Origin of the sequence: Hyphomonas oceanitis SCH89 (assembly GCF_000685295.1) — a bacterium.
Classification (GTDB): Bacteria; Pseudomonadota; Alphaproteobacteria; order Caulobacterales; family Hyphomonadaceae; genus Hyphomonas; species Hyphomonas oceanitis.
This window is the reverse complement of the sequence record NZ_ARYL01000009.1, coordinates 56118-112417: the sequence shown is the minus strand read 5'-3', so window position 1 is coordinate 112417 and position 56300 is coordinate 56118. Positions and strand designations below refer to the sequence as shown.

57 protein-coding genes and 1 tRNA gene (2 of these 58 cut by a window edge) are annotated in these 56300 nt (G+C 60.8%); 27 read left to right on the top strand and 31 right to left on the bottom strand.

What is annotated here, in order from left to right:
* The 7 genes from HOC_RS07820 to HOC_RS07790 form a co-directional block, all read left to right on the top strand.
* Positions 1-189, top strand: partial view of a terminase large subunit domain-containing protein gene (locus HOC_RS07820; protein ID WP_199285877.1) — the 3' portion only. 1329 nt of this gene lie to the left of the window's left edge; only the last 189 of its 1518 coding nucleotides appear in the window; its start codon lies beyond the left edge, outside the window; it ends in the stop codon at positions 187-189.
* Complete coding sequence (locus tag HOC_RS22940) at positions 180-503, top strand: HNH endonuclease (protein WP_035537247.1); 324 nt, start codon at positions 180-182, stop codon at positions 501-503. The genes HOC_RS07820 and HOC_RS22940 overlap by 10 nt, the downstream gene beginning before the upstream one ends.
* On the top strand, positions 488-1750 hold the full coding sequence (locus tag HOC_RS07810; protein ID WP_035537246.1) for a phage major capsid protein: 1263 nt from the start codon (positions 488-490) through the stop codon (positions 1748-1750). The genes HOC_RS22940 and HOC_RS07810 overlap by 16 nt, the downstream gene beginning before the upstream one ends.
* 76 nt (positions 1751-1826) lie before the next feature.
* Positions 1827-2387 (top strand): HK97 family phage prohead protease, encoded by a 561-nt coding sequence (locus HOC_RS07805; protein ID WP_162174817.1) that lies wholly within the window; start codon positions 1827-1829, stop codon positions 2385-2387.
* Entirely contained in the window at positions 2387-2947 is a 561-nt protein-coding gene (locus HOC_RS07800) for a hypothetical protein (protein WP_035537244.1), read from the top strand. The genes HOC_RS07805 and HOC_RS07800 overlap by 1 nt, the downstream gene beginning before the upstream one ends.
* Positions 2940-4007 (top strand): phage portal protein, encoded by a 1068-nt coding sequence (locus HOC_RS07795; RefSeq protein WP_035537243.1) that lies wholly within the window; start codon positions 2940-2942, stop codon positions 4005-4007. The genes HOC_RS07800 and HOC_RS07795 overlap by 8 nt, the downstream gene beginning before the upstream one ends.
* A gap of 196 nt (positions 4008-4203) precedes the next feature.
* Positions 4204-4581, top strand: a complete 378-nt coding sequence (locus HOC_RS07790) for a hypothetical protein (protein WP_035537241.1) — start codon at positions 4204-4206, stop codon at positions 4579-4581.
* Between the two features lie 4 nt (positions 4582-4585).
* On the opposite strand, the gene HOC_RS22115 is transcribed toward HOC_RS07790, so the two are convergent.
* The 7 genes from HOC_RS22115 to ychF all read right to left on the bottom strand — a co-directional run bounded on the left by HOC_RS22115 (position 4586) and on the right by ychF (position 10562).
* Positions 4586-4864, bottom strand: coding sequence for a hypothetical protein (locus tag HOC_RS22115; RefSeq protein WP_156950418.1), 279 nt, complete (start codon positions 4862-4864; stop codon positions 4586-4588).
* A 163-nt stretch (positions 4865-5027) separates the two neighbouring features.
* Positions 5028-5117, bottom strand: a tRNA-Ser gene (locus tag HOC_RS07780).
* A 99-nt stretch (positions 5118-5216) separates the two neighbouring features.
* Entirely contained in the window at positions 5217-5714 is a 498-nt protein-coding gene (locus HOC_RS07775) for a Csu type fimbrial protein (protein ID WP_035537237.1), read from the bottom strand.
* Entirely contained in the window at positions 5711-7993 is a 2283-nt protein-coding gene (locus HOC_RS07770) for a fimbria/pilus outer membrane usher protein (RefSeq protein ID WP_035537235.1), read from the bottom strand. The genes HOC_RS07775 and HOC_RS07770 overlap by 4 nt, the downstream gene beginning before the upstream one ends.
* 73 nt (positions 7994-8066) lie before the next feature.
* Entirely contained in the window at positions 8067-8804 is a 738-nt protein-coding gene (locus HOC_RS07765) for a fimbrial biogenesis chaperone (RefSeq protein WP_035537234.1), read from the bottom strand.
* A 19-nt stretch (positions 8805-8823) separates the two neighbouring features.
* Complete coding sequence (locus tag HOC_RS07760) at positions 8824-9333, bottom strand: Csu type fimbrial protein (protein WP_035537232.1); 510 nt, start codon at positions 9331-9333, stop codon at positions 8824-8826.
* A gap of 131 nt (positions 9334-9464) precedes the next feature.
* On the bottom strand, positions 9465-10562 hold the full coding sequence (gene ychF / locus HOC_RS07755) for a redox-regulated ATPase YchF (protein WP_035537230.1): 1098 nt from the start codon (positions 10560-10562) through the stop codon (positions 9465-9467).
* 147 nt (positions 10563-10709) lie between these two features.
* On the opposite strand from ychF, the gene HOC_RS07750 reads away from it, so the two are divergent.
* Positions 10710-11618, top strand: a complete 909-nt coding sequence (locus tag HOC_RS07750; protein ID WP_035537229.1) for a toll/interleukin-1 receptor domain-containing protein — start codon at positions 10710-10712, stop codon at positions 11616-11618.
* 78 nt (positions 11619-11696) lie between these two features.
* On the opposite strand, the gene HOC_RS07745 is transcribed toward HOC_RS07750, so the two are convergent.
* The 9 genes from HOC_RS07745 to HOC_RS07705 all read right to left on the bottom strand — a co-directional run bounded on the left by HOC_RS07745 (position 11697) and on the right by HOC_RS07705 (position 20024).
* Positions 11697-12287: a F0F1 ATP synthase subunit B family protein gene (locus tag HOC_RS07745; RefSeq protein ID WP_084146205.1), complete on the bottom strand. Its 591-nt coding sequence runs from the start codon at positions 12285-12287 to the stop codon at positions 11697-11699.
* Between the two features lie 4 nt (positions 12288-12291).
* Positions 12292-12843: a F0F1 ATP synthase subunit B family protein gene (locus tag HOC_RS07740; RefSeq protein WP_035537227.1), complete on the bottom strand. Its 552-nt coding sequence runs from the start codon at positions 12841-12843 to the stop codon at positions 12292-12294.
* A gap of 75 nt (positions 12844-12918) precedes the next feature.
* Positions 12919-13155 (bottom strand): F0F1 ATP synthase subunit C, encoded by a 237-nt coding sequence (locus tag HOC_RS07735; protein WP_034737903.1) that lies wholly within the window; start codon positions 13153-13155, stop codon positions 12919-12921.
* A 115-nt stretch (positions 13156-13270) separates the two neighbouring features.
* A complete protein-coding gene (locus HOC_RS07730; RefSeq protein WP_034737980.1) occupies positions 13271-14029 on the bottom strand; it encodes a F0F1 ATP synthase subunit A in 759 nt (252 codons plus the stop codon).
* 17 nt (positions 14030-14046) lie between these two features.
* Positions 14047-14397: an AtpZ/AtpI family protein gene (locus HOC_RS07725; RefSeq protein ID WP_051624638.1), complete on the bottom strand. Its 351-nt coding sequence runs from the start codon at positions 14395-14397 to the stop codon at positions 14047-14049.
* Positions 14398-14546: 149 nt separating this feature from the next.
* Positions 14547-18008, bottom strand: coding sequence for a chromosome segregation protein SMC (gene smc / locus HOC_RS07720; protein WP_035537226.1), 3462 nt, complete (start codon positions 18006-18008; stop codon positions 14547-14549).
* 15 nt (positions 18009-18023) lie between these two features.
* Positions 18024-18695, bottom strand: coding sequence for a DsbA family protein (locus HOC_RS07715; protein WP_051624637.1), 672 nt, complete (start codon positions 18693-18695; stop codon positions 18024-18026).
* Positions 18696-18759: 64 nt separating this feature from the next.
* Positions 18760-19425 (bottom strand): DsbA family protein, encoded by a 666-nt coding sequence (locus tag HOC_RS07710; RefSeq protein WP_051624636.1) that lies wholly within the window; start codon positions 19423-19425, stop codon positions 18760-18762.
* Between the two features lie 26 nt (positions 19426-19451).
* Positions 19452-20024 carry a DUF721 domain-containing protein gene (locus tag HOC_RS07705; RefSeq protein ID WP_051624635.1) on the bottom strand — a complete coding sequence of 191 codons (573 nt, stop codon included), beginning with the start codon at positions 20022-20024 and terminating at the stop codon, positions 19452-19454.
* 42 nt (positions 20025-20066) lie between these two features.
* Here HOC_RS07705 and mutY point away from each other — a divergent pair, with 42 nt between their 5' ends.
* Positions 20067-21110: an A/G-specific adenine glycosylase gene (gene mutY / locus HOC_RS07700; protein WP_035537225.1), complete on the top strand. Its 1044-nt coding sequence runs from the start codon at positions 20067-20069 to the stop codon at positions 21108-21110.
* Here the strand turns inward: mutY and HOC_RS07695 are convergent.
* From HOC_RS07695 to HOC_RS07680, 4 genes are all read right to left on the bottom strand, one after another.
* Positions 21107-22189, bottom strand: a complete 1083-nt coding sequence (locus HOC_RS07695; protein ID WP_034737892.1) for a site-specific DNA-methyltransferase — start codon at positions 22187-22189, stop codon at positions 21107-21109. The two genes, mutY and HOC_RS07695, sit on opposite strands and share 4 nt — an antisense overlap.
* Positions 22190-22384: 195 nt before the next feature.
* Positions 22385-23518 carry a PA0069 family radical SAM protein gene (locus HOC_RS07690; RefSeq protein WP_035537223.1) on the bottom strand — a complete coding sequence of 378 codons (1134 nt, stop codon included), beginning with the start codon at positions 23516-23518 and terminating at the stop codon, positions 22385-22387.
* Positions 23519-23604: 86 nt separating this feature from the next.
* Positions 23605-24009 (bottom strand): BLUF domain-containing protein, encoded by a 405-nt coding sequence (locus HOC_RS07685; protein WP_051624634.1) that lies wholly within the window; start codon positions 24007-24009, stop codon positions 23605-23607.
* Between the two features lie 83 nt (positions 24010-24092).
* Positions 24093-24692, bottom strand: coding sequence for a TIGR04282 family arsenosugar biosynthesis glycosyltransferase (locus HOC_RS07680; RefSeq protein ID WP_035537222.1), 600 nt, complete (start codon positions 24690-24692; stop codon positions 24093-24095).
* A 63-nt stretch (positions 24693-24755) separates the two neighbouring features.
* Between HOC_RS07680 and HOC_RS07675 the strand changes: the two genes are divergently transcribed.
* Complete coding sequence (locus HOC_RS07675; RefSeq protein WP_035537220.1) at positions 24756-25292, top strand: hypothetical protein; 537 nt, start codon at positions 24756-24758, stop codon at positions 25290-25292.
* Here HOC_RS07675 and HOC_RS07670 read toward each other — a convergent pair.
* Positions 25289-25972 carry a TIGR04283 family arsenosugar biosynthesis glycosyltransferase gene (locus tag HOC_RS07670; protein WP_035537219.1) on the bottom strand — a complete coding sequence of 228 codons (684 nt, stop codon included), beginning with the start codon at positions 25970-25972 and terminating at the stop codon, positions 25289-25291. The genes HOC_RS07675 and HOC_RS07670 overlap by 4 nt on opposite strands.
* A 91-nt stretch (positions 25973-26063) precedes the next feature.
* Here HOC_RS07670 and HOC_RS07665 point away from each other — a divergent pair, with 91 nt between their 5' ends.
* Positions 26064-26540, top strand: coding sequence for a hemerythrin domain-containing protein (locus tag HOC_RS07665; protein WP_035537218.1), 477 nt, complete (start codon positions 26064-26066; stop codon positions 26538-26540).
* On the opposite strand, the gene HOC_RS07660 is transcribed toward HOC_RS07665, so the two are convergent.
* Positions 26541-27344: a uracil-DNA glycosylase gene (locus HOC_RS07660; RefSeq protein WP_051624633.1), complete on the bottom strand. Its 804-nt coding sequence runs from the start codon at positions 27342-27344 to the stop codon at positions 26541-26543.
* Positions 27345-27436: 92 nt separating this feature from the next.
* Between HOC_RS07660 and HOC_RS07655 the strand changes: the two genes are divergently transcribed.
* The 5 genes from HOC_RS07655 (at position 27437) to HOC_RS22935 (ending at position 35710) form a co-directional block, all read left to right on the top strand.
* Positions 27437-29119: an electron transfer flavoprotein-ubiquinone oxidoreductase gene (locus HOC_RS07655; protein WP_035537217.1), complete on the top strand. Its 1683-nt coding sequence runs from the start codon at positions 27437-27439 to the stop codon at positions 29117-29119.
* Between the two features lie 134 nt (positions 29120-29253).
* Entirely contained in the window at positions 29254-31167 is a 1914-nt protein-coding gene (locus HOC_RS07650; protein ID WP_035537216.1) for a tetratricopeptide repeat protein, read from the top strand.
* Positions 31168-31274: 107 nt separating this feature from the next.
* Positions 31275-33899 (top strand): penicillin-binding protein 1A, encoded by a 2625-nt coding sequence (locus HOC_RS07645; protein WP_084146202.1) that lies wholly within the window; start codon positions 31275-31277, stop codon positions 33897-33899.
* Positions 33900-33986: 87 nt separating this feature from the next.
* Positions 33987-35106 (top strand): peptide chain release factor 2 gene (prfB, locus tag HOC_RS07640; protein WP_156950416.1). Its coding sequence is split into 2 segments (ribosomal slippage): positions 33987-34055 and positions 34057-35106, totalling 1119 coding nucleotides; the frame shifts between segments, so codons are not numbered across the junction.
* A complete protein-coding gene (locus HOC_RS22935; protein WP_051624632.1) occupies positions 35084-35710 on the top strand; it encodes a DUF1294 domain-containing protein in 627 nt (208 codons plus the stop codon). Before prfB ends, HOC_RS22935 begins: the two co-directional genes overlap by 23 nt.
* On the opposite strand, the gene HOC_RS07630 is transcribed toward HOC_RS22935, so the two are convergent.
* The 6 genes from HOC_RS07630 to HOC_RS07605 all read right to left on the bottom strand — a co-directional run bounded on the left by HOC_RS07630 (position 35707) and on the right by HOC_RS07605 (position 40773).
* Positions 35707-37050 (bottom strand): vWA domain-containing protein, encoded by a 1344-nt coding sequence (locus HOC_RS07630; protein ID WP_035537214.1) that lies wholly within the window; start codon positions 37048-37050, stop codon positions 35707-35709. The genes HOC_RS22935 and HOC_RS07630 overlap by 4 nt on opposite strands.
* 5 nt (positions 37051-37055) lie before the next feature.
* Positions 37056-38048, bottom strand: a complete 993-nt coding sequence (locus HOC_RS07625) for an AAA family ATPase (RefSeq protein WP_035537213.1) — start codon at positions 38046-38048, stop codon at positions 37056-37058.
* A gap of 400 nt (positions 38049-38448) precedes the next feature.
* Positions 38449-39045: a hypothetical protein gene (locus HOC_RS07620; RefSeq protein WP_035537211.1), complete on the bottom strand. Its 597-nt coding sequence runs from the start codon at positions 39043-39045 to the stop codon at positions 38449-38451.
* An 81-nt stretch (positions 39046-39126) separates the two neighbouring features.
* Positions 39127-39531 (bottom strand): energy transducer TonB, encoded by a 405-nt coding sequence (locus tag HOC_RS07615; protein WP_035537209.1) that lies wholly within the window; start codon positions 39529-39531, stop codon positions 39127-39129.
* A gap of 101 nt (positions 39532-39632) precedes the next feature.
* The gene (locus HOC_RS07610) at positions 39633-40349 is read right to left on the bottom strand and encodes a DUF4328 domain-containing protein (RefSeq protein WP_035537207.1); all 717 of its coding nucleotides are present in this window, start codon (positions 40347-40349) and stop codon (positions 39633-39635) included.
* A 184-nt stretch (positions 40350-40533) separates the two neighbouring features.
* A complete protein-coding gene (locus HOC_RS07605) occupies positions 40534-40773 on the bottom strand; it encodes a DUF2188 domain-containing protein (RefSeq protein WP_035537206.1) in 240 nt (79 codons plus the stop codon).
* A 175-nt stretch (positions 40774-40948) separates the two neighbouring features.
* Here HOC_RS07605 and HOC_RS07600 point away from each other — a divergent pair, with 175 nt between their 5' ends.
* The 7 genes from HOC_RS07600 to HOC_RS07570 all read left to right on the top strand — a co-directional run bounded on the left by HOC_RS07600 (position 40949) and on the right by HOC_RS07570 (position 48779).
* The gene (locus tag HOC_RS07600) at positions 40949-41443 is read left to right on the top strand and encodes a hypothetical protein (protein WP_035537205.1); all 495 of its coding nucleotides are present in this window, start codon (positions 40949-40951) and stop codon (positions 41441-41443) included.
* A 56-nt stretch (positions 41444-41499) separates the two neighbouring features.
* Positions 41500-43668 carry a primosomal protein N' gene (locus tag HOC_RS07595; protein ID WP_035537203.1) on the top strand — a complete coding sequence of 723 codons (2169 nt, stop codon included), beginning with the start codon at positions 41500-41502 and terminating at the stop codon, positions 43666-43668.
* Positions 43669-43848: 180 nt separating this feature from the next.
* Complete coding sequence (gene atpH, locus HOC_RS07590) at positions 43849-44409, top strand: ATP synthase F1 subunit delta (RefSeq protein WP_035537202.1); 561 nt, start codon at positions 43849-43851, stop codon at positions 44407-44409.
* Positions 44410-44417: 8 nt separating this feature from the next.
* Positions 44418-45953, top strand: a complete 1536-nt coding sequence (gene atpA / locus HOC_RS07585; RefSeq protein ID WP_035537201.1) for a F0F1 ATP synthase subunit alpha — start codon at positions 44418-44420, stop codon at positions 45951-45953.
* Positions 45954-45998: 45 nt separating this feature from the next.
* Positions 45999-46877 carry a F0F1 ATP synthase subunit gamma gene (locus HOC_RS07580; RefSeq protein WP_035537200.1) on the top strand — a complete coding sequence of 293 codons (879 nt, stop codon included), beginning with the start codon at positions 45999-46001 and terminating at the stop codon, positions 46875-46877.
* Positions 46878-46926: 49 nt separating this feature from the next.
* A complete protein-coding gene (atpD, locus tag HOC_RS07575) occupies positions 46927-48354 on the top strand; it encodes a F0F1 ATP synthase subunit beta (protein WP_034737861.1) in 1428 nt (475 codons plus the stop codon).
* 17 nt (positions 48355-48371) lie between these two features.
* Positions 48372-48779 carry an ATP synthase F1 subunit epsilon gene (locus tag HOC_RS07570; RefSeq protein ID WP_034737859.1) on the top strand — a complete coding sequence of 136 codons (408 nt, stop codon included), beginning with the start codon at positions 48372-48374 and terminating at the stop codon, positions 48777-48779.
* Between the two features lie 15 nt (positions 48780-48794).
* Here the strand turns inward: HOC_RS07570 and HOC_RS07565 are convergent, their stop codons facing one another.
* Genes HOC_RS07565 through HOC_RS07555 form a run of 3 tightly spaced genes read right to left on the bottom strand, consistent with a single transcriptional unit; the run spans position 48795 to position 51175 of the window.
* Positions 48795-49586, bottom strand: coding sequence for a thioesterase family protein (locus HOC_RS07565; protein ID WP_035537198.1), 792 nt, complete (start codon positions 49584-49586; stop codon positions 48795-48797).
* A gap of 3 nt (positions 49587-49589) precedes the next feature.
* Positions 49590-49910 carry a 2Fe-2S iron-sulfur cluster-binding protein gene (locus tag HOC_RS07560; RefSeq protein WP_035537197.1) on the bottom strand — a complete coding sequence of 107 codons (321 nt, stop codon included), beginning with the start codon at positions 49908-49910 and terminating at the stop codon, positions 49590-49592.
* A gap of 17 nt (positions 49911-49927) precedes the next feature.
* Positions 49928-51175, bottom strand: a complete 1248-nt coding sequence (locus tag HOC_RS07555) for an NAD(P)/FAD-dependent oxidoreductase (protein ID WP_051624631.1) — start codon at positions 51173-51175, stop codon at positions 49928-49930.
* A 167-nt stretch (positions 51176-51342) separates the two neighbouring features.
* Here HOC_RS07555 and tsaE point away from each other — a divergent pair, with 167 nt between their 5' ends.
* The 4 genes in view from tsaE to addB are tightly spaced (each overlapping or abutting the next) and all read left to right on the top strand, a layout consistent with a single transcriptional unit that may run on beyond the window.
* Positions 51343-51798, top strand: coding sequence for a tRNA (adenosine(37)-N6)-threonylcarbamoyltransferase complex ATPase subunit type 1 TsaE (gene tsaE, locus HOC_RS07550; protein WP_035537196.1), 456 nt, complete (start codon positions 51343-51345; stop codon positions 51796-51798).
* Positions 51782-52876 (top strand): aminoglycoside phosphotransferase family protein, encoded by a 1095-nt coding sequence (locus HOC_RS07545; protein ID WP_035537195.1) that lies wholly within the window; start codon positions 51782-51784, stop codon positions 52874-52876. Before tsaE ends, HOC_RS07545 begins: the two co-directional genes overlap by 17 nt.
* On the top strand, positions 52873-53598 hold the full coding sequence (locus HOC_RS07540) for a nucleotidyltransferase family protein (protein ID WP_035537194.1): 726 nt from the start codon (positions 52873-52875) through the stop codon (positions 53596-53598). The genes HOC_RS07545 and HOC_RS07540 overlap by 4 nt, the downstream gene beginning before the upstream one ends.
* A protein-coding gene (gene addB, locus HOC_RS07535) for a double-strand break repair protein AddB (protein ID WP_051624630.1) crosses the window boundary here: on the top strand, positions 53588-56300 show its 5' portion. Its footprint extends 347 nt past the window's final position; only the first 2713 of its 3060 coding nucleotides appear in the window; it begins with the start codon at positions 53588-53590; the stop codon falls past the right edge of the window. Before HOC_RS07540 ends, addB begins: the two co-directional genes overlap by 11 nt.

Sequence of the window (56300 nt, the reverse complement as noted above, 5' to 3'; positions counted from 1 at the left end):
TCACTTCTGCTGCGTTCTGCCTTCGCTGATGCTGTCTGTCTCCGAGATCCTGCAAATAATCTGAAGCTGGCCAAGGCGCGTTCGACAGGGCGTATCGATGCTGTTGCTGCCTCCGTCCTAGCGGTCGCTGAAGGTGCACGTCGCATGGGACGCCCTGCCCAAAAAGCGAGGGTTGCGGAATGGGTTTGACGAAAGACTATTTGCGACACTCAGCCAAAGTCACCCGCACCAAACGGTGGAAGGCTCTACGCCAGGAAGCCCTGCGTCGCGATGACTACCAATGTGTTCAGTGCGGCGCCCGTGCGTGCCGTCTTGAGGTGGATCACATCCTACCCGTCCGTGATCGGCCTGACCTCTCTTACGAGCTGAGTAACTGCCAAGTGCTGTGCTCTTCCTGCCATGCTCGGAAGACCCGCCTGGAAATTGGCTTTCCAGATATTTCACCCGAGCGCCGGAAGTGGCGCGATTTCCTTGAGGATACACCCCCATGCTGCAAAGCGTAAAACTACAACGCCGCCAATCCGAGATTCGACAAAAGCTGTCCGAACTTGTTGGCAAAGATGAACCTTCCACAGATGAAGTCCGCGAAATCGAAACCCTCGATACAGAGTTTCGGTCGAACGAAATTCGCTACCGCGCAGCCCTCGTGACTGAGAATGATGAGCGCCGCGAAGCCGGTGAAGAGATTGAGAACCGCTCCGATAAAGAATGGTCTGATCTCGTTGATAAGTTCGAGCTTCGTCAGGTCGCCTTGTATTATGATGAAGGCCGCGCGCTTGATGGCCACACAGCCGAGATTGTTCAAGAGCTTCGCTCAAGTGGTGGCTTCCGTGGAGTCCCTGTTCCTTGGCAAGCACTGGAGCAACGCGCTGGTGAGACTGTTTCGTCTGGCACACCTGACCCTGTGCGGACAGCCCCAATCATTGACCGCCTGTTTCCGCAGAGTGTCGCTGGTCGAATGGGCCTCCAGATGGTCGCAATTGAAAGCGGATCACTGGAATACCCTGTCACTACAAGTTCAGTGTCTGCTGGCTGGCAGGCAACCGAAACGGGCGCAGTCGCAGGCCCTACGGTCTACGCCGTAACTGATCGCCCATTGGCCCCTGATAACACCTTGGGCATCACAATGAAGATCACGCGCAAAGCGCTCAAACAGTCCGGTGCTGGTCTTGAGCAAGCTATTCGCCGCGACATGGCAAGCGCAATCGGAGCATCGCTGGACCAAGCTATTTTCCTTGGCCAAGGCTCTAGTGGTCAGCCGTTGGGTCTCGTTTATGGTGCCTCGACGTACGGCATTAATGAAACATCCGTGGATGCTGCTGCCACATGGGCAGCGTTCCGCGAAGCCATTGTTGCCTTCATGACCAACAACGCAGCTGGTGCTGCTTCCGATGTACGGATTCTTATGCGTCCTGAGTGCTGGTCGGCCCTGGATGACGCCCTGATTAGCGGGACTGCAGTTTCCGAATGGGACCGGCTCGTGAAAAATGTGGGTGCCCAGAATGTCGTTGTTTCAAGCAATGCTCTGGCTGATCCCGCAGGTTCGCCGCTAGGTACAGACGCGGTGCTTATGACTTCTGCTGGTGGTGTCGCGCCTGGTTTTGTAGGCCTTTGGGGTGCGGTGGACGTTATCCGCGATCCATATTCCGACGCGGCCTCAGGTGGCCTTCGACTTACTGCCTTGGCAACCGCTGATGTCACGGTGGCCCGTGCGGCTCAGTCCGAAGTCCTCCAGGGCATTCACAACTAGGATGGCTATGGACCTCCATCTCGGGCCTGCGTTCGAAGGCTTGGAAGTCCGCAGGGGTGGTCGGTCAGGCGTTCGCTTGGCTGGCCGCTTCCCTTACAATCGCCCTGCCGTCCTGTCCGATGGGGGCAAGTCTGGCCGTCCAGTCAAAGAGGAATTTGCTCCCGGCGCGTTCGCTCACACGATTGAAGAGAAGGTGGAAATTCATCTGCTCTATGGCCACTCGTTTGATAAGCCCTTAGCCAGTCTGAAGAATGGCACTCTCAAATTCAGCGACACGGCAGCGTTTCTGGAACTAGAGGCGATCCTAACTCCCGAGATCATGGAAACGAGTTATGCTCAGGATCTTGTAGCCCAGATCGAAAGCGGCCTTGTGACCGGTCTGTCTCCAGGGTTTCGTCTTCCGCCAGAAAGGGCTGTGCCAAGAGACAAGGCTGAGCAATGGCGGGATGAAGGCAGCGACCCTGCGAACGGCATGCACAACGCTCGTATCCGTAGAATCCTAGAAGCCATTCTTGTCGAATTTTCAATAGTCACCCGCCCCGCCTACAAAGAGGCTCAGGTCGAAATGATCCGTGCGCAACAGGATCACGTTGAACGCGATGGCCTCAATCGCACACTAAGGCGGTGGAGGCTCTAATGTTGCTGAATTACAAACGCTATGAAGAAGTGCCCTCAGTTTACCCAAGCGCTCCCGAAGGCCTCTCTACAGAAGCTGCAGCTATCGACGCCTCAGTCATCTGGGCTCGCATCGAGGCATGGATTGCATACCGGTGGAAAGAACGCGATGTTCGGTGGGCTGTTGAGAACGAAGGCTATGGCACCCAGTACTGGGAAGCTGACCTAACTCCTGTCACGTTGACTACGGCTGAGAGATTCACGGGAACCGAATGGATAGAGATCACCCCTGACTCTGCCTCATTCAATGGCTACGCGATATCGTCTGCCGGTCTCTTTCGGTTCAGTGGAACAGCCGGTGAAGATGAAGTTCCTCCCAAACCGGTACTGGAGGCTTACCGCCGATTGGCTGAATACCTTGCTGACGAGAGCGTCGTTCCTGCTGGAGCAAGCCGCGCGTCGGTTCGTGCTGGCTCAGTCTCCCTGAACGTTACCCGAGATCCGAATTGGAAAGGGCACGCGCTCCAGGCATCTGGTGCGGCCGATCTGCTTCGTCCCTACAGGAGGGCTCACGTTGTTTGAGTTCGTAAAGAATATTTTTTCCAGGCGTGAAGTTCGCTCTACTGGCTCGGGCTTTACTGCTGAACTGATGGCCGCACGCGAAAGCTGGATTGCGGGCAACCGTGGTATCGCTGAACTGACCGGTACTGCTCAAGCTTGCATCGGAATGTGGGAGAATGGCCTGGCTCTTGCCGATGTGAGCAGCGCTGACCTGCTGACGCCTAGGGTGCTGGCAATGTCGGGCCGATCGTTAGCCATACGCGGTGAAGCCGTATTCCTGATCAGAGAAGACGGCCTTGTCCCCTGTGCTGACTGGGATCTCTCTACGCGAAATGGGAAGCCGGTTGCCTACCGAGTATCAATATCTGAAGCGGGCGGCGGAACGACTGAGGTTGCTCTTGCTGGTGAGGTTCTGCACTTCCGGACTGGCGTTGACATTGCGGCGCCGTGGGCAGGGCAGGCACCGCTTAAGCGAGCTTCACTATCGGCTGGCATGCTGAACGCCTTGGAGACTTCGTTGTCTGAGGCATACGAGAATATGCCTTTAGGCTCGCAGATCATTTCGTTTCCAGAGTCGGCAAATGATGACCTTGAGAATCTCGGACGTGGTTTCAGGGCTCGCCGTGGCCGCGTTCTACTCCGTGAGAGCGTCTATGTCTCGGCTGCCGGTGGTCCAACACCAACACAGGATTGGAAGCCGCACAGCGTCACGCCTGATATTTCTGGGGCTATGCCAAAGGAAATGCTTGATGCGTCCAGGGCGTCTGTCCTGAGCGTGTTCGGTGTGTTGCCTGCAATGCTCGATAAGACAGCGCAAGGCCCTCTTATCCGCGAAGGTCAACGCCACCTGGCGCAATGGATGCTGCAACCCATAGCCAAGATGATTGCTGAAGAGATGCAGGACAAGCTCGGCGAGAGTTTCTCCATTGACGTAATGCGCCCACTACAAGCGTTCGATACTGGAGGCCGCGCCCGCGCTGCCACGGCAATCGTTCAAGCTATGGCGGCTGCGAAAGAAGGCGGTCTGTCAGACGATCAAATCAAGTTTGCCCTGGACCTTGTGGATTGGGGCGACAAGTGAGCAGGGGGCCGTGTGATCCCCCTGCCCAATGCGTGACGGATGCAATAATCTCCTGCGTCCAACACGCTGGCGAGCGTGCGGTCTTTACAGGTTTCCGCGCGCCCCACGGTACTGTGAGCCCGCATTACTCACGGTGCCCGGCCCCTGTGCAGCTTACTCCGGCTGGCAGGGGCCACCTTTTTATGAGGCAGTCTCCATGACAAGCATTCTTCAGGGCTCATTAGCCAGCAAGATTCATAAGGCATTCCAACGGCAAGGCATTCCCATTGCGGGCACGCTTCGACGTGAGACTGCTGGCGGACAGGATGAATACGGCGATCCGATCTTCACAGTGACCACCTACGACTTTGAGGGATTCGTTGACGACTTCGATGACATGACCAGAGCAGCGGCAGGCATCCCCCAGAGTGACAGGAGAGTGAACATTTTCTCTCCAAGCCTCAGCATCGAACCGAGGATTGACGACAAGGTACTTGTTCCAGGCTTTGGTTGGATGAAGCTACGTGATGTTAGAGTCGATCCTGCCAAAGCTTTATGGCAAGCGCAGGCGTACGCCGTTGATGATCCTTCATAGGAACCTATGCAGCAGGTATACATCCGATGATGACGTGGAGCTGCTGGCCACATCTATTATTCTCATCTTGGAATGCATCACCATTAAATTGCCCGATCTTAAGGGGATGAGACAAGACGTGTTTAATCTCTTCGACAAGTACATTCTCTACTTGCGAATCATCGCCCTCTCGCCAAATAGCCAACTGATCTCCCGCTTTTGGAAGAATATCGAGCTTGAATTGCAGTACCTTTTTGGGCTCTGTAGGTTTGTTTAAATCACGTATCTTTAACAGCACCAGCATAGCGTCCTCCACGACCTAACAATAGGTGAAAGATCCGTCGCACGATTCGCGATAAGAGAATAAATGCCTTTGGTCGAATTCGTGTTGGCGGAATAGATGGCATATGATCGAGAGCCCATCTACACAGACATCCAATTAATACAGCGTATTAAGTGCATATGGCTGGCGGAGAGGAAGGGATTCGAACCCTCGATACGCGTTAACGTATACGCCCTTAGCAGGGGCGCGCCTTCAGCCGCTCGGCCACCTCTCCACACGAACCTAGTCGTCTATTGAAACAGGAGCGGAACCGCAAGTCCTGCCTTGCGTGAAAACGCATACGACCCCTCTCACGCATACCGGACTTTGTTGGTCAGAAGGTCACGGTTGCCACAAGGGAGTCGGAATAGCTGCCTGCCCCAACTGGCTGGGCGGGGGGGATGCGACCATAGACCGGGAAAGCGTCGGTCCTGGGAACGAGAAGGCTGAGGGAATAACCGTTGCTGAGCGTGACGGTACCTCCCGCTCCATTGCCCCAGATGCTAGTTCGGGCCGGAGTAGTGTACAGGTTGTAGGCGAGTGTTGTTCCGCCATTGGCCATAGTGCGAGCCAGCGATGTGCCGCTGCTGCCGCTACTCAGGGAAATTGTGTAGGAAACGGTTATGCTTGCGACGAGCGCCCCGCATGTCACACGCACCTCGCCGGTCGCATCATGGTTGGATGCGCTTAGCGGATCATAGGCGCCGAAAGACAAGTCATCCGCGCTGATCGAGCAGCTGCATCCAATGCCGGTGCAAGTTGCGTCTGCGCGTTCGCAGAAGATGATGACCAGCGCCACGAACAGGCTAAGAGGGATGAAGGCGGGTCTCATACCGGAGCGCCTTGGTTGACCAACTGGCAAGTGATCGTACCGAGGTCCGTGATTGCCATGTTCGTTTGCCCCGCGGGGCCGTGGAGACTTGCCACGCAGGTACCCGTATCTGATTCATGCGTCAGGTGGGTCAATGTGTCAGCGTCTGGAATGAAGACACGTCCGTCACTTCCGACGACATAAGACTTGCCTGTTACCCGATCTTCAAGCCGCGTCCCCGTCTCGAGCGGCCGCCCATCGGGTCGAACGATATGCGCAATCACATCCGCATGATGTGAGATGCCGAACTCCACCCGATGCCCGGTTCGGAATCCCGGCACAAGTGTTACTTCGGTCTTGGAGAAATCAGCTGTGAGAGGCAGGTCTGTTGGCTCGAAGGCAACGACATTTGTCTCATGGTTCCGAATGTCCGAGATGACCAGCCTTCCTCTCTTGTCGGTCACGCCGGCCAGCTGCCTGTCATGATAGACGCGAACGCCAGCCTCGCCGTTTAGTTCGACCAAGGCCATGCTGTCAGTGATAGCCGGGGCCACGACAAGTTCACTGCCGAAATAAGCGAGCCCGCCACGCAGTCCCAGTCGTCCGGCTCGGCGGCCCTCAATGTCGCTTACGTCGGCAGAAGCCTCGCCGACGGCACCACGATAGACCATGCCGCCCGCGAACCGATCGATGCCATCCCTTTCCATCTCAATATTATAGCCCAGCCCACCGCTGCGCGGCGCGCTCCTGCGAAAACGGGCTTCGACGCCTAGGTTGTTGTTGCGGTAATCCAGTCCCGATGCTGCGGTTCCATCGGATCCAAAAGGAACTGAAACGCGCAAGCTCGCCAGGAATGTGTCATCAGGCTCGGTTGCCTTGAGTGCCGATATGGCGATGGAGGCGCGCTTCCATCGGCTGTTGAGGCCAAAGCCTACAGCTGAATAATCCTTACCCGTACGTGCGTCCTGTTTGACCCAGTTGAGCGTGGCGGCCCCGATGGCATCGATATTCCATCCGACAAAGGCGCGCGCTGTTGTGCGGGGCAGGGCGCCGTCTTCGCCGATGCGCTTATAGGCTTCAGAAGCGTAAGTCACGGTCGATCCCAGGGTGAGGGACCGGCTGCGGTATTCGTGGCTTAACTGGAACTGGCTGCCTGTATGCCCGTCGCTACCTGAAAGCGCTGCCGAGGTTTCGATGACGCCGAAGTGTGTGCCTGACTTTGTTGCCGATAGGCCTGCGATATAAACGTCATCGGAGATTTCAGCCCGCGCGCCCATGGTCAACGTATCAGTCAATCCGCGCGCGTAGCCCCCCGCGAGAAAGGGGTCGCTATAATGGTTGGACTGCAGCCCGAAATCCTCTCGCAGCCAGCCAGCTTCAAGCGAATAGTCGGCAAGGCCCGGGCGCAGCAGCTGGGGCGCCGCATAGAATTGCGTCGTGACAATCGTTTCCCGCCCGAGCACATCGGTAACGACGGCCTGCGCTGTGCCCGCGCCAGTGACAACGGGCAAATCCGTAATCGTGAACGGTCCGGGCTTGAGACTGCCCTGAAAACGCTCTGTGGCATTGATCAGAACAGACACTGTTCCCGGCACGGTCGCGTCGCCGGAGAGTGACGGGGTAGGGAAGGTCAGGATGTCGGGGCTGAGGCTGAAGTCGGTGCCCCATCGCACTCCTCCGAAGCGCACCGGGATACCCCATGTTCCGGCATCGCTGACCGTATCGCCCAGTCGCAGACGCCGGGTCGAGCCGGGATCATCTATTGTCCAGTTTGATTCAAGGCGTATGCATTCGTTCGAAGGCTTTGAAATGCAGAACATGTCGTTCAGGCCAGTGCCCCAGGGGGTGAACAGGCCTGTTTCGGCAAAGCCCGCGACTGAATCGCCTGTGTCGCCGAACTGCGAGTATAGATCATAATTGATGAATAGGCCTGGTGTTACCGCCGAATAAGCCGGTTGCGCGCCGCTGTTCAGATCCAGTCTGTTGGACTCATAACACTCGGTGCTGCAGGTAATGTCGAGACGGGTATGGTCTGGCGAGAAGCGTACTTTTGCATCGCCAATGGCGCTGACCGGTACGTAGTCCTGGCCGCGTACTTTTTCAAAGCCAGCCGGAATTTTAAGGCCTGCTTGGCCGAGATAGGCTTTAGGGAGCCAGATAATGCCGTCCCGTTCGACAATCATGAGCGGGTCCGGCGAAACCTGCCCATTGAGGCGTGTTTCGACAATATGGAATGTGTCAGTTGTAGACGACAGGAAGCCTCTCAGACCGAGCGTACGCGAAAGGGAAGCGGCGACCATGCGGCCTCCCTCTCTCGCAGCAGGCGTGTCTGCATACACCAGACTGCCAGCGACGGCGCCCGGTACAATAAGACTAATCGTCAGTCTGGTGCGGAACACTTGCATTGCCCGCTGCGAGGTAAAGCATTTGCGCATTTGAGGCGTATGTCGGCGCTAGTTCAGCCGTAATAAGAGCGTGGGGCACACCCATCAGCGCTTCCGAACATATAGTGGCCTCAGACGCTGGCAGGATGTATTGCTGGACGGGGACCATCTCAGCCGGGCCGTTGTGGCCGCCTATGCCAATAATCTTCTGGTACGCGTTGCCCTCGTTTCGCAGACGGATGCACAAGGCGCCGTCACGCTCGCGCGCATCGGCGAGTCGGAGATTGGTCTGAGGTGCATTTGCGGGAACAATTACAGGCAACAGGAACTCCATGCGGATACGAAGGGCGTTCGCGGCGTTCGGGCTGGCGGGGGTGATATCTCGAACGCGTATCCGATATGTCTCTTCGCCATCGCTATGTGTAGAGGCCGAAGCGAGACCAACGCGGACCAGGGTTTCTTCGCCAGGCGCAAGCGATGTCACCGGAGGCGTGATGATCAGTGTCGGAGCCTTGGATAGTTGGTCATTGCCGTCCCGTTGCCGCCATGAAAACCCGGTCAACTCGTACGTCTTTTCTGTCGCCCCATCATTGGCCAGCTTCAAGGTGGCGATGGGGCGGTCTCGCTCCAGAGTGATCATTGTTGGGGCGATTTCGAGAGCGTTTGCAGACGGGAACAGGGAGGAAACTGCGGCCCCCAAAACGGCGACTTTCATTCGTGTGAACATCGGAATTTCCCTCCGCCTGCTAGTACGTAATCGTTGCGGTCACTGTGTCAGAATAATCACCGGCAGGTTCGCCTTGACCTGCAGGCATGCGTCCATAAACAGTCAGGTCCTGAGAGGCGCCACTCCCGGTGCCGGTCACTTCTGCAGAGCCACCCGTACCATCACCCCAGACTGTGCCATAGCCTGCGTTCGTGTAGAGGTTGTATGAGAGTGTGTTGGAGCCATCCGTCATGAGGCGGGCCGGGATCGTACCACCGCCCGTGGTTCCGGCATTCAGCGCGACGGAATAGCTCGCGCCTGACGTACAGGTAACCGAAATTGTCGATGTAGAATCAAGCGGCGTCGGCGACAGTGCGTCGTAAGTGCCGAAGTCATGATCGGCCGCCGAAATATCGCATGCTGCAATAACTGTTACAGTTACATCGAATGTATCCGTATCGGTCGCGGCATTGGTCATCCCCCATGGCAGCAGGAGCCCGGCAAGTGCAAGGATGGTAGATGGGCGGTAGTGAAAACGTATTCTCTGCATCGCGATTTCCCAAGCTGCATCCCCACAGCTAGGAATGTCTCTCCGGAAGGTAGAATGATGTGTATACCTTACGCGATAGTTAATTCTTGCTCATATCTACACGCTCAAAATGATGTCAGTGAGATCCCTCCTCAAACGTTGAATCTGAAGTGAAGCACATCGCCATCCTGCACGACATATTCCTTGCCTTCCGCACGCATCTTGCCGGCCTCTTTTGCGCCCGCCTCACCGCCATTGGCGACAAAATCGGCATATGCAATAGTTGCGGCGCGGATAAAGCCTTTCTCGAAGTCACCATGGATGACGCCGGCCGCCTTTGGGGCCGTCCAGCCGCGCCGGATGGTCCACGCGCGCGCTTCCTTTGGGCCGACAGTGAAATAGGTCTGCAGGTTGAGCAGGTCATAGCCAGAATGGATCAGGCGCGTGAGACCGGGCTCTTCCAGTCCGAGCGTCTCAAGATATTCGGCGCGGTCGGCATCGTCGAGCAGGGCTAGCTCGCTCTCGATCTGGGCCGAGAACACCACGCAACCTGCGCCTTCTTCCTTGGCGCGCTCCATCACACGTTCGGAATGGGCATTGCCGGTGGCGGCGCTGTCTTCATCGACATTGGCCACGAAGAGGACGGGTTTGGATGTCAGCAGCTGGAGCATGTTCCACGCGCGCGTCTCGTCCTTGGGCACGGCGGCCTTGCGGGCAGGGCGGCCTTCATTGAGTTCAGCCAGGGCGAGGTCGATCAGCGCAACCTGCGCCTTGGCATCCTTGTCACCTGATTTAGCTTTCTTCTCGACCCCGGCCTTGCGCTTGTCGAGGCTTTCGAGGTCAGCCAGCATCAGCTCTGTTTCGACAACTTCAAAGTCTGCAATCGGGTCGACTGTGCCGCGGACGTGCGTGATGTCATCGTTCTCAAAACAGCGTAGCACGTAGATAACCGCGTCGGTTTCGCGAATATTGGCCAGGAACTGGTTGCCGAGACCTTCGCCCTTGGACGCGCCCTCAACAAGGCCAGCGATATCGACGAAGTTCATTCGCGCCGGAATGATCTCCTTGGAGCCGGCAATCCGGGCCAGTTCATTCAGCCGGGGTTCTGGCACAGCGACTTCACCAACGTTCGGCTCGATCGTGCAGAACGGATAGTTGGCGGCCTGTGCGGCGGCCGTCTGCGTAAGCGCGTTGAAGAGCGTCGACTTGCCTACATTGGGCAGGCCCACAATTCCACATTTGAAGCCCATTCCGGCCTCCTTTTTCTGACTGTCTGACGGGGGCCTTAGCGCTATTTCGCAGCGAAAAACAGGCAGTTTTGTCGCCTGAAAGCGGAATTGGGTGGCCAAGGGGGGCAGTATTGCTATGCTCGGCACAAGAGTTGCAGGAATGACCCCATGGCATATGACGTCTTTCTGGTATCCGCGAACGAAGATCGCGACACGGCGAAGCTGATCGCAAGGCGGCTTCGCGCCCTCAAATTCAAAGTCTGGTTCGACCAGAAGCAGGTCGACGAGACTTTTGACGCAAAGGACGCGCGTAATGCGATGAACTCGACGTCCATGCTCGTCCTTTGGTCTGAGAACGCGGTTAAGAGCGACTGGGTAAGGGCTGCCGCCTCGGTCGGACATTCCCGTCCTGGCACGCTTGTTCAGATGGCGCTCGACAAGACCATTCCCTATGAGCCATTCCGGACCAACAAACGCTTCTCGATAGCCAGCATGACGTCTCGCAAGACGCCAGAAGGCTTTTACCAGGCCGTGGACGAGCTTGGCAGCCGAGATGGTCGTACCGACCTGCGTGAATGGATGGGCTACGGCTCCAAGGACGAGGACGAACGCGCCGATTGGCTCGCCGCCCACCCTGAGGACCCTCTGGCGCTTCACGCCAAGGCACAGCGCGAGAAAGAGCTAGGCAAGAAGCCCGCACCTGCGCCTGAGGCTCAAGGCGCTGCCGCGCTCGCTGCGGCATCACTCAAGGGCACCAATGGCAACGGCCATCGTCCGGTCGCCGGGGTCAAGATTGCCGAAGCGGCCCGTCCGACAGCAGCGACCATCCGTCAGGCGGATGCAGACATGGGCATAGGCTGGGGCACGATAGGCGGCATAGTGGTCGCAATCGGGGCAATGCTGGTGCTTGCGTGGGTATTCCGGTCCCAACCTCTGACACCTGAAATGCGGGCATCCATGCCAGCAATCAGCAATGGCACGCCTGTGGCCATGACGTGCCCTGCCGGTCAGGTGCCACGGTCGCTGGTGAACCAGGTGCTCCAGCCGGGCACCATAGTGGATGACACCACCGAATAGCCATTTCTCCAACGCCCAAAAGAAAAGCGCCGCCGGATTTCTCCAGCGGCGCTTTTCTTTTGGGATTGGCGTAAGTGTCTAGCTCAGCGCGCGGTCGATCTCGCGGGCAGCTGCTTCGAACTGGTCAACGCCATTATCCTCGCTGAGAACGCGGCGAGCGGCCGAGATGGCAGCATCAGCTGCAGCGCGGCGAACCTGTTCGGTCGCTTCCGCTTCGGCGCGGTGGATGCGGGCTTCTGCCAGCGCTTCACGACGAACGAGACGGTCGGCAATGTCCTTGCGGGCTTCTGCCATGATCTGTTTCGCGTCAGCCTTGGCCTGGTCGATCATCGCCTCGGCTTCCTTGTCGGCATCCTGCTGGCGACGCTCGGCGAGGGCGAGTGCCTCAGCTGCACGTTCGCGTAGGTTGCGGGCTTCTTCCAGTTCGGCAGAGATGGCGCTGGCGCGATTGTCCAGGCCGCCCAGAATGGTCTTGAAGGCGCCCATGCGAGCAGCGATCAGGAGGAAGACAACAAATGCCAGGAAGGCTGTGAACGTCACCGGATCGGTGAACGCATAGGCCAGTCCGCCAATGAAGCCCTCACCATGACCTTCTTCAGCCGCAAGGGCCGGCAGGGCCGCACTTGCGGCAAGCACGCTCATCGGGATGAGATATTTCATCGTCCGCATGTGACTACTCCAGCGCCGCGGTAACGGCTTTTTTCAGCTCGGATTTCGAAGCCGACACGCCGAAACGGCCAACAATAGTGTCCGCTGTTTCAATGGCGATCTGCTCGACATTCTTCATGGCTTCAACGCGAAGACTTGCGATCCGCTCGTCAGCCGCATCCAGCTTCTTTTCAATTTCGGCGTCAACGCGTGACGTTTCGGCTGCCATTTCGGCATCCATCTTGGCGCGTGCCTTGTCAGCCGTTTCACGGGCCTTGTTCTTGGCCTGCGCAATGCGCAGCTCAAGGGCCTGCTGGGCTTCCGTCGCCTGGTCGTTCAAGCGAGCCGCCTGGTCGAGGTCGGATGCGATCCGGTCAGAGCGCTTTTCAAGCGTATCCGACAGTTTCGGCAGGATGACCCGCGACATGGTGAGATAGAGGATGCCGAACAGAACCGCCAGCCAGAACAGCTGGGACGGCATATGCCACGTTTCGAACGGCGGAAACGGCGGCGGTGTGTCTTCCGCAAGATGTTCGGACCCGTGGGCCGCAGTTTCTGCAAGCAATGCGATCAGCATCAAATTATCCTCGGTTTCATGTCAGTCGTCAGGGCTGGAGACGCAAGTGTCGCCAGCCCGAAGCAGAAAAGCTTCTTAGACGACGAACAGGATCAGGATGGCCACGAGGAACGACAGAATGCCGAGCGCTTCGGAGAGGGCCATACCGATGAAGAGGTTACCGGTCTGCTGTGGGGCAGCGGATGGGTTGCGCATTGCGGCGTCGAGGAACGAGCCGAAGATGTTGCCCACACCGATAGCGGCACCGATCATGCCGAGTGTTGCGAGGCCTGCGCCAACATATTTGAGGCCGAGGGTGATATCGCCTTCCATGGGGATCTCCTTATGGGAATGCTGTTGTTCTACAAAGTGCCGCCCGTGAAGCGTGTTCCGTGTGCGGCGTCAAGCGGTTTGGTGTGACCATGTGGCCGCACCGGCGAAAGGGTAACTAGTGTGCGGGGTGGAACGCGTCGTTGAGGTACACACAGGTCAGAATGGCGAAGACGTAAGCCTGCAGGCCAGCCACGAGAAGCTCAAGCGCGTTGAGCGCAACGCCCATGGCAAAAGCGAACGGTGCGATGATGATGTAGGCGCCACCTGCTGCGATCAGGCCGACAGCAAAACCAGCGAACAGTTTCAGCATGATGTGTCCGGCGAGCATGTTGGCGAACAAACGCAGCGAAAGGGTCAGCGGGCGGGCAAAGAAGGAAATGATCTCGATCGGGATCAGAATGATATAGATTGGCCATGGCGCGCCCGATGGCGCAAACAGTTTCAGGAACTTGAAGCCGTTCTTGTAGAACCCGAAGCCGATAACGATCGAAATCACGAGCAGGGCCAGGGCGCCGGTCACGATGATATGGCTCGTCGTGGTGAAGGCGTAAGGCACCATGCCGATCATGTTCGCGAAGAACAGGAAGAAGAAGAGCGTGAACACGAACGGAAAGAACTTGAGGCCTTCCTCGCCTGCTGCGCCGCGCACCATGTCAGCCACGAAGCCGTAACCGATCTCGGCCAGCGACTGCAGGCGCGAAGGTACAAGCTGGCCTTTCGACGCGGCGACACCAAAGAAGGCGATCGTCAGGATGACGCCGAGCGCCATGAAGCCGGATGCGTTTGTGAACGACAGGTCGATGCCGCCGACATTGAAGTCGAGCCACTTGGTAACCTTGAACTGGTGGATGGGATCCAGCGCAACGCTCGGCATAAACAGGTTCATCCGTCTCAATTCCCGTCTTCGGAGGCCTGCGGCCCCTCTGTCTGTTTCAGCGCCTGAGCATTCAGCTCTTTGTAGGCGTTCAATATTGCCCGAATGCCCGCTGCGAAGCCAAAAGACCCCATGATCAGCAAGCCCCAGGGCTTCGTTCCTGCGAAAACATCGATCCAGTAGCCCATGAAGCCACCAACAAAGATGCTGGCGCCAAATTCCGCGCCATATCGCAGGGCATAGGCCCCAGCCGAATGATTTCCTTCGTCAGCCTTGGTCTGGGCTTGCTTTGTCGCTTCCCGTTCAGCGCGGGCTGCCCTTGCTTTGGCGATTTCCTCACCAAGGCCGTCTGGACCCTCACTGGACATGTTTTTAAGCGCTCCGCAGCCGCGAATCCTTGCTAATCGGGAGACCCCCGGATTTCGGCGCAAACTATGAGGGGGGCTCTGCCAAGTCAACCGCGATTACAGAAACACAATTCCTTGTTTTTATTGCAATTCCTGACTGTGGGTCTGCGCTACTCCGCCGCAACAAGCTGTTCGGCGGCCTCAAGGTCCACAGAAACGAGTTTTGAAACGCCCTGTTCACGCATGGTAACGCCGAAAAGACGGTCCATCCGGCTCATGGTAACGGGGTTGTGGGTGATGACCACGAAGCGCGTATCGGTGCGCTGGCGCATTTCGTTCAGCATGTTGCAGAAACGGTCCACGTTGGCGTCATCAAGCGGCGCGTCCACCTCGTCCAGAACGCAAATCGGTGCAGGCCGTGAAAGGAACACAGCGAAGATCAGGGCAGCCGCTGTCAGGGCCTGTTCGCCGCCTGACATCAGGTTCAGCGTGCCCAGCTTTTTGCCTGGCGGTTGGGCGAAAATTTCCAGACCGGCATTCAACGGGTCTTCGGCGTCGACAAGCCGGAGTTCCGCCTGGCCGCCCCGGAAAAGGGCCGTGAACAGGGCCTTGAAGTGCTCGTTGACGGTCTCAAAAGCTGCCAGCAGACGTTCGCGCCCCTCGGCATTGAGCGCATCGACCCCTTCGCGCAGCTTGGCGATAGCGGCCGTCAGGTCTTCCTTCTCGTGAACCTGGCTGCCGAGGCGGGTTTCGAGTTCCTCGGCCTCTTCCTCGGCATTCATGTTCACGCCGCCAAGCTGGTCGCGCTCGCGACGAAGGTCTTCAACCTTACGCTCTGCATCGCGCGGCGTGAACTCGCCCATCTCGGCTTCGTCGAGGCCTGACTCGGCAATGGCCAGCAGGCCTTCGGGCGTGCGCTGGAACGAGTTGCGGGCGATCTCGACGCTTTCTTCGAGGCGGCCTTCAGCCGTTTCCAGCTTCACGCTCCAGCCGGCCAGAGTCTCGCGCGATTCAGATGCGGCGACGGCAGCCTGACGTGCAGCGGTCTCAGCTTCGCGCGCAGCGGTTTCCTTTTCCGATAGCTGGTCAGCGATGCGTTTGCGCTCGGCTTCAAGCCGCTCGACATCGGCGGCCATGGCCTCGATTTCAATGGCGAGTTCCTCAGGGCGAGACTTGGCGGCGATGGCTTCGGACGCGGCACTGGCGCGCCGCTGAACAAGCCTTTCGACACGCTCACCTGCGGCGATCGCGCGTGTGGTCCAGGTCTCGACATCGCGCTCGAGCCCGGCGCGCCGGTTGGCGGCCTGTTCCCGACCGCGCGTAATGTCGGTGAGTTGGCCGCGCGCCTCGATTTCGGCATCGCGGGCCCTTGTGACGCCCATGCGTGCCTCGGTTAGCCTCTCCTCAAGCGTGGATTCTTCCTCAGCGGAAGACTGTGGCGACATCAGCGACAGGGCTTCCTTGACCACAGCAAGGTCGGCATTGGCGCGTGCAAGGGCTTCACCGGCGGTGTCGCGCTTCATGGCGGCTCGTTCGGAGGCCTGTGAGGCTTCCGTGACCCGTGTGCGGGCCTCGCTGAGGCTACGCTGGGCCGGTGCAATGGTCTGGCGGAGGCCCCGAAGGGCTTCCTCGGCTGCCAGCCGGGCATCGCGGGCTTTGGTTAGCGTTCTGGTGTGGTTTTCAAGTTCGGCCTGAAGGGGGCCGATCTCTTTTTGCGCGGCTTCAAGCCGGGCCTGTTGTTCAAGGCGCGCGGCGGCAGATACAGGCGCATCCGGTGTACGTGTGAAGCCGTCCCAGCGCCACAAATGCCCCTCGCGCGAAACCAGGCGCTGGCCCGGTTTCAATTCGGCCATCAGGCGAGCGCCATCTTCTGCAGCTGCAACGCCGCACTGTGAAAGGCGGGCCGCCAGCTCGGAAGGCGCTTCGACGAATTCGCTCAGCGCGGTTGCGCCATCGGGCAGGGATTGCGTTGCAGCGGCGGCGCCGCTCCAGAACATGGCCGCGGAACGGTCCGTCGGCGCCTCGATATCGTCCCCAAGCGCGGCAGCAACGGCCTTTTCATAGCCATCACGGGTACGGATACGGTCGATAACGGGCGGCGCGCTGGGGCCATCGGGCTTGCGCAGGAGTTTTTGCAGGCCGGCAATCTCGGCTTCGAGTGCGCGCACATCCTTGTCGGCTGCGTCGCGCGGAGGCTGGGCATCCGCTTCAGCCGCGCGTGTCTCGGTTAGCCTTGCTTCGGCGGCTTCGACCGCGGTCTCGGCATCCTGCAATGCTTGCTCTGATTGCGCTTCGGCGTCCTTGGCATCCTTAAGCTTGCGCACGAGCGACACAGCGTCTTCCAGGCTAGCCATCTCGGTGGTCAGCCGATTTATATCGGACGTGATCTGGTCGCGACGACGCGTCTGGGCGCCGACATTCTCTTCCGACGCCTTGCGGCGTGCGCGTACTTCAGAAAGCGCTGCCTGCGCGTTGTCAGCGGCTTCTTCGGCGGCTGACAGCTGGCTTCTGGCGGCTTCCAGACGGGCGCGAATCTCGGCCTCGATCTCGTCATTGCGCGCTTCGTCCATGACGGGCAGCGCGGAAAGTTCGTTGCGGGCGTTCTGGGTTGCGGCTTCGGCTTCAGCTTTTGCTGCCTGTTCACGCTCAAGGTCTTCAATGAGGCGCGCGGCTTCTGCCTCCAGCCGTGCGTGGGCGTCAGCGGCGACCTTGCGCTCTGTTTCCAGTCGGGCGAGCGCGATACGAGCCTGGCCGAGCTTGGCCGATGCGACGCTTTCCGCTTCACGTAGGGGGCCGAGGCCTTCGCTGGCTTCGATACGCTCACGCTCGCAAATCGCGTCCCGGCGCGTCAGGTCTTCGACGGCACGGCGCGATTCTTCCAGTTTTTCACGGGCAATATCGCAGGCGAGCTTGGCTTCGCTCCAGCGCAAATGCGCAACAAGCGCGTCGAGCGCATGGATTTCATCCGACAGGCGCTTGTACTTACGGGCCTTGCCGGCCTGACGCTTGAGACTGGCCAGCTGGCGCTCCACCTCGGCAGACACTTCCGTCAGGCGTTCAAGGTTCGATTCGGCGCCATTGAGCTTCAGTTCGGCTTCATGGCGGCGTGTGTTGAGGCCAGCGATACCGGCCGCCTCTTCAAGAATCCGGCGGCGGTTCTGGGGCTTTGAGCCGATCAGTTCTGAAATCTGGCCCTGGCGCACGAGGGCAGGGGAGTTGGCGCCCGTCGAAGCATCCGCGAACAGGAGCTGGATGTCCTTGCCGCGCACTGTCCGGCCGTTGAGCTTGTAGGATGTGCCCGCGCCGCGGCGCAGCTTGCGCACAATTTCCAGCGTGTCGGAGGAATTGAACTCGGGAGGAGCCGTGCGTTTGGAATTGTCGAGCACGAGCGTGACTTCGGCCGTCTCGCGCGCGGGCCTGCCTTGCGCGCCGGAGAAGATGAGGTCGTCCATCTCGCCGCCACGCATGGCTTTTGCCGAGCTGGCGCCCATGGCCCAGCGAAGGGCCTCAAGCAGGTTGGACTTGCCACAGCCGTTCGGGCCCACAATGCCCGTAAGGCCCGGTTCCACGGGCACGGTTTGCGGGTCGACGAACGACTTGAAGCCGGCGATGCGAAGTTCGGTTATCTGCATGCCGGCCTCATATCTCTATTGTCCTGCCGTGTCGCCAGCGAGCAAGGAATCAAGCTTCGCTGAAAAGCCTTCGACTGTACGAATGTCGCCATCGAAGCGGGACATTTGACCGTCAAAAATGAATGTCGGGGTGCTGTCGACGCCGTCCTTTTGAGCTTCATCATAGGTCGCCTTGAGGCGGTTCCGAATGGCCTCATCCGACATGCAAGCATCGAAAGCGGCTTCATCGGCAATCCCGTGGCGTTCGCCAATGGCAACCAGCGCCGCTTTCAGCACGCCATTGCGGGCTGCGTCGGTGATACCGGACTGGTGTTCGAACATATCGTCGAGCACATCGAAGAACTTGCCGTCACCCGCACAGAGCGCCATCGCATAGGCGGGCACGTCGATGTCGTGCACAGGATATTCGCGGAATACCATGCGCACCTTGCCTGTGGAGATATACTTCTCGGTGATCTCCGGCAGGACAGAGTCATGGAAATACTTGCAAGCCGGGCATGTCGGCGAGGCGTATTCGATAAATGTCACTGGCGCATCAGCCGAGCCGATAGCGTGTCCGATTGCGGCCGGGTCGCTTCCCGATTTCTTGGGGCTCGTCGGGCTGTTGTCGCTGCCACTACAGGCAACAAGAGCCAGCGCCGAAACGGCGGCCAAAGCGGTTCGTCTGGAGATGCGTTCCATCATCATAACCTTCGCGTTAAGAATTGAGTCGGGCTGGTTGCCAAATCGTTAATGCTGTGTGCCGGGTCGCCTATTGGGGCAGCTTGGCCAGTTCACCGTTCAGATAGGCCTCGAATGCTTCGCCGGAGCGAGCATCCTGGTCGGCTGGTTTGACCTGACCATTGACCACGAACGTTGGCGTGGCGTGAACGCCAAAGATATCGCCGGTCATGATCGTGTCGGCAATGCGCTGGCGGATCGCGCGGTTCGTGGTGCACGCATCAAAGGCCTTCTCGTCAGTGATGCCATGACGCGCGGCGATATCGAGGAGTATTTGCTTGATCGTCCCGGACTTGGAAGCATCGAAGATATCCTGCTGATGCTCAAACAGATCGTCCAGTACGTCAAAGAACTTGTCCTCGCCGGCACAGTTGGCGATCGCATAGGCGGCGACGTCGATATCGTTCAGCGGGTATTCGCGGTAGATGAACTTCACTTTGCCGGTTGCGATGAATTTCTCGTCAACCGTGGGCATGACATCGTCATGGAAATGCTTGCAGTGTGAGCAGGTCGGCGACGCGTACTCGATGACAGTCAGCGGCGCGTCGGCCGCGCCCTTGACGTGACCCAGCACGGCGGGCGCTGCAGGGGCTTCGGCTGGAGCCGGCTTTGCGTCGTCGCCCGTAGCACTGCCGCAAGCGGCGATGAGGAAAGCGAGAGCCGTGACAAGAGCGGATGGACGAGCAATCAGAGACATTCAAACGGGCCTTCGGGACAGGAGGTCTACGTGGCCGGACGTGGGTCCGGGGTGGAAGTATCAGAGTCGTCTGCGGTTAGCACAGCTGCGCCCAGCGCAACAATCGCCGCGCGCAGGCTGGAATCCTGAATGCCGGCGGTCCGTGCCTCAAGTGCCTGGCGCTCTGCCGCTGTAAGGGGGCGTTTCTTGCGGCGCGGCGCGACTGGGTCACTGGTCGTAAGGGCGCCCTGCACGATCTTGATGGCAACAATGTCGCCACCAGCCGAAACGGACACGCGCTGGCGGATCGTTTCGGCTTGGTGCTGCACCAGCGGCGCAGCCTGCGGAATGACGCGCAGTGTCAGCACGCGACCGTCCTTGCCGCCGGTAATCTTTTCCGGTCGACAGAATGGATAGAGTTTTTCGCCGACGATTTCCCGCCAGCGGCGCTGCAGGATCTGCACGGCTGGCAGTTTCTTCGCGCCCGATTTGCGCGTCAGGCGCTCGGCAGCGAGGCCGATCTGCGATATGCCGGGGTGGACCTTGCGGGCGCGCAGATAGCGCAGCCGGACGCGTGCGCGCGCCTCTTCGATGGGGTCCAGGGTTGATCTTGTTACCATTCCCCAAGACAAGCACGCCTTGGTGGCGAGGAAAAGGCACACATGCCCGGCAAGAGGTCTTTCAAGGAACTGCCTTCACGGCTTCTGGCCTGGTACGACCAGCATGCCCGCGATTTGCCCTGGCGTGTCGCGCCAGCTGAGCGAGCGCTTGGAAAACGCCCTGATCCTTACAGGATCTGGCTATCCGAGATCATGCTGCAGCAAACGACCATCCCGCACGGCACGCCGTATTTCCACGCATTCACGCAGCGCTGGCCCACGGTGGAAGCGCTCGCAAATTCTCGTGATGAGGAGGTCATGACCGCCTGGGCGGGGCTCGGATACTATGCGCGGGCACGCAACCTGTTGAAATGTGCGCGTGAAGTTGTGGCCCTAGGCGGCTTTCCTGAGACCGAAAAGGCACTCGTGAAATTGCCGGGCATAGGCCCCTATACAGCCGGGGCCATCGCTGCGATTGCGTTTGACCGGCAGGCGGCGGCTGTCGATGGAAATGTGGACCGCGTGTTCGCGCGTCTGCTGGCGCTGAAAGGCGACTGGGCCGAAGCGAAGAAGGTGATTGCGGCTGAGGTGCGTGCGCTCGTACCTGAAAAGCGACCGGGGGAATTCGCCGAAGCGCTGATGGACCTTGGCGCGACTGTCTGCACGCCGACGCGCCCGAACTGTCTCATCTGCCCGCTGGCGACTATGTGCGCGGCGCGGGCCGAGGGCGAGCCGGACACCTATCCCCGCAAGCCCGCAAAGGCGGCGACAAAGGTACGTTTCGGCGTGGCGTATGTCCTGCTGGAAGGGGGCGAGGTCATGCTCGTGCGGCGCCCTGACAAAGGCCTGCTGGGGGGCATGCTTGCGTTGCCATGCACTGACTGGCCCAAGACGGGCATGCCTGAAGAGGCGCCGCCAGTAGGGGCGGGCTGGGAAATAATCGGCGAGGTGCGCCATGTGTTCACGCACTTTGCCCTGATCCTGACGGTCAAACGGGCCCGTCTTAAAGCAAAACGCCCGGACGGTGTGTGGACACCCATCCGGGACGTTGAAGGCTTGCCGAGCGTGTTCGCGAAAGCCTTACGGCTCGCGGTGCCCGAGGCCTAGTTGAGGCCCATTTCGTCGCGATAACGGCGGCGCAGCAGGTCGATCGGGGCGAGGTTCCGCTTCGGGTCTTCGAAGTGCCAATAGGTCCAGCCATTACAGGCGGGTGCCTGCTGGACATGCGCGCCAAGGCGGTGGATCGAGCCGGAGACGGCGCCGGTTGTCAGCGAGCCATCGACGCGGATGCGCGCCTGGAAGCGGCGTTGCGGCGAGAAGAGGCGGTCGCCCGGTTTCAGCCAGCCATTGTCGATCAGGGCGCCGAACGGAACGCGTGGAAGGGACTTCTTGCTGCGCTCTGTCTCAAGGATTTCGCCCTCAATCGGCGTGATGGCCGCGATGCGGGCGCGCGACAGGCGGACATAGTCAGGGTCACGCTCGATGCCGATGAAGTCGCGGCCGAGGCGCTTGGCGACGGCGGCCGTCGTGCCTGTGCCAGAGAAAGGATCAAGCACAACATCACCCGGATGGGTCGTGGCGAGCAGGATGCGTGAGAGCAGACTTTCCGGCTTTTGCGTTGGATGCGCCTTCTTGCCGGCCTCATCCTTCAGGCGCTCGCCGCCCGTGCAGAGCGGGATGACCCAGTCCGACCGCATCTGCTTGTCTTCATTGAAGACTTTCAGCGCGTCATAGTTGAACGTGACGCGCGAGGCTTCGGACTTGCCCGCCCATATCAGCGTTTCGTGGGCGTTCTGGAAACGCGTGCCCTTGAAGTTCGGCATCGGGTTGGATTTCAGCCAGATGACGTCGTTCTGGATCCAGAAGCCTTGGTCCTGCAGCACGGTGCCGACGCGGAAGATGTTGTGATATGAGCCGATCACCCAGATCGCGCCATCATCCTTCAGGACGCGGCGGCACTCTTCCATCCACTCATGCGTGAACAGGTCATAAGCATCGAAGCTGTCGAACTTGTCCCAGGCATCGTCCACACCATCGACGACCGACTGGTCGGGGCGGGTCAGGCCACCGCCGAGTTGGAGGTTGTAGGGTGGATCGGCAAAGACCAGATCGACTGAGCGGTCCGGCAGGCGGCGAAGAATGTCGATGCAGTCGCCCTGCAGGATCGTGTTGCGCTTCAATTCCATTTGGCCAGCCCCGTATTGTCTACATGTGTTTCGTGGAGACGAATCACTGAAGGACGCCGGTTTCCGAAACCCTAATAGTTGCGGAGCCGAATCAGTCCGGAGTCGTTTCGGAATCGAAACTAACGGGTTTCCAGCCTGTGGATAGAGCTGTTCATAACCTTGTGCATAGAGTCGGGAATATTGGTGAAATAATTGTCAAAAACCAAAGCCTAGCTGGCCATTTGGGGCGACAGGTGGCTGGAAAAGGTCTGTCCGCAGCGCAGGCCGAGGCGCATCAAGACCGAGCCGGCGTGTTTCCCGCGCAAAGCGCTGCGAAATTATCTGCGCGACGGGGCCGCGGCCGCTGCCGCGCTCGAACCAGCGCGCATCATAATCCTTGCCGCCCCGCATTTCGCGGATCGTATTGATCACTTTTGCGGCGCGGTCGGGCACATGCGTCACCAGCCATTCGTGGAAGAGGTCCTTTATCTCGTGCGGCAGGCGCAGCAGCACATAGCCGGCGCCTGTGGCTCCGTGGTCGGCGGCGGCCTCCAGCAGGTGTTCGATTTCATGGTCGGTCAGGCCGGGAATGATGGGAGCTGTCATGACTGTTACCGGTATGCCCGCATCGGAAAGCGCCCGGATGGTTTGCAACCGTCTAGTTGGGGTTGCGGCGCGGGGTTCCATCTTCCGGGCCAGAGTGCGGTCCAGCGTCGTGATGGAGACACCAACGCGGAGCAGCCCGGCCGCCGCCATGGGGGCCATCAGGTCGATGTCCCGCTCGATCAGGGAGGATTTGGTGAGGAGGCTGACGGGGTGGCGATAGTCTGACAGGATTTTCAGAATTTCCCGCGTTAGTCCCATCTCGCGTTCGACCGGCTGGAAGGCATCCGTATTGATCCCCAAGGCGATGGAGCGGGGGCGGTAGCCGGGACGCGACAATTCCCGCTTCAGCAATTCCGGTGCGTTCGGCTTGAAGAACAGCCTGCTTTCGAAATCGAGACCGGCAGAGAGGCCGCCATAGGCATGGCTGGGCCTGGCAAAACAATAGATGCACCCATGCTCACAGCCACGGTAGGGGTTGATCGACCGGTCAAACGAAATGTCGGGTGACTTGTTGAAAGTGATGATCGTCTTGGCGGCTTCGCGCGTCAGCGTCGTCTCGATACGGGCTGCAGCTTCTTCGACAGTGTCCCATCCGTCATCAAACGTGTGACGTGTTTCGGGCTCGAACCGGCCGGTCTGGTTGGAGACTGCGCCGCGCCCGCGCTGGTCAGACCGTTCGACGGCCTGCTGCGTGTCGATCAGCGTCACGCGCCCTGTGGGCTTGAGTTTCTGTCCGGTCCTCATGGGGTGCATGTGCCCACAAGATGGAGAACAAAACAAGAACATAGTTATGAATGTTGCGGAGAACCTGTGGATTCACGCAGGTGTCATCAACCCATCAGGTTGTCGAAATTCTTGATGATCGCGCGCACGTTGTCCGGCATTTCGAGGGCCATGATTTCGGACATGGTCACCTCAGGAATATCTTGTTCCGTGGTTTCAGGTTTGAGCTTCTTAAATAGCATGGCCCATGGGGCAAAAATCCGCGTATCGGCATCGCCTTGCAGGATCGAGGCAACGGACACATGGCGCTTGTCTTGGGATATCTTTTCAAACAGGGGTTCGACATCGTCCCGCTCGCCTTCGAGCACCTGCATGAAGTTCAGTCCGTTGTACATCAACAGGCCTGTGATCTCCATATTCCGGTTATTGGACACAGCGGTTGTCAGGATATCCTGAATGTCCGTTGGGGAAATCTCTTCGGACGCGGAGCTGATATAGATAAGCCGAAACATGGGTGTCCCCTCATGTAGAAAAACATGATCGTTATCCACCGGCATTCCTCTCGCCAAGCGATAACATAAATTAATTCCACTGCTTATCGGGCAGCGTTCCACGCATGCCAGTCATCTGCCTCATCAATATCAGTCAGTGTGCGCAAAAGACCGACACGCGCATGTGGCGGAAGGTTTCCCCAGACGTCCTCCATTGCGTGCGGCCCCGACCAGCGCACGCCGTCAAACGGCGCGCGCGTGCGCGATCCCTTGTTGAGGCCGAATAGCCAGAATCCGCCATCGCGCGCCGGGCCAAAGACGGCGTCGTGGTTCTGCAACGTGCGGATCGCCGTGCGCAGAAGGGCCGTCGACAGGTCCGGAGTGTCGGCGCCAATGAACAGGACCGGGCCGGGCGGGGCTTCGGCAAGTCCCTTGGCCAGCCGTTGGGTCAGACCGCCATGCCCCTGGCTGCGCCGTATGAGGCTGGCTGGCCAGAGTCCGCCGATACTATCGCCCAATGCCTTGTCAGGCGCGGTGTAAAGAAGGGGAGTCCAGTGTCCGCTGAGCGCCGCACGCATTGTGCGGGCCAGCGTAAAATGGGCTACGCGCCGCGCTTCAGTGAGGCCGAGGCCTGCTGCCAGCCGCGTCTTTGACAGTCCCATGCGGGGTGGCTTGGCATAAATGAGCAAGGTCGCTTTTGTCATGGCCTGGCCTTACTTTCGACCTCAACCGGATGAAAGCTGGAATTAAGTGGAGGGAGAAAGAACATGGGACCGTTTCGTATCCTCACAGCGCTGGCGAGTCTCGCGGCGCTGTCTGCCTGCTTCTATAGCGAGGTGCCGCTGATACCGCCTGGTGAGCAAGTCACTTTGCCGTATGATGGCGTCGTTCTCTGCCTCGCTGATGATTGCCGCAATGTGATGGTTGGCGAAGACGGCGTATATGAAATTTCCCCACCACCGGAAGAGGCCGAGGAAAAGCCGTTGCGCGTGCGCTTCCAGGTGCTGACGGCGGAGGACACTAATCCGGTCTATTTCGCAGAGGTCGAGATGCGCGATGATCCTGAGGTCAGTTATCACTATCTCGTCGCGCACATTCGCACAGGCGCCGCCACGCATGTACCGACCTATGAGTTCGCGATGCCCGCCTGCAATGATTCCGAGGATGACGTTCTGACCGCACATGGTCTCGAACGGGTCGATGCCTATTCCTGCCGCGTGACCGATCTTGCTGCCTTTAAGGCCTATCTGATCGCCGCCCATGGCGAGGATTTCGGCACGGAAGCATTCTGGACCGAAGACTAGGTATATTCCTTGGCAAGCTTGTCCGGGCTGACGCCCAACAGGAAGCGCGCCAGCATCCAGGAATTCTTCCATGCGCGGCGACGCCAGCCATCACGCTCGTATTTCACTGCCGACGTGCGCGCTTCTGCATCCAGGAAGGTCAGCCTTTTCTTGCCGACAGCCCGCACGATCATGACGTCTTCCATCAGGCGTACATCCGGGAAGCCGCCGACAGCATCATAAAGCTCGCGCGAGATCAGCAAGCCCTGGTCGCCATAGGGCAGGCCGAGCCACCGGGCCCGGCGGTTGGCGCGCGATTCCAGCCAGCGGGCGCGCTTGTCGTCGGAGCGATACTTGAGGCGGAAGGCGCCTGCATTGCCCGGCCGGTCGCGAATATGGTCAGAGACACGCTCGGCCCACTCGCGCGACAATATCGTGTCGGCATGAAGAAACAGGAACCAGTCGCCGCGTGCGGCTTCTGTTCCGGCAATCAGCTGTCGGCCGCGGCCTTTGGCCGTGGCGATATAGGTCGCTCCGGACGCCTCGGCGATGGCCTGCGTCCCATCTTCGGAAAAGGCATCGCATGCAATGACCTCACGGATAAGGCCGGACTCCAAGCCTGGCATCAGGCTTTCGAGACAGAGCGGCAGGTCATACGCGGCGTTCAGTGTGGGAATGATGACGGAAAGGGGAGCGGGCATTGGAGATCCCTAGCAGGCGCTTGTGATATCAGGAACTCTCTTAGGTCTGCTGCGTTCCATCTCCAATCTCCAATGCACAAGGAAAACGCATATGACCAGCATCTATGAACGGCTGAAATCTGACCATGACCGCCAGCGCGACATGCTCGCGAGCCTCGCCGAGACATCCGGCGACAGCGAAGAGCGCCGGAAACTCTGGAAGACATTTTACTACGATATTGGCGCTCACGCTGCTGCTGAAGAAGAAGCTTTTTACGCCCCATTGATGGAAGATTCCAAAGGCCAGCCCAAGGCGCGCCACTCGGTTTCTGAGCACCATGAAGTCGACGAGATGATCCAGGATATCGAGGACATGGACTTCAGTTCGCCGGGATGGCTCACGCGCTTCAAGACCATGCGCGAGCGCTATGAGCACCATATGAAAGAGGAAGAAGAGGAAATCTTCGAGACCGCCCGCAAGGTGCTAGGCGCGGATTCTTCGGGCGAAATGGCGGACAAGTTCGACACGCGCAAGAAGAAAGAGCGTGGCCTCGTCGACAAGAAGGCCGAAGAAGAGATGGAAGAATAGTCAGGCGAGCTCTTTGAGCCGCTGCTCCACCAGCAACAAGTCCCGCCAGGCGCGGCTTTTGTCCTGCGGGCGGCGGAGCAGGTAGGCCGGGTGCAGGATCGGGATCAGCGGAATGCTGGTCCCGTCTTGCGTTTGAAAGACATGTTCGGTGCCGCGCAGGCGCATGATGCCGTCACTCTTGCCCAGAAGGGCCTTGGCCGGCACGCCGCCCGCCGCGATGATCAGTTTCGGCTTGCCCAGCACGATCATCCGTTCGACGAAGGGGCGGCAGACGTCGAGTTCTTCGTCTTCCGGGTTCCGGTTTCCCGGTGGGCGCCAGTAGGTCACATTCGTGATGAACGTGTTCTCGGTCCGCGAGCGATTGATCGCCGCCAGCATCTTGTCGAGCAATTGCCCCGCCTTACCGATGAAAGGGAGGCCTTTGCGATCCTCTTCGGCTCCCGGGCCTTCACCGATCACCATCAGGTCGGCACCTTGTGTGCCATCAAAAACCACCGTGTTTTCAGAGGAAGACTTAAGCGGGCAGCCTTCGAAGCCCTCGATGGCGGCTTTCAGCGCGTCGAGCGAATCGGCAGCAGCTGCCGCCTTTTCGGCTTCCGTGACCCAATTCTTGGGTGCGCGGGAGCGGCGCTGCATGGGTTTGATGGAGGGTGTGGCGGCTTTGGCGTGGGTATTCGAGGGCGCTTGGGAGGGTTTCAGCTGGCGCATCAGCGCGTCAATGCGGGCCGAATCCACTTCTACGCCCATGTCCTGCCACCACTCGGTCAGGGCCTGAAGGGCTGAGGTTGACGTAGGGGCGGACATTGCGACGCTCTGGACCTTCTTGAAACAGGCTGTAATTGCTTAATGTTTGAAATATACGGCGGTATCCTACACGCCAAAATGAGGAGTTACCAATGGCTGATGACGCCCCGCAGCGCGAGTCGATGGAATATGATCTGGTCATCGTCGGCGGCGGCCCGGCTGGGCTCTCGGCAGCGATCCGATTCAAACAGCTCGCCAATGAGAAGGGCGAGGACCTTTCGGTCGTCGTTCTGGAAAAAGGCGGAGAGATCGGCGCGCATATCCTGTCGGGCATCGTGCTCGACCCGAAGGCGCTGGACGAGTTGCTGCCTGACTGGCGCAACAATAGCGATTGCCCGCTGAAAACCGAGGTCAAGATCGACCGCTACAAGCTGCTCGGCGAGAATGGCTCGGCTGAACTCGGCTGGCTGCCCTTCCCGCCGCTGATGAGCAACCACGGCTGCTATGCCGGTTCGCTGGCCAATGTCTGCCGCTGGCTCGGCCGCGAGGCCGAAGCGCTGGGCGTTGAAATCTATCCGGGCTTTGCCGCCTCTGAAGTCGTCTACGATGCCGAAGGCGTCGTGCGCGGCGTTGTGGCGGGTGTCATGGGCATCGGCGCGGATGGCCAGAAGAAAGCCGATTACGAACCCGGCATGGAATTGCTCGGCAAGTACGTTCTGTTTGCCGAGGGCGCACGCGGCTCTCTGACCAAGCAGATCATGAACCAGTTCAACCTGCAGGCCGATTGCGACCCACAGAAATTCGGTATCGGCCTCAAGGAAGTCTGGTCAGTGCCGGAAGAAATTTTTGTCGACGGTCTCGTCCAGCACTCGTTTGGCTGGCCAGTCCAGGACAAGGACGGCAATGGCGGCGGCTTCCTCTACCATTTCCGCGACAATGGCGAGCCCTTCGTTTCGGTCGGCTACGTTGTCCACCTGAACTACAAGAATCCGTACCTGGCCCCGTACCAGGAATTCCAGCGCTACAAGCACCACCCCGACATCCGCCGCTATCTCGAAGGCGGCAAGCGCGTGGCCTATGGCGCCCGCGCGATCACGTCGGGCGGCCTTCAGTCCATTCCGAAGCTCAGCTTCCCGGGTGGCGCGCTGATCGGTTGCTGCGCCGGCTTCGTGAACCTTCCGCGCATCAAGGGCACGCACAATGCCATGAAGACCGGCATGCTCGGCGCCGAGTCAGTCTTCGCGGCGCTGCAATCAGGTCGCTCGGGCGACGAGATGACCGAATATGATGATGCGATGCATTCGAGCTGGGTGCAGAAGGATCTGTCGACCGTTCGCAATATGAAGCCGCTGATGTCGCGCTTCGGCACGATGATCGGTGCCATGATCGGTGTGCCGGACATGTGGCTGCGTTCGCTGGTGGGCTTCGGTTTCCTGCCGACGCTGAAGCACGGCAAAACCGATGCGGCCTCGCTCAAGCCTGCTAAGGATTACAAGCCAATCGCTTATCCGAAGCCCGACGGCGTCCTCAGCTTCGACAAGCTGACCAATGTGTCCTTCACCAACACATTCCATGGCGAGGACCAGCCGTGCCACCTGATCGTGAAGGACATGGCCCTCCAGAAATCTTCCGAGCATGATGTCTATGCTGGCCCATCGGCGCGCTATTGCCCGGCTGGCGTGTATGAATGGATCGGTGAGGGCGCTGACCTCAAGTTCCAGATCAACGCGCAGAACTGCATTCACTGCAAGACGTGCGATATCAAGGATCCGAACCAGAACATCAACTGGACCGTTCCAGAGGGCGGCGGCGGCCCTGCCTACCCGAATATGTAGCAACCGCTACACAAAGGCGTGACAAGAGCGCGGGCAGGGCAACCTGTCCGCGCTTTTACCATCTGGCGCCTTGCTCTTGCCGCAAGGGGCTGCTTCACTCTTCGCACACGCGAAAACGGAGATACCTGACGCCCATGCGCCTCAAGCCAGTCCTTGCCGCCTCTGCTCTTGTCCTAGCCTTTGCACTCGGCGGGTGCGCTTCCACACAATCCGGCGGAACAGTCGGCGCGACAGCCAATGCTTATCCCGATGAAGCATTGTCACCCGCAGCGCGCTCGACCGCTGTTCTGGGCGACAATGGCAAGCCGATCGGTATCTCGGCTTATCCGGCGCCAATAGACGCAGTGAAGGCTGGCGACATGGCCGCCTTCCTCGTCATGACGCAGGGCCTCGACGCTGCGGACAGGAACTCCAATCCCTTCTTCAACGCTTTCCTCGCCCTCGACCGTGCCGCAGCCGGTGACACCGCAGGCGCGCGAATGATCCTGAATATTCAGGATGATGCCGAGACAGCCGATGCCGGATCAAACCTTTACGCCTATCTCGACGCCTGGTTTCTGGCGATGGACGGCCAGCCCGATGCAGCCATTGAGCGTCACCGCAGTGCCGCTTCTGGCATGCCGGGCCTGACCGGAGAGCTATCGCTCGCGGCCATGCTCGAAGCCGTTGGCCGGGCGGACCAAGCCCTTGCGGTCTACGAGTCCCTGACGCCTTCCAAGATCGAAGCGCCCGAGCACCAGTTTGACCCACGCGGCCTGCTTTACTCGCATATCAAGACGGTGATCTCGCGTCATGCCCTGCTGCTTCAGCGGCTCGGTCGTATCGAAGAGGCCAAAGCTGTCTACCAGCGCCTCGCCGATGCAGAGCCTGAGGAAGCGATCAGCTATGCGGCTGCGCTCGACAGTCTCGAGACGGGCAAGAACCTCAAGAACGAGCCACTTACGGTCCGTGCGGCCTTTGCGCAGTCGCTGTCCGATGTGTCGCGCACGCTGCAGGAGCAGCGGATCATCCGCAAGATCATGATGGGCGGACGGCCTGACGGCTTTGACGACCAGCGCTCTGCGATGGATCAGGTGGCGCTGCTGATCAATCCGGAGGATGACGGCCTGCGTTCGGCGATCATCGACGACTTTTACGATAATGCGCTTTACGATTCCGCTGCGCACATGGTCTCGGTCAGCCCCAAGCCGACGGCGTCTCTGGAACTGGCGGCCGGCCAGGCTCTCCTAATGGCCGGCAAGGTGGATGGGGCGCGTGAAGCCGTCGACAAGGCGCTCTCGCTGGCGACAGATGAGGACCGCCTGCCTACGCTCTATGGCGCGCTCCAATTGACTACTTTGCTGGATGATGAAGCTCGGTCCGACAAGCTGCTTGGCGAATTGCTGAAGACAGCTGAGAGCCCCGCAGAGCGTGCCTCCGCGCATGGTCTGGCGGCCGAGATTTACGGCCAGTTCGGCAATTACGAGAAAGCCGCGAAGAATGCCGAAGAGGCGCGCAATCTGGACGATACGCATGATCGCCGTCTCGCCCTGGCCGACGCGCTTGGCAAGGTCGGCAAGGTGAATGAGGCGATCATCCTGCTCCGCACAGAGCGGCTGGCCCGTCCAAACGATCCCTACACGCTGAATTCGCTCGGGTATTTCCTGATCGTGAATACCGACAAGTATGAGGAAGGCTATCGCGTTCTTGCGCGTGCACGCGCGCTCGCCCAGCACGACCCATACATTTCAGACTCCTTTGGCTGGGCGCTGTTCAAGATGGGTGACCTTGAGGCGGCCCGCCGGATGATCGAGTCATCACGTCAGGAATTGCAGCCTCACCGTCACTGGGAGATCGAGAACCATCTCGGCGATATCTACTGGTATCTCGATCGCAAGGATGAGGCCAAAGAAGCCTGGCAGTACGCACTCGACAACCGCCCGCCGGCGGTTGAACGCAAGCAGCTCGAAGACAAGCTCGCCTCCGGCCTGACGGCGCCAGCGCCCGAGAAGCGGCCTCTTCCGGATGTTTCGCTGACAGATGGAGAAGTTGATAGGCAGGACATCTGACACTCAACCCTTTAACGCGCCGCCGACGCGCCTTACTATCGCCGGAAACGGATGCGATTCCAGCGCGCGGCGCCAGGAATGGCTGGCCTTAGTAACAGGACAAGTACATGGCTGATGCCTACGAAAAACCCCGCATTCCTGTCTGGGTTTGGCCGGTAGCAAAGTGGACGCTCATTGCCGGATTCGTCCTGGCAATCATCGTGTTCATTGCGGTCTGGATGTATTTCCTCGCGCTGGGCCGTGACGTGCCGAGCATTTCCAAGCTCAAGCAGTATGAGCCGCCGATCACGTCGCGCGTTCACGCCGGCGACGGGACGCTCATTGCAGAATTTGCTGACGAGCACCGCGTCTTCGTGCCGTATGAGTCCATTCCCAAACATGTGATCGACGCCTTCGTGGCAGCTGAGGACAAGAATTTCTTCACCCATGACGGGCTCGACTATCAGGGTATCGCGCGCGGCGCCGTGAACTCGGCGAAGAACAAGCTGACCGGTTCGGGCGGGCTGCAGGGCGGATCCACCATCACCCAGCAGGTGGCCAAGAACATGCTGCTGACCCGCGACCAGAACCTGACCCGGAAGGCCAAGGAAGCGATTGTCGCCCAGCGTATGGAGAAGGAGTTCTCCAAGGGGGACATCCTCGAGCTTTACCTCAACGAGATCTATCTTGGCGGACGCTCCTACGGTGTCGGCTCTGCTGCCCTGAACTATTTCAACAAGTCGCTGCCTGAGCTGAACCTTTCAGAAGCCGCGGTGCTGGCCTCGCTCGCCAAGGCACCGTCGGCTGTGAACCCTTACACCAACCCGGAAAAACTGCTGGCCCGCCGCAACTACGTTCTCAACCGCATGGTCGAGGACAAGTATATCACGCGCGAACAGGCCGATGAGGCCATTGCCATGCCGTTGACCACGGCCAAGCGATTCCGTGGACCTGAATATGCGGCAGCCACCTATTTCGTACAGGAACTGCGCCGCGACCTGATCAATACCTATGGCGAGGAAACGCTGGAGCAGGGCGGCTTGTCCATCCGCTCGACCATCGACACGCGCATGCAGCTCGCCGCGCAGGAAGCGCTGCAGACTGGCCTGATCGCCTATGACCGTCGCCATGGCTATCGCGGCCCGGTGACGAAACTGCCTATCGGCGATGGTATGCTGGAAGCGCTGAACGCTGTTGAACTGCCAGGCGGATACGGCACGTGGGAAGCAGGCCTGATCACGTCCATGAATGACAAGGGCGCTGAATTGCTGCTGATCGACGGCGCCAAGATCAAGCTGCCTGCCGAAGAAATCGAATGGGCCAAGACCTATAAGCCGAAGGAAGGCAAACCCGGCCTCCAGGTCGGCGATGTCGTGCTGGCAGAGCTGGAGCGGAAGGTTCTGAACGCGAAAGAAGCGTCTGCCCCTGACCTGAAAGAGGAACTGGACGAAGAAGGCAATCCGATCGCGAAGCCTATCGCCCAGCCCATGCTGGTGCCCGCGGGCAATGCAACGCTGCGCCAGGTGCCCGCAGTGGACGGCTCACTGGTCGCTATCGATCCGAACACAGGCCGTATTCTGGCGATGCAGGGCGGCTATTCCTTCTTCAAGTCCAGCTACAACAGGGTCACACAGTCGAAGCGTCAGACAGGGTCCAGTTTCAAGCCGTTCGTCTACGCAGCCGCGCTGGAGAGGGGCTATACGCCTGCCACGCGCATGCTGGACGCACCCTTTGTTTCCTATGACGTGTCGACCGGCGATTACTGGCGCCCGGCCAACTATACTGAGGGTCGGTCCTACGGGATGGTCACGCTTCGTGTGGCGCTCGAGAAGTCTTTGAACCAGGTGACGGCGCGTGTTGCCCAGGATATCGGCATGGACTCCGTCGCAGACCTCGCTGTGCGTGTCGGCGCTTATGACGAACTGGCGCCCTATCCGGCCATGTCGCTCGGCTCGGGTGATACTTACCTGATCGAACTCACACGCGGTTACGCGGCATTTGTGAACGGGGGCAAGAAGGTCACACCGACACTGCTCGACCGGGTTCAGGACCGTCACGGTCGTACGCTGTTCCGGAACGATGAGCGCGTTTGTGAGGGCTGCGAGTCCGAAGAGTGGAACGGAGGCGAGCCGCCTGAGCTCCCGGATGACCGCGAGCAGGTGCTTGACCCGATCATCGCCTACCAGATTACCCACATGATGGAAGGCGTTGTAGAGCGCGGTACGGGCCGCCGGGCACTGCGCGTCGGCAAGCCGCTTGCGGCCAAGACCGGTACAACGAACGACTATCGCGATGCCATCACGATCGGGTTCTCGCCTGACCTTGTTGTCGGTGTGCGGGTGGGCTTTGACGACAACCGCTCGCTTGGCGAAGGTGAGGCAGGCGGCTCGGTCGCGGCCCCGATCTTTACTGACTTCATGGAAAAGGCGCTTGAGGGCACACCGGGCATCCCGTTCCGGATTCCTCCCGGCGTACGGCTCGTGAAAATCGATGCCCGGACAGGCGAATTGCCCGGTCCAGGTACGTCAGTCATCATTGACGAGGCTTTCCGGCCCGGTACCGAGCCCGGCATGGCGGCCTTCAACGGGTCTGACGACTGCCTGTCGATTTCCGGCAATTGCGGCCCTGGCGCTGGCACCGGTAGTTACGGTACGTTTGACCCGCGCACAGGCGAACAGCCCGTGCCGGAGGATGGCCAGCCGGCCAAGGCACCTGAACTTGCCTCAGGCGGCAATCTCGACGGGATTTTCTGATATGGCGTTTTGACGGATTGCCGACCCTCGGCTATCCCCGGCATCAGTCAATCAAGTCACCTAATCCAGCCCAAAGAGGCCAGTTCAATGTCCGCAGAAATCAAATCCCTGATCGACCAGATCCGCCAGTCGTCAGACCTGCTACGGAGGCGTCTTTGACTGGGATACAGCCACAAAACGCCTTGACGAACTGACAGCCCTCTCTGAGCGTCCTGACTTCTGGGACGATCCTCAGGAAGCGCAGGCGATGATGCGCGAACGTCAGCGCCTTGCCGACGGGATCGCCACAGTCGAGGCCCTGCAGCAGGAATCGTCCGATGCCGAAGAGCTGCTTGAGCTGGCCGATGGCGATGCGTCCATGATTGCAGATATCGAGCGGACGCTTTCGAAAGCGGCCGAGCGTGCGGAAAAGGCTGAACTGGCGGCACTCCTCTCCGGCGAGGTCGACGGGAATGATGCCTTCGTACAGGTCAATGCAGGCGAAGGTGGTACGGAAAGCCAGGACTGGGCGAACATCCTGCGCCGCATGTATGTGCGCTGGGCCGATGCGCATGGCATGCAGGTCGAGGAACTCGACGAACGCGAGGGCGAGGAAGCCGGCATCAAGTCTGCGACCATCCAGGTTAAGGGCGAGAATGCCTATGGCTGGCTGAAATCGGAGCAGGGCGTGCACCGCCTCGTGCGTATTTCTCCCTTCGACAGCTCTGCCCGACGCCACACGAGTTTTGCTTCTGTCAGCGTCTCTCCCGTGATCGATGACAAGATCGAAATCGACATCAATCCGGGCGACGTACGCACCGATACTTACCGGGCCTCGGGCGCGGGCGGCCAGCACGTGAACCGCACCGATTCGGCCGTTCGGCTCACGCACATTCCGACAAATATCGTGGTTCAGTGCCAGAACGACCGATCGCAGCACCGTAACCGCGATCAGGCCTGGCAGATGTTGCGCTCGAAGCTCTACGAGCTGGAGATGCAGAAACGGCGCGCCGTTGCGGATGCCAGCTATGCCGGAAAGAGCGAGATCGGCTTTGGCCATCAGATCCGCTCCTATGTGCTTCAGCCCTATCAGATGGTGAAGGACCTCCGCACCGAAGTTGAGACATCCGATACGCAGGGTGTACTTGACGGTGATATAGACAGGTTCCTCAGCGCGGCTCTGGCCGCGGCGGTGAAGAGCGAGAATGGAGCCGATGATGCGGCGTGAAGGCCGCCTTGTTGAATGGTTTGCAGATCGGGGGTTTGGTTTCATCGCTCCCGATGATGGCGGACCCAATGTATTCCTGCATATTCGCGCCCTGCCGAAGAACGACAAGCGTCTGGAAATCGGTCAGGCCTACGCGTTTGACGCCGTCCTTTCGCCAGACGGCCGCGAGCGGGCGGACAATGTTGTTCCGCTCGACAAGCCTGTCACGCCGCAGCCCGAGCCAGAGAAGCCCAAGCGGAGCCGGTGGCGCCTGCTGGAACACGTGCCACCTTTTCTGGTGATCGTGGCCTTTGCCGGCATTTTCGCCAGCGTGTCGATGGTCACGGATGTCTCAAGCAACTGGTACATCATCTACGGCGAGGCGAGTTTTGCCTGTCTGGTCGGCTACTGGATCGACAAGAACGCCGCGATCCAGAAGAACTGGCGTGTATCGGAGACGATTCTTCTCCTGATCGGTCTTGTGGGCGGTTGGCCGGGGGCGATTGTGGCCCAGGAAGTTTTCCGCCACAAAACCCGCAAGGGCACGTTCCGTTACCTGTTCTGGATGACCGTTGCGATCAACATGGCGGCCTTCGTGCAGATCAACGTGTTCAAGTCGCTCTAGCCGTAGGCGCTGAGCACTTCATCGACGGCCCGTTCCAGATCCTTCAGCGTCGCCACGTGGCTCATCTGCGTACAGAAGGGCAGGTAGCGTGGAATAGCGCTGTCGCCGGTACCCCAGAGGGCGCGGCCTTCGGGATTGAGCCAGATCATGCTTTTTGCGCGCTGGGCAAATTCACGGAAGAGGTCGGCACGCGGATCGCCATAGTTTGAGCGGCCATCGCCCAGCACGATGACCGTTGTGCGCCGGTCAATGATACTCTCATGATTGACCTTCAGGTCTGACCAGGCCTGACCGTAATCGGTCGAGCCCATACCCATCTCGCGGATAATCTTGGTCATTGCCTGCTCAAACTCATTGTCGGCGAGAATGTCGTCCACCGGTTTCAGCCGGTGCGAAAAGGCGAAAGCGTGAATGTCGGGCACGGCGTCTGCGAGCGAGTAAAGCAGCAGCAGAAGGAAGCGAACGTATTGGGCGACTGAGCCAGACACATCGCAGATCGCGACGATCTTCGGCCTATCCTTCTTTTTTTGGCGCCAGATCACATTGAAGGGCACGCCGTCGAGCCCGGCATTGGCGCGCATTGTGCGGCGCGTATCGAGTTGGCCGCGATTGCGCTTTTTTCGGCGGCGGGAGTGTTTGACCGCGAGGCGTTTGGCGATCTTGGCGATGAGGGTTTTCATCCGCTCCATGTCGTAGCGGTCGAGCGCGCTGAGGCGTTTCTCGGCAGCGAAGTCATCGCGGAATTGCTGGGTCTCGCCGGCGCCGAATATGTCAAAGGCACGCTCGGCGCGTTCGCGGGCACGCATTGTGAGATCGCGGCGAATGTCGATCAGCTCTTGCGCGTCAGTCTCGTTTTCAGGTTCGCGGCCCTGGAGCGCTTCGAGCAGGCGCTCCTGCAGCCCTTCGCCGCCCATCTGCTTGATGATCTGCTGGGCGTAATAGGCGACCTGCGTTGAGAAGCGGATATCGTCGATTCCGGCGGCTTCAGCCGCGCGTTCCATGGCGGTGGAGATGGCGGCTTCATCGCCGGACTGCATGAGTTCGATAAGGTTTTCGGGTGCAGGCTGGCTTTCGCCATTTTCCGCTTGGGACTCTTCGCTGTGGGAGTCTGATTTTGAAGTGGATTCGGAATGGGAGAAGTAGAGATCGAACAGGCGGTCGTGGACCTGCTTTTCCTGTTCGGATTTCGCCAGCACGCAGCCGAGGGATTCCTTCAAAAGCGAGCGGTCGCCATAGCCAATCAGGGCGACGGCGCGGGTCGCATCAAGGGCTTCGCCGGTGGATACCCGCACTTCCGAAGAACGCAGGGCCCGGATGAAATTGGTGAGCGCGCGCTCCATCTCCGCTATCCGAGATCAGGATAGCCGGAGGATGTGCGACCTGCCTTGTCCGGCCCGGCGGCCTCGCGGACGAGGCGGGGGATTTCCTTCGAGACCGCGGCGATGTCGCTCTCATGCTTGAGGAGGACATTGAGCGTCGAGCGCACGAAGTTCTCGTCGAGTACATTCGCGTGCATCAGCAGAAGCGTTCTGGCCCAGTCGACCGTTTCGGAGATGGACGGGCGTTTCTTGACGTCGGTTTCGCGAACGCCCTGAACGAAGCTGACCAGCTGTTTCAGCAGGCTCTCGGTGACATCCGGCACGCGGGCCTGAACGATCATTCGCTCGCGGGCTGCATCGGGGAAGCCGATATGAAGATGGAGGCAGCGGCGCTTCAGGGCGTCGCCGAGTTCGCGGACATTGTTGGATGTGAGGATCACGATGGGCGGGACATTGGCGCGGATCGTGCCGATCTCGGGAACGGTGACCTGATAGTCCGACAGGACTTCCAGAAGGAAGGCCTCGAATTCCTCGTCCGACTTGTCGATCTCGTCGATGAGCAGGACCGAGCCGGCCGGTTGCTGCATGGCGGTGAGCAGGGGGCGCGATTCGAGGAATTGCTCGGAGAAGAAGAGGTCTTCAAATGAGGAAAGCTTGCCCAGCGACTGGGAGAGATTGTCGGCCGAGCCGATCAGCTCGTTGAGCTTCTCTTTCAGGATCTGCGTGTAAAGCAGCTGCTTGCCGTATTTCCATTCATACAGCGCCTTGCCCTCGTCGAGGCCTTCATAGCATTGCAGGCGCAGGACCGGCAGGTCGAGCCATTTGGCGAGCGACTGGGCGAGATCGGTCTTTCCGACGCCGGCAGGGCCTTCGATCAGGATCGGCTTGCGCAGGCCATGGGCGAGGAAAACCGAGGTCGATATCTCGCGCGTCGAAATATAGCCGACGGTTGCGAGCCCGGATGTGACTGCCTCGATCGACGTGAGCGGCTCGTAGCCGGTGGAAATGTCTTTTGCCATGGCAAAAGGGGTAGGGGGCAGGCGAATGGCTGGCAAGGCATATCGCTGGGGCAGGGTGGTGTGTGGGGGCTTTGCGAGCCCCTTACCGCATCCCCGGCGCAGGCCGGGGTCTCTTGCCTTTCTTCAATTGCCTGAGGTCCCGGCGTTCGCCGGGACTGCGGCGTGGGGGATGGACGCGTTAAGCCCTTTTGAGCGCCCCACTCACCGCCCGGGGATACCTGCGCAGGCAGGTATCCATGGACGGGACTTTCCCAAAGCGCTGTGAGGCTCGGCCAGTCCATGGGCCCCTGCCTGCGCAGGGGCCATCGGGGGAGAGTTGGGTGTACGAATTAGAGGGATGTGGGTGTGACCGGAAACGCCTTTAAGCGCCCGGCAAAAAAGGTCTGATTGACTGTCGGATTTAGCCGGATGTTTCCCAGCTTTTGAACGCGTCGCGCAGCAATTCCGGCAGGGCCGTGGCGATGGCGCCGAGTTCCGGCGGCAGGCGGTGGGTGCGGGTCATGGGGAGCGCCATGGGGGCCGCTTCACCGGCCTTGCGCTGGCGTTCCAGCGTGCGGGCGAGGCGTCTGGCATGGGCTTCGGGGGCGGCGAGCAGTTCCTGTAAAGCCGCAAGGCGGGCGAGGATTGGGGCAGCTTGAACGGGTCCGCAGGATCGCGCCGCTGTGGCGAGCCCGTCCCTGTCCATGTCTGGCCCCAAGACGCGGGGCGCAAGGCCGGTGAGGCCGGTCGATGCCTTTGTCTCGACGCGCTCGGTATCCGAATGATGCCCGGACGATGCCCGAACAGGGACAGGCGGCAGCACGAGCCCCAGCGCCATCAGCACGAGCAGGCGCCGGATGATGATTTCCAGCCGGACGAGTTCAGCCCGGGCGCGCTGGGCGAGGGTACGTTTCAGGGTGGTGGGGTGGAGGTGTGCGTTCGTCATCGCGGCGAGGTTCGCCAGCGCGCGTTGCGCATGGGCGATGCCGTGGGTGACGAAGGCGGACGAATTTGTCATGGCGGCCAGTATAGGCCGGGCGGGATTAGGGTTGGATAAGGTGGGGGAGCGAGCGGCCCCATCCTCCGGTTTGCTGACCTGTCAGGATGTCAGACCGGCCGCACAGGCCAATGTCTCGAGATCATTCGGCAGTTGTGCATCACGATTGAGTAAAAAGGACATTGGATAAACAATGTTGTCGCGGCGCCCGGGAACTTTCGTTCCTTCCTCGTCAGTTACTTTGTACCTGGTTTTCATGATGGCATTGATGGCCGCATCGCAGAATATGGGCGAGGTGCAGGCCGCATCTTCAATTTTTATGGTGTCACCATAGTCGCGGACCGAAAAGCGGACCTCGCAATAACCGCTGACCCCCAGGAGCGAGGCAATCAGCGGGAAGACCGGCCGAGGCGGTTCCAGAACTTCTGCTTCGATAGTGGTGATGTCGGGCTTTGCGATTGCCACGTAGGGCAATGCCAGTAGCGCAAGGGCGATGAGCGACTTCATTCCGGTCCAGCGTCCTCGCGCTCTATCAAAGATTGAAGTTTAGCCGCGGTTCGCCTGTTGTCCAGAGTGTATTGGAAGGCCTTTCTGCACGACGCCTTAGGTCAGGCGAATGTTTCGGCGAGGCTGCCCTGGCTGAACTGGTCCTGTGCAGCGCGGATACGGCGGACGAGTTTGCGCAGGAATAAGGCCGAGACAGCCCCCAGCACAATGGCGACAATACCAACGGCAATCGACATGATCGGATCGGTTCTGCCCATGAAATTTGAGATGAAGGAAAGGATGCTCATGGCAAGCCATGTGCCCCACCACCAGCTGACGATATTGGACGTGTTGAGCGCGCCGGTTTCCTCAATGGAGCCCTGATGGATTTCCGACATGCCCTTGGCCGGCAGGAACCATGTCGCGAAGGGCACGAAATACCAATAGACCGTGGCGCCGGGCGACATGTCCGGAACGGTGCTGCGCACGGTATAGAGGTTGCGCATGGCGCGGTAACTGAAACGGGCGACCGTAAATGCGCATATGACGAATAGCGCCCGTTCCGCAACATAGAGCAGAAACACAAGTGAAGAGGCGATGATGAGCAGGTAGTCGTCATCCGTCGCGTCCTCAAACGCGTACTCATCCAGCATGCGCGCGTCGACGAATGTATATGAAAGCGCCAGGGCGAGCAGTACGCTGACGATAGCGTAGACCAGCAAGGTGACGGACAGCACACCGGCAAACTTGCCGAGGGGGCGGCACCCGTCCTCGTATGCATATTCGCTTGGACGGCTGAGCCGCTTGGGCATGTAGTCCGAACCGATTGTCGCTTCCATGGCCCCTCAACCTTCCCGCTTCCCAGCTCGATTTACACTCACAAGTTTCAGGTTTTCAACCTTAATTGTGTGACGGATCGAAGATGTCGGAATGTGCACCAGAGTGTGCAGGGGCGCGGACGATAGAGGCAGAAGGCGTTGACGGTCTGAGGGGGCGTGCTCAACGTGGGCGGCGGTCGGGAGGCTAGCCTTCGACGTCTGTCTGCGGGCGGTCTTCGCCGTGCGCGTATTCCTCGTGCCATTTGCCGGCTTCGTCTTCCCAGGTGATGTGGGCATCCTTGCCGGGCAGGTTCTGTCGGCGGGCGGCCGAGAGGGCGGCGGCGCGGGCCGCGTCATGGGTGCGGAACGCCTCGGAGATGGTGTCGCCGAGCTTGTAGGCCCAGCCATCACCATGCTTGACGACGTGATACACGATCTTTTCCATGCTGTGCCTCTTTCCGGAATGTCTGCGAACCAGACCTTGTATATTGGGCCGGACGCTGAGGCTCACAAGTGAACGAAAGTACAGGCGCGGCAGGCGATGCTGGCGGACTTGGGCCTGTGTTTGCGTTTTCCCTTACAAGCGGGGCGTTTGCCCGCAGACCGGAAGGGGATCCGATATGACATTCAGTGGCTCAAGACTTGTTCTGGCAGGCTTGGTGGGGGCGATGGCCTTCTGTGCGGCCTGTTCGGGGAGCGCATCGCCGGATGCCGGTGAAAAGGGCGAGGCGGCGCAGGGAAAGAAGGTGGCCGGGGGTGAGGCGGATCGCCTTCTCGGGGCCGTGAACCTGCCGAAGCCGGACTGGCTGCCGAAGGGGTTCCCGCTGCCGGATGATGCGCACATCTATATTGTGACGAAGCCCAATGTGACGCCGGCGGCCTACCAGCTGCAGGCGCGGACCATGGCGGACGGGGACAAGGTGTTCGCCGACATGATCCAGTGGGGCGAGGATCAGGGCATCTCGGTCACGGATGCGCTGGCGGGCCGGGAAGTGGGCGCGACGCGGGTGCTGGAAGTATCGGGCGGCGGCTGGGCGGGGGTCAGCTCGGTGCAGATACAGGATGATGCGAGCGGCTATCGGCGGATTATCCTGTCATTGCAGAAGGCGGAGTAGCGAGGGACCTGCCCGGACGGGATGACGCCTTGGCTTAACGGCGCTAAGCCAAGGCCATGGCTGTTGCGCGGATTCTCTTTGTCTTGCCCCTGCCGGAACCGTTTGATTACGCGGTGCCGGAGGGGATGGATGTGCGCGTCGGTTCCTATGTCACGGCGCCGCTGGGCCAGACCGAGCGGCTGGGCGTTGTGTGGGAGCTGCTGGGCGACGAGGCCGTGGCAGGCCGGACGCTCAAACCGGTTCTCTCTGTCTATGACGTGCCGCCGATTCGGGACGCGATGCGCGAATTCATCAGCTGGGGCGCGAAATACACGGTGTCGCATCCGGGCCATGTGCTGGGCATGACTCTGCGGGCGCGGGGCGGGCTGTCGCCTTCGCCGACGGAGACCGTGTTCCACCTGACGGGCCAAGTGCCGGGGAAGCTGACCGATGCGCGGCGGCGGGTGCTGGACGCGGCCGAGGAGGTGGGCGCTGTGAATGCGGCGACGCTGGCGGCGGCGGCGGGCGTATCGAGCGGCGTGGTGAAGGGGCTGGAGAAGGCTGGCGCGCTGCGCGCCGAAGAGATGGCGGCGGACCTGCCATTTGCCTTGCCGCAGCCAGACCTGCCGGGCGCGACCCTGACGGGCGAGCAGGCGGAGGCCGCCGAGGTGATGAAGGCGTCGATGCGGACGGGGGGCTTTGCGGCCTTCCTGCTCGATGGCGTGACGGGCTCCGGCAAGACGGAAGTGTATTTCGAAGCGATTGCGGAAGCGCTGCGCGTGGACCCGGAGGCGCAGATACTCGTGCTGCTGCCGGAGATTGCGCTGACGCAGGCGATTCTCTCGCGGTTCGAGGCGCGGTTCGGGGCGGCGCCGGCGCCGTGGCACTCGGGCCTGTCGGACAAGGAACGGCGGCGGACATGGCGCGAGGCGGCGCATGGCCGGGCGCGGATCGTGATCGGGGCGCGCTCGGCGCTGTTCCTGCCCTATGCAAACCTGAAGCTGGTCATCGTCGATGAAGAGCATGATGGCAGCTACAAGCAGGAAGACGGCGTGACGTATCATGCCCGCGACATGGCGGTGATGCGGGCGAAGCTGGAGGGCGCGGCTGTGGTGCTGGCCTCTGCGACGCCTGCGCTGGAGACAATGGTGAATGCCGAGGCCGGGCGCTACACGCGGCTGATGCTGGCGGCGCGGCCGGGGGCGTCGCGCCTGCCGGATGTGGAGCTGGTGGACCTGCGCAGGGCGCCGCCGGAGAAGAATCACTGGCTGTCGCCCTGGTTGATCCAGGCGCTGAAGGAGACGCTGGCAGCGGGCGAGCAGTCGCTGCTGTTCCTGAACCGCAGGGGCTATGCGCCGCTGGTGATCTGCAAGGCGTGCGGCGAGCGGCTGAAGACGCCGGGCACCGAGAACTGGCTGACCGAGCACCGTTATAGCGGACGGCTGGTCTGCCATGTGACGGGCTATTCGATTCCGAAGCCGAGCGTCTGCCCGGCCTGCGGGGCGAAGGATTCGCTGATGGGCGTCGGGCCGGGCGTGGAACGGGTGGCCGAAGAGGTGCGCGTGCTGATGCCGGAGGCGCGGATCGAGATATTCTCGTCGGACACGGCCATGGGCGGCGACGCGACACGCGGCATCATCGAGCGGATGGAGACGGGCGACATTGATGTGCTGATCGGCACCCAGATCGTGGCCAAGGGGCACAATTTCCCGAACCTGACCCTTGTGGGCGTGGTTGATGCCGATTCGGGCATGAAGGGCGGCGACCTGCGGGCAGGGGAGCGGACCTATCAGTTGCTGAGCCAGGTGGCGGGCCGGGCCGGTCGGGCCGAGCGGCCGGGGCGGGCGCTGGTGCAGACCTATGCGCCGGACAATCCGGCCATGCTGGCGCTGGCGGACGGCGACCGGGACGGGTTCCTGCAGATCGAGCGGGATGTGCGGGCGGAGCTGGGCCTGCCGCCCTTTGGGCGACTCGCGGCGATGATCGTGTCGGCGCCGAGTGCGGAAATGGTGGAAGAGGCCTGCCGGGAGATATCGCTGGCGGCGCCCAATGGGGCGGGAATCGAGCTTTTCGGGCCGGCCCCGGCGCCGATCACGGTGCTGCGCGGGCGGCACAGGCGGCGATTCCTTGTAAAATCGCCCAGAAACGTTGATCTTTCTGCCTATATGGCGGCCTGGATGGCGCGCCTGAAACCCCCGCGCCCTGTCAGGATTTCGGTGGATATCGACCCATACTCGTTCATGTAGGGCGTATTCACCGTGTCGGTTGCCATTTCGCCGCAGAAATTGGCGCGGCGGCCATGTTGTCAGGGTGATTTTCTGGTGCTAAGCGGCGCACAGATCAATGGGGCGCGCGTGTCGGGCACGCTGTCTCTTTAACATAATTCCGGGCCTTACCCGCCCCGACAAGCAACGGATCCTGGACCCTTGGCGGCATCGACACGTACACATGCGAGTGAAGCTGCCCGGCGCTATGCGCGGGCACTGTTTGAACTGGCGCAGGACAAGGGCCAGCTGGCCGATGTTCATAATGATTACAAAGCTTTCGTCGAAATGGCGAACGGCTCAAAAGACCTGACCATCCTGCTCGATTCGCCCGCGTTTTCGCGCGACGAGAAGGTGAAGTCGCTGGCCGCCGTGATGAAGAAGTCCGGCCTTGGCACGCTGCTGGCGAATTTCGTCGGCGTGATGGCCACGAACGGCCGCACGGCGGACATTGTGCCGGCCCAGAGCGCCTTTGACGAACTATATGCAAAACAACGCGGCGTTCAGCGCGCTGTTGTTCGCACTGCAAAAGACATGACAGGCGCCGAACGCGCCCGCATCGAATCGATCCTCGCAAAAGCCGTCGGCGGCGAGGTGGAACTGACAAGTGAGGTTGATCCCTCGCTCATCGGCGGCATCCAGCTGCGCATCGGATCGAAACTGGTCGATGCGAGCATTGCCGCCAAACTTGAACGCATGAACACCGCCATGAAGGGAGCATAGTCAGCTCGATGGATATCAGCGCAGCAGAAATTTCGGGCATCCTGAAGTCGCAAATCGAAAACTTTGGCGTCGACGCTGAAGTCTCCGATGTTGGCCAGGTGCTTTCAGTAGGTGACGGTATTGCCCGTATCTATGGTCTCGACAGCGTGCAGGCTGGCGAACTCGTTGAGTTCGACGGCGGCATCAAGGGCATGGCCCTGAACCTTGAAAGCGACAATGTCGGCGTCGTGATCTTCGGTAGCGACAGCTCGATCAAAGAAGGCGACACCGTCAAGCGTTCGGGCGAGATCGTCTCCGCGCCGGTCGGCAAAGGCCTTCTCGGCCGCGTTGTTGACCCGCTGGGCGAGCCAATCGACGGCAAAGGCCCGCTGACAGACGTTGCTTCGCGTGACCGCGTGGACGTGAAAGCGCCAGGCATCATCCCGCGTAAAGGCGTTCACGAGCCAATGATGACAGGCATCAAGGCGATCGACGCCATGATCCCGGTCGGCCGCGGCCAGCGCGAGTTGGTCATCGGTGACCGTCAGACCGGCAAAACGGCTGTCTGCATCGACACGATCCTGAACCAGAAAGCGACGAACGACGCTGCCAAGTCCGACAAGGACAAGCTGTTCTGTATCTACGTTGCTATCGGCCAGAAGCGTTCGACGGTTGCCCAGGTTGTGAAGACGCTCGAAGAGCGCGGCGCCCTGGACTATACGATCGTTGTCTCCGCTACGGCGTCCGAGCCAGCTCCGCTCCAGTACCTTGCACCGTTCACCGGCTGCACGATGGGCGAATGGTTCCGCGACAACGGCATGCACGCCCTCATCATCTATGATGACCTTTCCAAGCAGGCTGTGGCTTATCGCCAGATGTCGCTGCTGCTTCGCCGTCCACCAGGTCGTGAAGCCTATCCGGGCGACGTGTTCTACCTTCACTCGCGTCTCCTTGAGCGCGCTGCGAAAATGGGTGATGCTGCCGGTGCCGGTTCGATGACCGCCCTGCCGATCATCGAAACGCAGGCCAACGACGTGTCGGCCTACATCCCGACGAACGTGATCTCGATCACCGACGGCCAGATCTTCCTTGAAACCGACCTGTTCTACCAGGGTATCCGCCCTGCCGTGAACGTCGGCCTCTCGGTGTCGCGTGTGGGCTCCGCCGCCCAGACGAAAGCGATGAAGAAGGTTGCCGGTTCGATGAAGGGTGAACTCGCCCAGTATCGCGAGATGGCCGCCTTTGCGAAATTTGGCTCCGACCTTGATGCAGCCACCCAGCGCCTGCTGAACCGTGGTGCGCGCCTGACCGAACTCCTGAAACAGCCGCAATACTCGCCGCTGCTGATGGAAGAGCAGGTCTGCGTGATTTACGCCGGTACGCGCGGTTATGTGGATAAAGTGCCGGTTGCTGACGTGACCCGTTACGAGAAAGAGCTTCTGGCCCACCTGCGTGGTTCGAAGAAAGAGCTTCTCGCAACGATCCGCGACGAAAAAGCCGTGTCGGACAAGACAGAAGCCGAGCTCAAATCGACGCTCGAATCCTTCACGTCGAAGTTCGCCTGATCTCGCCCGTCCTGACGCATAGTTTGAACAACCAGAAGGCCTGACATGCCCAGCTTGAAGGACCTCAAGAACCGGATCACCAGCGTGAAATCCACGCGGAAGATCACGAAGGCCATGCAAATGGTGGCCGCAGCGAAGCTGAAGCGTGCGCAAGACGCCGCGACGGCCTCGCGGCCCTATGCTTCGCGTATGGCTTCCGTTCTGGCAAACCTGTCGGCTTCGGCTGGCGCAGGTGGCCCGAAGCTGTTGGCCGGTACCGGTGAAGACAAGACGCACCTGATCGTCGTCATGACGGCAGAGCGCGGCCTTGCCGGCGGCTTCAACACCTATGTGGTGAAGCTGGCCAAGCAGAAGATCGGCGAGCTGCGCGCAGAGGGCAAGACGGTCAAGATCCTGACTGTCGGCAAGAAGGGCCGCGAACAGCTGTCGCGTGAATACGGCGACATGTTCGTTGCGCACGTTGACCTGACGGACGTGAAGGGCGGCAACTATACCGAGTCTGCTCTTGGCCTCGGCCATGCACTGACGAAGCGGTTCGAGGATGGTGAGTTCGACGTTGCGACGTTGATCTATTCGCAGTTCCGGAACGTGCTGAGCCAGGTGCCGACGGCCCAGCAGATCATCCCGGCGTCCGCACCGGCCGATGCGCCGAAAGTGGACCTCAAGGGCGCGATCTATCAGTACGAGCCTTCCGAGACCGAGATCCTCGAAACGCTGCTGCCGCGCTACATCAATACGCAGATCCTGTCGGCCATGCTGGAAAGCGCGGCGGGTGAACAGGCGAGCCGCATGACCGCCATGGACAATGCCACGCGCAATGCCGGCGACATGATCGACTCCCTGTCGCTGCAATATAACCGCGCCCGCCAGGCGCAGATCACCAAGGAGCTGATCGAGATCATCTCCGGGGCCGAGGCGCTCTAGTCATGGCCAAGACCACATCCCTATACACGCTCCAAAGGAGACGACCCGCATGAGCACTCCCGCAAACGCAAAAGGCCGCGTATCACAGGTCATCGGCGCCGTGGTCGACGTCGAGTTCGACGGCGAGCTTCCGAGCATTCTGAACGCGCTTGAAACCGACAACAATGGCAACCGCCTTGTTCTCGAGGTTGCCCAGCACCTCGGTGAGAACACTGTGCGCACGATCGCCATGGACTCCACGGAAGGCCTCGTTCGCGGCAATCCGGTGGCTGACCTTGGTCGCTCGATCAACGTGCCGGTTGGCCCGGCCACGCTCGGCCGCATCATGAACGTCATCGGCGAGCCGATCGACGAGCGCGGCCCGATCGACACGGACATGCGCCGCTCGATCCACGCGGATGCGCCTCCATTCACCGACCAGTCGACCGAGTCCGAAGTGCTCGTGACCGGTATCAAGGTTATCGACCTGCTCTGCCCATACGTGAAGGGCGGCAAGATCGGCCTCTTCGGCGGTGCCGGCGTTGGCAAGACGGTTCTGATCATGGAACTGATCAACAACATCGCGAAACTGTTCGGCGGCTACTCGGTGTTCGCCGGCGTTGGCGAGCGGACACGTGAAGGTAACGACCTTTACCACGAGATGATCGAATCCAAGGTTATCAACCTGGAAGGCGAAAGCCGCATCGCGCTGGTCTACGGCCAGATGAACGAGCCTCCAGGTGCGCGTGCACGCGTCGCCCTGACCGGCCTCGCACAGGCCGAATATTTCCGCGATGAAGAAGGCAAGGACGTTCTGTTCTTCGTCGACAACATCTTCCGCTTCACGCAAGCCGGTGCCGAAGTGTCCGCGCTTCTCGGCCGTATTCCCTCGGCTGTGGGCTATCAGCCAACACTGGCCACCGACATGGGCCAGCTGCAGGAACGCATCACCTCGACCAACAAGGGTTCGATCACCTCGGTTCAGGCCGTGTACGTGCCTGCAGATGACTTGACCGACCCTGCACCAGCCACATCGTTTGCCCACCTTGACGCGACCACGGTTCTTAACCGCGCCATCGCTGAAAAGGGCATCTACCCCGCTGTGGATCCGCTTGACTCCACGAGCCGTATTCTTGACCCGCGCATCGTTGGCGAAGCGCACTACGAGATCGCCCGCGGCGTGCAGGAAATCCTGCAGCGCTACAAGGAACTGCAGGACATCATCGCCATCCTCGGCATGGACGAACTGTCGGAAGACGACAAACTGGCCGTGGCACGCGCCCGGAAAGTGGAACGCTTCCTGTCGCAGCCGTTCGACGTGGCTGAAATCTTCACCGGTTCGCCAGGCGTCCAGGTGAAGCTCGAAGACACGATCAAGGGCTTCCAGGGCCTTATCGCCGGCGAGTTCGACCACCTGCCAGAGCAGGCCTTCTACATGGTCGGCAACATCGACGAAGCCAAAGCCAAAGCCGCCAAAATGACGGCTGACGCAGCCTAGGATACAGGATCAGCCTCATGGCCGACAAACTTCACTTTGCACTCGTGTCACCTGCCAAGGAACTCTTCTCCGGTGAGGTCGATCAGGTGATCGCGCCGGGCACCGAGGGTGAGTTCGGCGTGCTGGTGAACCATGCGCCGTTCATGACGACGCTGAAGAATGGTGTCGTGCGCGTTCTCGAAGGCGACAGCGTGAAGATGCGCATCTTCGTGCGCGGCGGCTTTGCCGACGTGACGCCGGACGGCCTGACCATCCTCGCTGAAGAGGCCCGCAATCTTGACGGCGTGAAAGTCGAAGAGGTTCAGGCCGAGATGGAAGCGACGCTCCTGAAGATCCAGGCGCTGGACAAGGATGATACGGCAAAGGGTGCACTGCAGGCGCACTTCGACTATCTCGAAAGCCTGAAAGCCGCGCTGGTCCACTAAGGGGCCAGTCTGGCCCTAGCCAAAAATTGCAATTGTCTGACGGCCAACCATCACAGGTTGGCCGTTTGCGTTCCAGAGGGTCATGGCCTGGCTGGAATAGCCGTGGCGGGCCGTCTCGGCAACGTGACGCGCGAGGAACCAGCCGTCGCGAGTGGTGGTTTCGTCGGTCAGGAATTCCGCCATCCAGGTCATCGAGCTGATCCGGGCGGGTGCCGTGAACATGGACATGGCCGCAGGTGGCGGTGCATCGGCAATGGCGAGCACAGCGACGGCGTCCGGGACGACAGCTGGATCGACATGGCGCATCCAGATCGTGACGTCACCTTTGTCTGCCCCGGAAATGGGGCGCTCGCCCGCCGCCATGCGCATGTTGAAATTGCGCGTAAAGTTGGGGCGGTTGGGGTTCTCGCCGAAATAGCTGACCGTATCCTCGGGCGAGGTCACGTCAGGCGCTTTGAGATTGTTGAAATCTAGCGCGGATTCCCGTGCTGCGCCGAAAGCGAAGATCGCTTCGGCAGCCACGCCATCGCTGCCCATCATGCGGACCGAGACGAAGACCGTGTTCTTGCCCTGGCGTAGCAGGGTTGGCGTACACGTCACTTCGCCGCCCACCGGGCCGACAAAGGCGACCTGCGCGGAGCGGATCGGCATGCCGGGTGCCAGCGGAATGGCTGCTTCGAGGCAAAGCGCCGCCGTCAGGCCGCCATAGGTGGTGCGGCCCTGCATCCATGCATCGGGCAGCACCACTTTTGTGGCGTTCGCTTCATCCCTGCGGATGCCTGCGAGCAGTTCGGTATAGGCAGCCAAGACCTAGTGCTGGCTTTCCGGCGTCGTGACCTTGAGGCCATCAAGCGCGTCAGACACGGTGATCTGGCAGGACAGGCGGGAGTTTTCCTGAACGTTTTCAGCGAAGTCGAGCATGGACTTTTCCATTTCCTGCTGCTCGCCGACCTTATCCATGAAGGCTTTGTCGACATAGACATGGCAGGTGGCGCAGGCGCAGGCGCCGCCGCAATCGGCATCAATGCCGGGAATGCCGTTTTTCACGGCGGCTTCCATCACGGATTCGCCATTGGTGGCCTCGACGACGCGTTCTGTGCCGTCATTGTCTACGTAAGTGATCTTTGCCATGGGCTGTATTGTCTCCTTCAAGCGGCAGTGGCTGCCGCGGCAATGTCTTTCATCGAAACTGATGTATCGCCAAGCGTGGCGGGCGCAAGCTTGGCCCCCGACATGATCAGCTTTTTCGAGGCGAGGAATTCCGGCGGGCTGTTGACAGCATCCACCGCAATCAGGATTCCGTTGCGCAGGTAGAAGGCTGCGAACTTGCGCTCCTTCGGGTCGCCGCGCACGACGATTTCATCATAGTCCTGGCTGAGGCCGGCAATCTGCAGCTTCAGGTCATACTGGTCAGACCAGAACCAGGGGCAGTCTTCCGCCGGGCGAGGCTTGCCGAGAATGGCCGCCGCCGCGAGCTTGCCCTGCTCAATGGCGTTGTGGACGCTTTCAAGACGTCCCGACCGACCGAAATGCACGAGCGGACGGCTGGCGCAGTCACCCGCCGCGAAGACGCGCGGGTCAGACGTACGGGCGTCGCGATCGACGAGGATGCCATTGTTGCAGGCGATGCCAGCGTCGCTGGCGAGTTCCTCATTTGGCAGGATGCCGATGCCGACGAGGACGATATCAGCGTCGAGACGTGTGCCGTCTGCCAGTATGGCAGCCGAAACTTTGCCATCGGCGCCGTCAAGATGGTCGAGGCGGGCGCCGGTAAGAATGGTGACGCCCTGGGCGCGGTGTTCGGTCTCGAAGAATTCGCTCATGACCGGGCTGGTAACGCGCGCGAGCACGCGCGGCGCCATTTCCAGAACGGTAACGTCGAGCCCCATCTGGCGCGCAACGGCGGCGGCTTCAAGGCCGATATAGCCCGCGCCGATGATGACCATCCGACGTCCGGCAATCATGTTGGGGCGGATGCGCTCGACATCCGAAAGGTCCCGCAGGTCGTGAACGCCTTCGAGATCGGCGCCTTTGGTGGGCAGGGCGCGCGGGCGCGAGCCCGTTGCGATGATCAGCGCATCATAATCGATTTGCCCGCCATGGGGCAGTTCCACCGTCTGCGCCGTGCGATCAATCTTCGCCGCATGCGTCGAGAGAATGACCTCGATATTTTGATCCTGATACCAGGATTCAGGACGGAAATAGAGGCGCTCCTCGGAGAACTCGCCCTTCATATAGGCCTTGGACAGAGGCGGGCGCTGATAGGGCAGCGCAGCTTCGTCAGCAACGAGCGTCAGTTTGCCTTCATAGCCACCCTGGCGCAGCGACTGAAGCGCTTGCGCGCCAGCCTGTCCGCCGCCGATGATGACGATGCGTGTTGCGCCTGTCAGATCCAAAATGCGTTCCCGTCCCGTAACTATCGGCAAATTATGACGCTAGCGTCATTTTTGCAATCCCTTATGGCACTGGAGTTCCAGCCGGAGGCGTCGGTGTCAAGAACCCTGTCTGATCGCACAGGGAATTGCGCGTAGCCGGGACGGCAGGAGTGGCTATATTGCGCAGCATGCAATTGACGTTTGACCTGGCAGATGATGCCGCCACGCGGACCCTTGGCGCGCATCTCGCAACCCTCCTGCGTGTGGGCGATGTGGTCGCCCTGCATGGCGATCTGGGGGCTGGCAAGACCACGCTGACGCGCGGCCTTGTGCAGTCCCTGTGCGGCACCGATGAAGAGGTTCCGAGCCCGACCTACACCCTCGTCCAGTCTTATGAGGGGCCGGAATTCCCCATATGGCACTTCGACTTGTACCGCATGAACACGCCGGATGAGGTGATGGAACTGGGGTGGGACGAGACGCAAGACGGTGTGGCGCTGATTGAGTGGCCGGAGCGCGCCGGGCGCTATTTGCCGACAGTGCGGCTGGACCTGACTCTTGAAATGGTTGGGGAGCAGCGCCGCGCGAGGCTGGAACCGGTGGGCGAAGACTGGCAGAAGCGGCTGGATGGATTTCGATTCTAGCCACCGGACAGCGCAGATCGACACCTTCCTGGCCAAGGCCGGGTGGGGCGACGCGACACGTATTCCGCTTGGACAGGATGCCTCCACACGCCGCTACATAAGGCTGGTGCGGCCAGATGCCGCGCGGGCTCTGCTGATGGATGCACCCCGGATCGAGGCGGACCCCTGCCCGCCCGACGCCGATGAGGCCGTCCGGAATCAGATGGGGTGGAACGCGCAGACGCGTCTTGCCGCCTCGCGCGTTGATGCCTTCGTGCTGCTGGCGGGCTTTCTGGCCGAGCATGGGCTGCGGCCGCCGCAGATAATGGCGCATGATACGGCGGCCGGGCTCGCGCTGATCGAGGATTTTGGCGATGGCCGGGAAATTGCGCGCCAGATCGAGCGCGGACTGGTTGATGAAACCGCAGCCTATGTGGCAGCCGCCGATGTGCTGACCAAGATCGACGCGCTTCCTGTGCCGGTGCATCTGGAAGTCGGCAGCGAGGTCTGGCCGATCCTGGAATTTGACCGGCTCGCACTGGCAACGAATGCGGACCTGTATGCTGACTGGCTGCCGGTACAGGCGGGTGGCGCCGCGCTTGAGGGCAAGCTGCGGGCGCGCTGGGAAGCCGAGCGCGATGCGCTGATCCAGCAGGCCATGGCCTTCCCGCGCGGACTGACCCTGCGCGATTTCCATGCCGAGAACCTGCTCTGGCTGGAAGGCGGCCAGATTGGCCTGCTCGACTTCCAGGACGCGGTGAAAGGCTGGGATGCCTGGGATATTTCCATGCTGACGCAGGACGCGCGCCGTGCCGTTTCGCCGGAAGCGGCGGAGGCTGCAATCAGCCATTACGTGAACACGACTGGCAAAGACCGCGCCGCGTTCGACGAGCGGCTGGCTGTGATCGGCGCGCTCAACGCGTTGCGCATTGCGGGCATTTTCGCGCGACTGATGATCCGGGACGGCAAGCCACGTTATGGGCTGTTCCAGCCGCGCCAGTTGTCGATCCTTGCGCGCAACCTGTCCCATCCTGCACTGGAGGGTATGGCGGCGTTCGTGCGCGAGACGACGCCGTTCGTATTTGAGGCAAAGCCATGAGCGTTCCGGTTCCCCATACGGCCATGGTGCTGGCGGCCGGCCTCGGTACGCGGATGCGGCCGCTGACGGATGGCACGCCGAAACCGCTGATCGAGGTGTGCGGCAAGCGTTTGATCGACCGGATGCTGGACCCGCTGGCCGCAGCTGGCGTGAAGCGCGTGGTGGTCAATGTGCACTACCTGGCGGACCAGCTGGAAGCGCATCTTGCCGGGCGGACCGATCTGGAAGTTGTGATCTCGGATGAGCGCGGCGAAGTACTCGAGACGGGCGGTGCGCTGGCCAAGGCGCGGCCGCTACTGGGCGATGATCCGATCTTTGTAATCAACACGGATGCCTTTTGGGCGCCGGAATCCGATGTGCCCCTGCGGGCGATGGCCGAGGCTTTTGAGCCCGACAAGGCCGACGCGCTGCTGATGGTGGCCGACACGGGGCAAAGTCTTGGCTTCGACGGAGCGGGGGATTTCTTCCTCGGCGAGGACCGCCGCATGGTGCGCCGGGGCGATGCGGTGTCTGCGCCGTGGGCCTATGCGGGCGCGCGGATCATTCGGCCGCAGCTCTACGATAACACCCCCGTTGAGCGCTTCTCGGCCTTGCGTGTGTGGGACAGGCTGATCGCCGAAGGGCGCCTGATGGGCTGGCCGCTCGACCGGTTCTGGCTGCATGTGGGCGATCCCGGCGCGCTGAAGGATGCCGAAATGTGGCTGCGTTGCCATGGCGAATGAGGCGCAGATCTTCGGGGCCGGGCGCCCGAAAGTCTGGTCCATTCCGCCGGGGGCCGATTTCCTGCGGGCGCTGGCGACAGCTTTAGCCAGAGAAACGCACCTGAGTGAGCAACCCGACGCGCTCAGCGATGCGATCATCTACGTGCCGAACAGCCGATCATCGCGGGCGCTGATCCTTGCGCTGTACGATGCGGCGGGAGAAAAATCGATCCTGCCGCCGGATGTGCGCACGCTGGGCGACCTTGAAAGCGAAGAGGCGCCGCCGAATGCGGAGACGGCGCTGGTCGGCCTGCCGCCCGCACTGTCGCCCGCCCGGCGGCTTGGCGCGTTGGCGGCGCTGGTGCGCAAGTTTTACGAAGCGGAATATCGCGTCGACCTGCCACCTGCCTCGGCACTGGCGGCGGCGCGGGAACTCTCCCGGCTGCTCGATCAGGCGGCGCTCAGTGCGGGCGCGGACTGGTCGAAGCTTGATACGCTGGTCGGCGAGTCAGACCTCGCAGCGCACTGGCATCGGTCGGTTGCATTCCTGAAGATCATCACGGCGGCCTGGCCGGAATGGTTGAATGACAATAATGCGATGGACCCGTTTGCGCGGCGCCTCGCGGCGGCGGAGGCACTGGCCGCAGACTGGTTGGCGAACCCGCCATCTGCGCCGGTCATCATTGCGGGCTCTACCGGCGCCACGCCTGCTGGCCGTGTGCTGATGAAAGCCGCGCTGATGCTGCCCAAGGGACTGATCGTCCTGCCGGGGCTCGACATGGATGCGGACGAAGAGGCGTGGAATGCGATCCGGCAATCAGTAAGCCATCCGCAGAATTCCCTGATTGATGCGCTGGATCATCTCGCCGTGGCACCTGCCGATGTCGCCGGTTGGCCGGGTATTAAAGAGCAGGACACGAGTACGGCCCGCCGACGGCTGATCCACGAAGCCCTTGCGCCGGCTGATGCGACGGCTGACTGGCGAGCGACACTAAAAGTGCTGGCGAAAGCGACGGGCTCGACAGTTGAAGGCTTTGCAGTCGATGCGCTGTCTGGCCTGACGGTGATCGAGGCACCGGATGAAGCAGCGGAGGCGGAAGCCGCCGCGCTGCTGATGCGTGAGACGCTGGAAACGCCAAAAGAAACGGCCGCACTGGTGACACCGGATGCCGGGCTGGCGCGGCGTGTGTCCGCCTTGCTCAAGCGCTGGGGCGTGGATGTGCCGCCTTCTGCGGGTGTGCCGCTTGGGCGAACGCCTGCGGGCAGCCTGATCGGGCTTTGCGCCAGCTGGGCGATTGATCCGTCCGAGCCGGTGGCGCTGACCGCGGCGCTGAAACATGGCTTCGTGAAGGATCGCGAGGGGCTGGCCGTGCTGGAACGGTATTTCCTGCGCGGTCCGCGTCGCTGGCGAGATCTGGCAGGTCTGCGCGACAGCATCGATACGCGCGGCGAGATCGAGCCTTATGCGAGCTTCAAGCGGGAGCATCAGGACGCGGCCATCGCGCTGGTTGATCGACTGATCGCCGTATTTGAGGAAACGGATGCAGACCTGTCTGTCGAAACGCTGGTGGATGGAACGCAGGGCGCTGAGCGGATAGCGGCGCTCGCGGGACGCATCAGCGAAGCGCCGTTGCCGTGGGCCGGTGAGGATGGCCGCGGGGCGACCAAGCTGCTAGAAAGCATCAGCGAGCTCTCCGGGCAACTCGGCCCGATGGCGCCCTATGCGCTGGTCGACCTGATCCATGCCCAGAGCGCGCAGATGACAATAAGTGCCGGGATTGTCGAGCATTCTCGGCTGTCTATCTGGGGGCCGCTTGAAGCCCGTCTGCAATCTGCAAGCCGCGTCATTCTTGCAGGACTCAACGAGGATGTCTGGCCACACCGCCCGGCGCCAGATGCTTTCCTGCCGCGTCGTTTCCGGCAGGAACTGGGCTTGAACGATCCGGAAGACCGGCTGGGTCTCTCGGCGCATGACTTTGCCCAGCTCGCCTGTGCGCCGAGTGTGGTGATGCTGCATGCGGCGCGGCGCGATGATGCGCCCGCGGTGGCCTCGCGCTGGGTGTGGCGCCTGAAGACGCTGGCCGAGGGTGCGCTGGACGACAAGGCTGCGGAGGCGCTTGCGCCCGTTGGCGGGCATCCGCTGGAATGGGTCGCGGCAATGCAGGATCGCGGCACGGGCAGTCTGCCAAAGGACTTTCCTGTCGAGCCGAAGCCGACGCGGCACCCGGAGGGTTGGCCCAAGCGCCTGTCAGTCACACGTATCGACCTGTTGCAGCGCGACCCCTATGCGATGTGGGCGGAGAATGTACTTGGCCTCGAGACGATTGATCCGATGAATGCGCTGCTGGGCCCAGCCCCGCGCGGCACGGCGATCCACCACGCGCTGGAATTGCTCGAAGAAGACGGCGCACCCAAGACGCCGCAACACCTGATGACGCTGCTTGAGCAGGAACTCGCCCGCGTCGGCGAGCCAAGGGAAGACTGGGTGGCCCGCCGCGCTGTCTGGCAGAAGACTGTCGACTGGTATCTGAACTGGCGCGCGACGCGCGATACAGGCGGGACGAAGCCGAAGCTTGAGGTCAAAGGTGAACTGAATTTCGACATCGCGGGCTATCCCTTCACGCTTTCGGCCACGGCAGACAGGATCGAGCGGACCGCGACAGGCGATCTCGTTATCGTCGACTTCAAGACCGGTAGTCCGCCATCGGACAAAGAGATTGCGA

Bases quoted from the DNA above. Each gene is read 5' to 3' on its own strand.
- HOC_RS22935 (WP_051624632.1), top strand. From the start codon at position 35,084: ATGGAGCCGATGATGCGGCGTGAAGGCCGCCTTGTTGAATGGTTTGCA.
- HOC_RS07695 (WP_034737892.1), bottom strand. From the start codon at position 22,189: ATGGAATTGAAGCGCAACACGATCCTGCAGGGCGACTGCATCGACATT.
- HOC_RS07770 (WP_035537235.1), bottom strand. From the start codon at position 7,993: ATGGTCGCCGCTTCCCTTTCGCGTACGCTCGGTCTGAGAGGCTTCCTG.
- HOC_RS07630 (WP_035537214.1), bottom strand. From the start codon at position 37,050: ATGGAGCGCGCGCTCACCAATTTCATCCGGGCCCTGCGTTCTTCGGAA.
- HOC_RS07685 (WP_051624634.1), bottom strand. From the start codon at position 24,009: ATGTTTCGGCTTATCTATATCAGCTCCGCGTCCGAAGAGATTTCCCCA.
- HOC_RS07560 (WP_035537197.1), bottom strand. From the start codon at position 49,910: ATGGCAAAGATCACTTACGTAGACAATGACGGCACAGAACGCGTCGTC.
- HOC_RS07810 (WP_035537246.1), top strand. From the start codon at position 488: ATGCTGCAAAGCGTAAAACTACAACGCCGCCAATCCGAGATTCGACAA.
- HOC_RS07745 (WP_084146205.1), bottom strand. From the start codon at position 12,287: ATGCGGACGATGAAATATCTCATCCCGATGAGCGTGCTTGCCGCAAGT.
- HOC_RS07735 (WP_034737903.1), bottom strand. From the start codon at position 13,155: ATGGAAGGCGATATCACCCTCGGCCTCAAATATGTTGGCGCAGGCCTC.
- HOC_RS07655 (WP_035537217.1), top strand. From the start codon at position 27,437: ATGGCTGATGACGCCCCGCAGCGCGAGTCGATGGAATATGATCTGGTC.
- HOC_RS07675 (WP_035537220.1), top strand. From the start codon at position 24,756: ATGGGACCGTTTCGTATCCTCACAGCGCTGGCGAGTCTCGCGGCGCTG.
- HOC_RS07600 (WP_035537205.1), top strand. From the start codon at position 40,949: ATGACATTCAGTGGCTCAAGACTTGTTCTGGCAGGCTTGGTGGGGGCG.
- HOC_RS07665 (WP_035537218.1), top strand. From the start codon at position 26,064: ATGACCAGCATCTATGAACGGCTGAAATCTGACCATGACCGCCAGCGC.
- mutY (WP_035537225.1), top strand. From the start codon at position 20,067: ATGCCCGGCAAGAGGTCTTTCAAGGAACTGCCTTCACGGCTTCTGGCC.
- HOC_RS07605 (WP_035537206.1), bottom strand. From the start codon at position 40,773: ATGGAAAAGATCGTGTATCACGTCGTCAAGCATGGTGATGGCTGGGCC.
- HOC_RS07595 (WP_035537203.1), top strand. From the start codon at position 41,500: ATGGCTGTTGCGCGGATTCTCTTTGTCTTGCCCCTGCCGGAACCGTTT.
- HOC_RS07680 (WP_035537222.1), bottom strand. From the start codon at position 24,692: ATGACAAAAGCGACCTTGCTCATTTATGCCAAGCCACCCCGCATGGGA.
- HOC_RS22940 (WP_035537247.1), top strand. From the start codon at position 180: ATGGGTTTGACGAAAGACTATTTGCGACACTCAGCCAAAGTCACCCGC.
- HOC_RS07790 (WP_035537241.1), top strand. From the start codon at position 4,204: ATGACAAGCATTCTTCAGGGCTCATTAGCCAGCAAGATTCATAAGGCA.
- ychF (WP_035537230.1), bottom strand. From the start codon at position 10,562: ATGGGCTTCAAATGTGGAATTGTGGGCCTGCCCAATGTAGGCAAGTCG.
- HOC_RS07740 (WP_035537227.1), bottom strand. From the start codon at position 12,843: ATGCTGATCGCATTGCTTGCAGAAACTGCGGCCCACGGGTCCGAACAT.
- atpD (WP_034737861.1), top strand. From the start codon at position 46,927: ATGAGCACTCCCGCAAACGCAAAAGGCCGCGTATCACAGGTCATCGGC.
- HOC_RS07615 (WP_035537209.1), bottom strand. From the start codon at position 39,531: ATGAAGTCGCTCATCGCCCTTGCGCTACTGGCATTGCCCTACGTGGCA.
- tsaE (WP_035537196.1), top strand. From the start codon at position 51,343: ATGCAATTGACGTTTGACCTGGCAGATGATGCCGCCACGCGGACCCTT.
- HOC_RS07760 (WP_035537232.1), bottom strand. From the start codon at position 9,333: ATGCAGAGAATACGTTTTCACTACCGCCCATCTACCATCCTTGCACTT.
- HOC_RS07540 (WP_035537194.1), top strand. From the start codon at position 52,873: ATGAGCGTTCCGGTTCCCCATACGGCCATGGTGCTGGCGGCCGGCCTC.
- HOC_RS07570 (WP_034737859.1), top strand. From the start codon at position 48,372: ATGGCCGACAAACTTCACTTTGCACTCGTGTCACCTGCCAAGGAACTC.
- HOC_RS07730 (WP_034737980.1), bottom strand. From the start codon at position 14,029: ATGCCGAGCGTTGCGCTGGATCCCATCCACCAGTTCAAGGTTACCAAG.
- HOC_RS07660 (WP_051624633.1), bottom strand. From the start codon at position 27,344: ATGTCCGCCCCTACGTCAACCTCAGCCCTTCAGGCCCTGACCGAGTGG.
- HOC_RS07610 (WP_035537207.1), bottom strand. From the start codon at position 40,349: ATGGAAGCGACAATCGGTTCGGACTACATGCCCAAGCGGCTCAGCCGT.
- HOC_RS07625 (WP_035537213.1), bottom strand. From the start codon at position 38,048: ATGGCAAAAGACATTTCCACCGGCTACGAGCCGCTCACGTCGATCGAG.
- HOC_RS07765 (WP_035537234.1), bottom strand. From the start codon at position 8,804: ATGTTCACACGAATGAAAGTCGCCGTTTTGGGGGCCGCAGTTTCCTCC.
- HOC_RS07715 (WP_051624637.1), bottom strand. From the start codon at position 18,695: ATGATGATGGAACGCATCTCCAGACGAACCGCTTTGGCCGCCGTTTCG.
- HOC_RS07645 (WP_084146202.1), top strand. From the start codon at position 31,275: ATGGCTGATGCCTACGAAAAACCCCGCATTCCTGTCTGGGTTTGGCCG.
- HOC_RS07775 (WP_035537237.1), bottom strand. From the start codon at position 5,714: ATGAGACCCGCCTTCATCCCTCTTAGCCTGTTCGTGGCGCTGGTCATC.
- smc (WP_035537226.1), bottom strand. From the start codon at position 18,008: ATGCAGATAACCGAACTTCGCATCGCCGGCTTCAAGTCGTTCGTCGAC.
- HOC_RS07725 (WP_051624638.1), bottom strand. From the start codon at position 14,397: ATGTCCAGTGAGGGTCCAGACGGCCTTGGTGAGGAAATCGCCAAAGCA.
- HOC_RS07705 (WP_051624635.1), bottom strand. From the start codon at position 20,024: ATGGTAACAAGATCAACCCTGGACCCCATCGAAGAGGCGCGCGCACGC.
- HOC_RS07750 (WP_035537229.1), top strand. From the start codon at position 10,710: ATGGCATATGACGTCTTTCTGGTATCCGCGAACGAAGATCGCGACACG.
- atpA (WP_035537201.1), top strand. From the start codon at position 44,418: ATGGATATCAGCGCAGCAGAAATTTCGGGCATCCTGAAGTCGCAAATC.
- HOC_RS07800 (WP_035537244.1), top strand. From the start codon at position 2,387: ATGTTGCTGAATTACAAACGCTATGAAGAAGTGCCCTCAGTTTACCCA.
- HOC_RS07650 (WP_035537216.1), top strand. From the start codon at position 29,254: ATGCGCCTCAAGCCAGTCCTTGCCGCCTCTGCTCTTGTCCTAGCCTTT.
- HOC_RS07670 (WP_035537219.1), bottom strand. From the start codon at position 25,972: ATGCCCGCTCCCCTTTCCGTCATCATTCCCACACTGAACGCCGCGTAT.
- HOC_RS07690 (WP_035537223.1), bottom strand. From the start codon at position 23,518: ATGAGGACCGGACAGAAACTCAAGCCCACAGGGCGCGTGACGCTGATC.
- HOC_RS07710 (WP_051624636.1), bottom strand. From the start codon at position 19,425: ATGTCTCTGATTGCTCGTCCATCCGCTCTTGTCACGGCTCTCGCTTTC.
- HOC_RS07545 (WP_035537195.1), top strand. From the start codon at position 51,782: ATGGATTTCGATTCTAGCCACCGGACAGCGCAGATCGACACCTTCCTG.
- HOC_RS07580 (WP_035537200.1), top strand. From the start codon at position 45,999: ATGCCCAGCTTGAAGGACCTCAAGAACCGGATCACCAGCGTGAAATCC.
- HOC_RS07620 (WP_035537211.1), bottom strand. From the start codon at position 39,045: ATGACAAATTCGTCCGCCTTCGTCACCCACGGCATCGCCCATGCGCAA.
- HOC_RS22115 (WP_156950418.1), bottom strand. From the start codon at position 4,864: ATGCTGGTGCTGTTAAAGATACGTGATTTAAACAAACCTACAGAGCCC.